At 28.7% G+C, this 57,671-nt stretch carries 63 protein-coding genes and 1 rRNA gene (1 of these 64 running past the window's edge); 35 read left to right on the top strand and 29 right to left on the bottom strand.

Going from position 1 to position 57,671, the window contains the following annotated elements; genetic code table 11:
* The 10 genes from CRU95_RS09690 to CRU95_RS09645 all read right to left on the bottom strand — a co-directional run.
* Nucleotides 1–548, bottom strand: the start of a protein-coding gene (locus CRU95_RS09690; RefSeq protein WP_129100941.1) for an NAD(P)H-hydrate dehydratase. Its footprint begins 838 nt before the window's first position; the window shows 548 of its 1,386 coding nt (coding positions 1–548); the start codon lies at nucleotides 546–548; its stop codon lies beyond the left edge, outside the window.
* An 11-nt stretch (nucleotides 549–559) separates the two neighbouring features.
* Nucleotides 560–886, bottom strand: a complete 327-nt coding sequence (locus CRU95_RS09685; RefSeq protein WP_129100940.1) for a translation initiation factor SUI1 — start codon at nucleotides 884–886, stop codon at nucleotides 560–562.
* On the bottom strand, nucleotides 886–1,875 hold the full coding sequence (gene tsaD, locus CRU95_RS09680) for a tRNA (adenosine(37)-N6)-threonylcarbamoyltransferase complex transferase subunit TsaD (protein ID WP_129100939.1): 990 nt from the start codon (nucleotides 1,873–1,875) through the stop codon (nucleotides 886–888). The genes CRU95_RS09685 and tsaD overlap by 1 nt, the downstream gene beginning before the upstream one ends.
* Nucleotides 1,872–2,429 carry an alpha/beta hydrolase gene (locus CRU95_RS09675; protein ID WP_129100938.1) on the bottom strand — a complete coding sequence of 186 codons (558 nt, stop codon included), beginning with the start codon at nucleotides 2,427–2,429 and terminating at the stop codon, nucleotides 1,872–1,874. The genes tsaD and CRU95_RS09675 overlap by 4 nt, the downstream gene beginning before the upstream one ends.
* Before the next feature lie 12 nt (nucleotides 2,430–2,441).
* Complete coding sequence (locus tag CRU95_RS09670; protein ID WP_129100937.1) at nucleotides 2,442–2,870, bottom strand: DUF1566 domain-containing protein; 429 nt, start codon at nucleotides 2,868–2,870, stop codon at nucleotides 2,442–2,444.
* The gene (locus CRU95_RS09665) at nucleotides 2,867–3,151 is read right to left on the bottom strand and encodes a hypothetical protein (protein WP_129100936.1); all 285 of its coding nucleotides are present in this window, start codon (nucleotides 3,149–3,151) and stop codon (nucleotides 2,867–2,869) included. Before CRU95_RS09665 ends, CRU95_RS09670 begins: the two co-directional genes overlap by 4 nt.
* A complete protein-coding gene (gene dxr, locus CRU95_RS09660; RefSeq protein WP_129100935.1) occupies nucleotides 3,141–4,208 on the bottom strand; it encodes a 1-deoxy-D-xylulose-5-phosphate reductoisomerase in 1,068 nt (355 codons plus the stop codon). Before dxr ends, CRU95_RS09665 begins: the two co-directional genes overlap by 11 nt.
* A complete protein-coding gene (locus CRU95_RS09655; protein ID WP_129100934.1) occupies nucleotides 4,205–4,963 on the bottom strand; it encodes a phosphatidate cytidylyltransferase in 759 nt (252 codons plus the stop codon). The genes dxr and CRU95_RS09655 overlap by 4 nt, the downstream gene beginning before the upstream one ends.
* Before the next feature lie 90 nt (nucleotides 4,964–5,053).
* The gene (locus CRU95_RS09650; protein ID WP_129100933.1) at nucleotides 5,054–6,382 is read right to left on the bottom strand and encodes an NFACT RNA binding domain-containing protein; all 1,329 of its coding nucleotides are present in this window, start codon (nucleotides 6,380–6,382) and stop codon (nucleotides 5,054–5,056) included.
* An 11-nt stretch (nucleotides 6,383–6,393) separates the two neighbouring features.
* A complete protein-coding gene (locus CRU95_RS09645; protein WP_129100932.1) occupies nucleotides 6,394–6,906 on the bottom strand; it encodes a hypothetical protein in 513 nt (170 codons plus the stop codon).
* A 109-nt stretch (nucleotides 6,907–7,015) separates the two neighbouring features.
* Between CRU95_RS09645 and thrS the strand changes: the two genes are divergently transcribed.
* From thrS to rplT, 4 genes are all read left to right on the top strand, one after another.
* On the top strand, nucleotides 7,016–8,824 hold the full coding sequence (gene thrS / locus CRU95_RS09640) for a threonine--tRNA ligase (RefSeq protein WP_129100931.1): 1,809 nt from the start codon (nucleotides 7,016–7,018) through the stop codon (nucleotides 8,822–8,824).
* 29 nt (nucleotides 8,825–8,853) lie between these two features.
* The gene (gene infC, locus CRU95_RS09635) at nucleotides 8,854–9,348 is read left to right on the top strand and encodes a translation initiation factor IF-3 (protein ID WP_164969761.1); all 495 of its coding nucleotides are present in this window, start codon (nucleotides 8,854–8,856) and stop codon (nucleotides 9,346–9,348) included.
* Nucleotides 9,349–9,490: 142 nt separating this feature from the next.
* Nucleotides 9,491–9,688 (top strand): 50S ribosomal protein L35, encoded by a 198-nt coding sequence (rpmI, locus tag CRU95_RS09630; RefSeq protein WP_013134115.1) that lies wholly within the window; start codon nucleotides 9,491–9,493, stop codon nucleotides 9,686–9,688.
* Nucleotides 9,689–9,789: 101 nt separating this feature from the next.
* Nucleotides 9,790–10,149 carry a 50S ribosomal protein L20 gene (rplT, locus tag CRU95_RS09625; RefSeq protein WP_013134114.1) on the top strand — a complete coding sequence of 120 codons (360 nt, stop codon included), beginning with the start codon at nucleotides 9,790–9,792 and terminating at the stop codon, nucleotides 10,147–10,149.
* Nucleotides 10,150–10,215: 66 nt separating this feature from the next.
* On the opposite strand, the gene mobA is transcribed toward rplT, so the two are convergent.
* From mobA to glmM, 4 genes are all read right to left on the bottom strand, one after another.
* Entirely contained in the window at nucleotides 10,216–10,794 is a 579-nt protein-coding gene (mobA, locus tag CRU95_RS09620; RefSeq protein ID WP_129100929.1) for a molybdenum cofactor guanylyltransferase MobA, read from the bottom strand.
* Nucleotides 10,794–12,062 carry a 3-isopropylmalate dehydratase large subunit gene (locus CRU95_RS09615; RefSeq protein ID WP_129100928.1) on the bottom strand — a complete coding sequence of 423 codons (1,269 nt, stop codon included), beginning with the start codon at nucleotides 12,060–12,062 and terminating at the stop codon, nucleotides 10,794–10,796. The genes mobA and CRU95_RS09615 overlap by 1 nt, the downstream gene beginning before the upstream one ends.
* A 78-nt stretch (nucleotides 12,063–12,140) precedes the next feature.
* Nucleotides 12,141–12,602 (bottom strand): signal peptidase II, encoded by a 462-nt coding sequence (gene lspA, locus CRU95_RS09610; protein ID WP_129100927.1) that lies wholly within the window; start codon nucleotides 12,600–12,602, stop codon nucleotides 12,141–12,143.
* On the bottom strand, nucleotides 12,599–13,933 hold the full coding sequence (gene glmM / locus CRU95_RS09605; RefSeq protein WP_129100926.1) for a phosphoglucosamine mutase: 1,335 nt from the start codon (nucleotides 13,931–13,933) through the stop codon (nucleotides 12,599–12,601). The genes lspA and glmM overlap by 4 nt, the downstream gene beginning before the upstream one ends.
* Nucleotides 13,934–14,023: 90 nt before the next feature.
* On the opposite strand from glmM, the gene rpsT reads away from it, so the two are divergent.
* From rpsT to CRU95_RS09530, 15 genes are all read left to right on the top strand, one after another.
* Nucleotides 14,024–14,284: a 30S ribosomal protein S20 gene (gene rpsT, locus CRU95_RS09600; protein ID WP_129100925.1), complete on the top strand. Its 261-nt coding sequence runs from the start codon at nucleotides 14,024–14,026 to the stop codon at nucleotides 14,282–14,284.
* Between the two features lie 66 nt (nucleotides 14,285–14,350).
* Nucleotides 14,351–15,418 (top strand): peptide chain release factor 1, encoded by a 1,068-nt coding sequence (gene prfA, locus CRU95_RS09595; protein ID WP_129100924.1) that lies wholly within the window; start codon nucleotides 14,351–14,353, stop codon nucleotides 15,416–15,418.
* A gap of 204 nt (nucleotides 15,419–15,622) precedes the next feature.
* Nucleotides 15,623–17,353 carry a bifunctional diguanylate cyclase/phosphodiesterase gene (locus CRU95_RS09590; RefSeq protein WP_129100923.1) on the top strand — a complete coding sequence of 577 codons (1,731 nt, stop codon included), beginning with the start codon at nucleotides 15,623–15,625 and terminating at the stop codon, nucleotides 17,351–17,353.
* Nucleotides 17,354–17,431: 78 nt separating this feature from the next.
* The gene (locus CRU95_RS09585) at nucleotides 17,432–18,100 is read left to right on the top strand and encodes a PhoU domain-containing protein (protein WP_129100922.1); all 669 of its coding nucleotides are present in this window, start codon (nucleotides 17,432–17,434) and stop codon (nucleotides 18,098–18,100) included.
* A 22-nt stretch (nucleotides 18,101–18,122) separates the two neighbouring features.
* A complete protein-coding gene (locus CRU95_RS09580; protein ID WP_129100921.1) occupies nucleotides 18,123–18,518 on the top strand; it encodes a phosphate-starvation-inducible PsiE family protein in 396 nt (131 codons plus the stop codon).
* The gene (locus tag CRU95_RS09575) at nucleotides 18,511–19,185 is read left to right on the top strand and encodes a response regulator transcription factor (RefSeq protein WP_129101023.1); all 675 of its coding nucleotides are present in this window, start codon (nucleotides 18,511–18,513) and stop codon (nucleotides 19,183–19,185) included. Before CRU95_RS09580 ends, CRU95_RS09575 begins: the two co-directional genes overlap by 8 nt.
* Complete coding sequence (locus tag CRU95_RS09570; RefSeq protein ID WP_129100920.1) at nucleotides 19,179–20,555, top strand: ATP-binding protein; 1,377 nt, start codon at nucleotides 19,179–19,181, stop codon at nucleotides 20,553–20,555. Before CRU95_RS09575 ends, CRU95_RS09570 begins: the two co-directional genes overlap by 7 nt.
* 76 nt (nucleotides 20,556–20,631) lie before the next feature.
* Entirely contained in the window at nucleotides 20,632–21,051 is a 420-nt protein-coding gene (gene rplM, locus CRU95_RS09565) for a 50S ribosomal protein L13 (RefSeq protein WP_013134102.1), read from the top strand.
* Between the two features lie 5 nt (nucleotides 21,052–21,056).
* A complete protein-coding gene (gene rpsI, locus CRU95_RS09560) occupies nucleotides 21,057–21,446 on the top strand; it encodes a 30S ribosomal protein S9 (protein WP_013134101.1) in 390 nt (129 codons plus the stop codon).
* Nucleotides 21,447–21,546: 100 nt separating this feature from the next.
* Nucleotides 21,547–23,067, top strand: coding sequence for a peptide-binding protein (locus CRU95_RS09555; RefSeq protein WP_129100919.1), 1,521 nt, complete (start codon nucleotides 21,547–21,549; stop codon nucleotides 23,065–23,067).
* Nucleotides 23,068–23,079: 12 nt separating this feature from the next.
* Nucleotides 23,080–23,736, top strand: coding sequence for an HAD family hydrolase (locus tag CRU95_RS09550; protein ID WP_129100918.1), 657 nt, complete (start codon nucleotides 23,080–23,082; stop codon nucleotides 23,734–23,736).
* A gap of 500 nt (nucleotides 23,737–24,236) precedes the next feature.
* Complete coding sequence (locus CRU95_RS09545; protein WP_129100917.1) at nucleotides 24,237–24,800, top strand: pyruvate flavodoxin oxidoreductase subunit gamma; 564 nt, start codon at nucleotides 24,237–24,239, stop codon at nucleotides 24,798–24,800.
* A gap of 10 nt (nucleotides 24,801–24,810) precedes the next feature.
* A complete protein-coding gene (locus CRU95_RS09540; protein WP_129100916.1) occupies nucleotides 24,811–25,224 on the top strand; it encodes a 4Fe-4S binding protein in 414 nt (137 codons plus the stop codon).
* Complete coding sequence (locus CRU95_RS09535) at nucleotides 25,224–26,453, top strand: 2-oxoacid:ferredoxin oxidoreductase subunit alpha (RefSeq protein ID WP_129100915.1); 1,230 nt, start codon at nucleotides 25,224–25,226, stop codon at nucleotides 26,451–26,453. Before CRU95_RS09540 ends, CRU95_RS09535 begins: the two co-directional genes overlap by 1 nt.
* Nucleotides 26,454–26,462: 9 nt before the next feature.
* Nucleotides 26,463–27,419: a thiamine pyrophosphate-dependent enzyme gene (locus CRU95_RS09530; RefSeq protein ID WP_129100914.1), complete on the top strand. Its 957-nt coding sequence runs from the start codon at nucleotides 26,463–26,465 to the stop codon at nucleotides 27,417–27,419.
* A 128-nt stretch (nucleotides 27,420–27,547) separates the two neighbouring features.
* Here CRU95_RS09530 and CRU95_RS09525 read toward each other — a convergent pair whose 3' ends face one another.
* Nucleotides 27,548–29,008: a P-loop NTPase fold protein gene (locus tag CRU95_RS09525; RefSeq protein WP_129100913.1), complete on the bottom strand. Its 1,461-nt coding sequence runs from the start codon at nucleotides 29,006–29,008 to the stop codon at nucleotides 27,548–27,550.
* A 746-nt stretch (nucleotides 29,009–29,754) separates the two neighbouring features.
* On the opposite strand from CRU95_RS09525, the gene CRU95_RS09520 reads away from it, so the two are divergent.
* The 7 genes from CRU95_RS09520 to CRU95_RS09490 are packed head-to-tail and all read left to right on the top strand — an operon-like array spanning nucleotide 29,755 to nucleotide 37,380.
* Nucleotides 29,755–30,726, top strand: coding sequence for a tripartite tricarboxylate transporter substrate binding protein (locus tag CRU95_RS09520; RefSeq protein WP_129100912.1), 972 nt, complete (start codon nucleotides 29,755–29,757; stop codon nucleotides 30,724–30,726).
* 41 nt (nucleotides 30,727–30,767) lie between these two features.
* Entirely contained in the window at nucleotides 30,768–31,250 is a 483-nt protein-coding gene (locus CRU95_RS09515; RefSeq protein WP_129100911.1) for a tripartite tricarboxylate transporter TctB family protein, read from the top strand.
* Nucleotides 31,250–32,767, top strand: a complete 1,518-nt coding sequence (locus tag CRU95_RS09510) for a tripartite tricarboxylate transporter permease (protein WP_129100910.1) — start codon at nucleotides 31,250–31,252, stop codon at nucleotides 32,765–32,767. The genes CRU95_RS09515 and CRU95_RS09510 overlap by 1 nt, the downstream gene beginning before the upstream one ends.
* A 30-nt stretch (nucleotides 32,768–32,797) precedes the next feature.
* A complete protein-coding gene (locus tag CRU95_RS09505; RefSeq protein WP_129100909.1) occupies nucleotides 32,798–33,478 on the top strand; it encodes a response regulator transcription factor in 681 nt (226 codons plus the stop codon).
* Entirely contained in the window at nucleotides 33,468–35,639 is a 2,172-nt protein-coding gene (locus tag CRU95_RS09500) for a cache domain-containing protein (protein WP_129100908.1), read from the top strand. Before CRU95_RS09505 ends, CRU95_RS09500 begins: the two co-directional genes overlap by 11 nt.
* A gap of 42 nt (nucleotides 35,640–35,681) precedes the next feature.
* Nucleotides 35,682–36,329: a carbonic anhydrase gene (locus CRU95_RS09495; RefSeq protein ID WP_129100907.1), complete on the top strand. Its 648-nt coding sequence runs from the start codon at nucleotides 35,682–35,684 to the stop codon at nucleotides 36,327–36,329.
* Nucleotides 36,316–37,380, top strand: coding sequence for an AbrB family transcriptional regulator (locus CRU95_RS09490; RefSeq protein WP_129100906.1), 1,065 nt, complete (start codon nucleotides 36,316–36,318; stop codon nucleotides 37,378–37,380). The genes CRU95_RS09495 and CRU95_RS09490 overlap by 14 nt, the downstream gene beginning before the upstream one ends.
* Before the next feature lie 7 nt (nucleotides 37,381–37,387).
* On the opposite strand, the gene sfsA is transcribed toward CRU95_RS09490, so the two are convergent.
* On the bottom strand, nucleotides 37,388–38,080 hold the full coding sequence (gene sfsA / locus CRU95_RS09485) for a DNA/RNA nuclease SfsA (protein WP_129100905.1): 693 nt from the start codon (nucleotides 38,078–38,080) through the stop codon (nucleotides 37,388–37,390).
* Nucleotides 38,081–38,153: 73 nt separating this feature from the next.
* Here sfsA and CRU95_RS09480 point away from each other — a divergent pair, with 73 nt between their 5' ends.
* From CRU95_RS09480 to CRU95_RS09465, 4 genes are all read left to right on the top strand, one after another.
* Entirely contained in the window at nucleotides 38,154–38,555 is a 402-nt protein-coding gene (locus CRU95_RS09480) for a bacteriohemerythrin (RefSeq protein ID WP_129100904.1), read from the top strand.
* A 14-nt stretch (nucleotides 38,556–38,569) separates the two neighbouring features.
* On the top strand, nucleotides 38,570–38,920 hold the full coding sequence (locus CRU95_RS09475) for a hypothetical protein (protein WP_129100903.1): 351 nt from the start codon (nucleotides 38,570–38,572) through the stop codon (nucleotides 38,918–38,920).
* Between the two features lie 72 nt (nucleotides 38,921–38,992).
* Entirely contained in the window at nucleotides 38,993–39,508 is a 516-nt protein-coding gene (gene luxS / locus CRU95_RS09470) for an S-ribosylhomocysteine lyase (protein ID WP_129100902.1), read from the top strand.
* Between the two features lie 41 nt (nucleotides 39,509–39,549).
* Complete coding sequence (locus tag CRU95_RS09465; protein WP_129100901.1) at nucleotides 39,550–40,281, top strand: tRNA (5-methylaminomethyl-2-thiouridine)(34)-methyltransferase MnmD; 732 nt, start codon at nucleotides 39,550–39,552, stop codon at nucleotides 40,279–40,281.
* 5 nt (nucleotides 40,282–40,286) lie between these two features.
* Here the strand turns inward: CRU95_RS09465 and CRU95_RS09460 are convergent, their stop codons facing one another.
* From CRU95_RS09460 to CRU95_RS09450, 3 genes are all read right to left on the bottom strand, one after another.
* The gene (locus tag CRU95_RS09460) at nucleotides 40,287–40,766 is read right to left on the bottom strand and encodes a hypothetical protein (RefSeq protein WP_129100900.1); all 480 of its coding nucleotides are present in this window, start codon (nucleotides 40,764–40,766) and stop codon (nucleotides 40,287–40,289) included.
* A gap of 78 nt (nucleotides 40,767–40,844) precedes the next feature.
* Nucleotides 40,845–41,441 (bottom strand): LysE family translocator, encoded by a 597-nt coding sequence (locus CRU95_RS09455; protein WP_129100899.1) that lies wholly within the window; start codon nucleotides 41,439–41,441, stop codon nucleotides 40,845–40,847.
* 51 nt (nucleotides 41,442–41,492) lie between these two features.
* Complete coding sequence (locus CRU95_RS09450) at nucleotides 41,493–42,302, bottom strand: AraC family transcriptional regulator (RefSeq protein ID WP_129100898.1); 810 nt, start codon at nucleotides 42,300–42,302, stop codon at nucleotides 41,493–41,495.
* A 53-nt stretch (nucleotides 42,303–42,355) separates the two neighbouring features.
* Between CRU95_RS09450 and CRU95_RS09445 the strand changes: the two genes are divergently transcribed.
* On the top strand, nucleotides 42,356–42,961 hold the full coding sequence (locus CRU95_RS09445) for a DUF2238 domain-containing protein (protein ID WP_129100897.1): 606 nt from the start codon (nucleotides 42,356–42,358) through the stop codon (nucleotides 42,959–42,961).
* On the opposite strand, the gene CRU95_RS09440 is transcribed toward CRU95_RS09445, so the two are convergent.
* From CRU95_RS09440 to CRU95_RS09400, 9 genes are all read right to left on the bottom strand, one after another.
* Nucleotides 42,947–43,348: a hypothetical protein gene (locus tag CRU95_RS09440; RefSeq protein WP_129100896.1), complete on the bottom strand. Its 402-nt coding sequence runs from the start codon at nucleotides 43,346–43,348 to the stop codon at nucleotides 42,947–42,949. The two genes, CRU95_RS09445 and CRU95_RS09440, sit on opposite strands and share 15 nt — an antisense overlap.
* Before the next feature lie 3 nt (nucleotides 43,349–43,351).
* On the bottom strand, nucleotides 43,352–43,660 hold the full coding sequence (locus CRU95_RS09435; RefSeq protein WP_258238672.1) for a hypothetical protein: 309 nt from the start codon (nucleotides 43,658–43,660) through the stop codon (nucleotides 43,352–43,354).
* A 61-nt stretch (nucleotides 43,661–43,721) separates the two neighbouring features.
* Nucleotides 43,722–44,573, bottom strand: coding sequence for a DMT family transporter (locus CRU95_RS09430; RefSeq protein WP_129100894.1), 852 nt, complete (start codon nucleotides 44,571–44,573; stop codon nucleotides 43,722–43,724).
* 211 nt (nucleotides 44,574–44,784) lie between these two features.
* The gene (gene metH, locus CRU95_RS09425) at nucleotides 44,785–48,258 is read right to left on the bottom strand and encodes a methionine synthase (RefSeq protein WP_129100893.1); all 3,474 of its coding nucleotides are present in this window, start codon (nucleotides 48,256–48,258) and stop codon (nucleotides 44,785–44,787) included.
* 80 nt (nucleotides 48,259–48,338) lie between these two features.
* Nucleotides 48,339–48,941 (bottom strand): methyltransferase domain-containing protein, encoded by a 603-nt coding sequence (locus CRU95_RS09420; RefSeq protein WP_129100892.1) that lies wholly within the window; start codon nucleotides 48,939–48,941, stop codon nucleotides 48,339–48,341.
* A gap of 182 nt (nucleotides 48,942–49,123) precedes the next feature.
* On the bottom strand, nucleotides 49,124–51,472 hold the full coding sequence (locus tag CRU95_RS09415; RefSeq protein WP_129100891.1) for a TonB-dependent siderophore receptor: 2,349 nt from the start codon (nucleotides 51,470–51,472) through the stop codon (nucleotides 49,124–49,126).
* 87 nt (nucleotides 51,473–51,559) lie between these two features.
* The gene (locus tag CRU95_RS09410) at nucleotides 51,560–52,528 is read right to left on the bottom strand and encodes a FecR family protein (RefSeq protein ID WP_129100890.1); all 969 of its coding nucleotides are present in this window, start codon (nucleotides 52,526–52,528) and stop codon (nucleotides 51,560–51,562) included.
* Nucleotides 52,528–52,998: an RNA polymerase sigma factor gene (locus tag CRU95_RS09405; protein ID WP_129100889.1), complete on the bottom strand. Its 471-nt coding sequence runs from the start codon at nucleotides 52,996–52,998 to the stop codon at nucleotides 52,528–52,530. Before CRU95_RS09405 ends, CRU95_RS09410 begins: the two co-directional genes overlap by 1 nt.
* A gap of 56 nt (nucleotides 52,999–53,054) precedes the next feature.
* Nucleotides 53,055–53,819, bottom strand: a complete 765-nt coding sequence (locus CRU95_RS09400; RefSeq protein ID WP_164969760.1) for a DUF4198 domain-containing protein — start codon at nucleotides 53,817–53,819, stop codon at nucleotides 53,055–53,057.
* Nucleotides 53,820–53,994: 175 nt separating this feature from the next.
* Between CRU95_RS09400 and CRU95_RS09395 the strand changes: the two genes are divergently transcribed.
* From CRU95_RS09395 to hisIE, 4 genes are all read left to right on the top strand, one after another.
* Entirely contained in the window at nucleotides 53,995–54,915 is a 921-nt protein-coding gene (locus CRU95_RS09395) for a branched-chain amino acid transaminase (RefSeq protein ID WP_129100887.1), read from the top strand.
* A gap of 106 nt (nucleotides 54,916–55,021) precedes the next feature.
* Complete coding sequence (locus tag CRU95_RS09390; protein WP_129100886.1) at nucleotides 55,022–56,098, top strand: prohibitin family protein; 1,077 nt, start codon at nucleotides 55,022–55,024, stop codon at nucleotides 56,096–56,098.
* A 42-nt stretch (nucleotides 56,099–56,140) separates the two neighbouring features.
* A complete protein-coding gene (locus tag CRU95_RS09385) occupies nucleotides 56,141–56,446 on the top strand; it encodes a hypothetical protein (protein ID WP_129100885.1) in 306 nt (101 codons plus the stop codon).
* A 9-nt stretch (nucleotides 56,447–56,455) separates the two neighbouring features.
* Complete coding sequence (gene hisIE, locus CRU95_RS09380; RefSeq protein ID WP_129100884.1) at nucleotides 56,456–57,139, top strand: bifunctional phosphoribosyl-AMP cyclohydrolase/phosphoribosyl-ATP diphosphatase HisIE; 684 nt, start codon at nucleotides 56,456–56,458, stop codon at nucleotides 57,137–57,139.
* A gap of 416 nt (nucleotides 57,140–57,555) precedes the next feature.
* On the opposite strand, the gene rrf is transcribed toward hisIE, so the two are convergent.
* Nucleotides 57,556–57,671 (bottom strand): 5S ribosomal RNA (gene rrf / locus CRU95_RS09375).

Below are 57,671 nucleotides of genomic sequence, written 5' to 3'. Positions count from 1 at the left end.
TTAGATATATCAGAAAATAAAGACTTTTTGTAAGCACCCATAGTAATAGTTGTATCAGCTTTAAAAGCCACACTATTTATTTGTCCCAAACTGTTTATTCCACTTGGAATATCACAAGCTATTTTATAAGCGTCTAGGTAATTTACTCTTTTTAAAAGTTCAATTGAATTCTCATCTAAATCTTTATTTAAACCACTTCCAAACAGACAATCAATCACAACATCACAACTACACACAAAATCTATCTCTTCTATTCCTAAAAGTTTTGCTCTTTTTTCTTGTAATTGTGCCATTTGAGATTTTGCACCAAAAGGAAGATAAAGCTTTACATCAAATTTTTTATATAAAAGTCTAGCTAAGGCTATCCCATCAGCTCCATTATTTCCAGGACCACAGACAACAAGAATAGTACTTTCATCTTCAAACTTCTCTTCACAAAATCTTGCCATGCTAGATGCAGCATGTTCCATTAGTATATCTTCTGTTAAACCAAACTCTTCGTAACATCTTTTATCTAAAGTTCCAACTTCATCAAATACTTTTTTCATGGCATACTTCTTTATTTGTTTTTAAATTTCCATCCATCTTTTGATAAGATTTCTATTATTTTTTGTTTTACATCACCTTGTAACTCTATCCACTCTTCTTTTATAGCTCCACCGCATGCAAGCTTTTTCTTTAGAAGTTTTAGTACCTCTTTTTTTTCATCTTCGCTTATACAAAATCTTCCCACTAAAGTAACTGGTTTACCTTTTCTTTTTTCATAGGTAAATACCAATTGATGAGAATTTTTTGGCTCTATTTTATTTGATGGCTTTTTTTTCTTATCTTCTTTTTTTGTATCAAAACTATCGCCACCTAATTTTGCACCCATTTCAAATATCATTAAAATACCTTTACTCTTGTTTGAACATCAAGTTCATCTATAGATATAAAATCGCCTACTTTATATTGCTCAACTGCGACTCTTCCTATCATAGCTGCATTGTCACTACAATATTTAAGTTCACTTAACATCAAAGCTGTTCCATATTTCCCACAAAGATTTTCAACCTCACCTCTTAAGCAAGTGTTTGCACTTGCCCCTCCTACTATTGCAAAGTTTTTAGGAGCATTTTGTTTGAAAAGTTTTTTTAATTTTTGCATGATATGCTCAACTGCTGTTTTTTGAAATGAAGCACAAATATCTGCTTTTATCTCATCACTTAAAGTTCCTTGTTTTTCTATCTCAACTCTAACTGCATTTTTTAAACCTGAATATGAAAACTCTATTTTAGGACTTTGTCTAAGAGGTACGGGAAAATCAAACTTTTGAGCATCTCCATTAAAAGAGAGTTCTTGAATAACAGGACCACCTGGATAACCTAAGTCTAACATCTTGGCAACTTTATCAAAACTCTCACCAAAACTATCATCCATAGTACTAGCTAAGATTTTCATATCAACTAAAGAGTTCACTTCTATAATTTGCGTATGTCCACCAGAAACTAAAAGCACAGTTAAAGGCAAAATTGAATCTTTTTCAATAAAAAGTGAATAAATATGTCCTTTTAGATGATTTACAGCTATTAAAGGAAGATTTAAAGAGATAGCCAAAGCCTTTGCCATAGTTACACCTTCCATAAGTGTAACAGATAGTCCTGGGGCATTTGTAACTGCGATTGCTTTTAGTTTTGGGAAATATTCTTTGCACTCTTCAAGTATTTTGGGTAAAGCTTCCACATGAAGTCTTGCAGCAAGTTCAGGTACAACTCCACCATAAACACTATGTTGAAGTTCTTGGGATATTTTTTTGTGATAAACAAGTCTATTTGTATCTATTTCAGTTATAGCTATAGAGCTATCATCACAAGAAGATTCGATACTAAGAATCATTTAGCATTTTCCTCACCAGTCTCTTCTCTTTTTATCCAATCTAGTGCACAGTCAAGTTTTCCAAATCCAGAAGCTGCATTTATATGTCCTGCATTTTCCATTATTTTCATACCAACATTTAACTCTGTTTGTAATTTTATTGCTTCTTCTATTTCCATATATGGATCATTTGTTGAAGCTGCCATTATTATCTCTTTTGCTTTTAAATCTTTTACAATAGGATATGGATAAAAACTTTGTGCTTCTTTTACGATTCTATTTCTACTAACAGGGGCTACTAACATAAGTTTATCAAGACTTATGTCAAGTTCACTACAAGTATGAAACCAAAGTACATTTGCCAAAGAGTGACAAACTACAATATCAGGCTTGAAATGTTTAATCTCTTTTTTTAAAAACTCTTTCCACTCACTTAAATCAGGGTTATCTCTACTTGGAAAAGCAGGAAAAGATACAATATAATTATCTTTTATCAAGTCACTTGCTAAATGTGCTTGCCAATGGGGGAAATCACTTCCTCCCAAACCATGTAATATCAAAACTCTTTTATTCACTTTTTACCTTTTTTATTTACTTCTTACACATCTAACTAATTTTAGTTTGTGTCTACTATCATAATATGCTGTTCCACTTACAAAATACATATAATCAGCATAAAACCACAAAGTTCTCCAGTGAGCTGTACTTGCCCAATAACCGTCACTTAGACTATATTTAAAAGCTCTATTTATATTTTTTTTGGTATTTTTTTTATCAACTATTAGAGCAAACTCTTCAATATCTGGCAAACGCCAATCATCAAAGCCTGCATAAGATAACTTATCACAATAATCTTGGGCATCTGGATGAGTTAGATAATTTGTAACATTTTGTTCACTATCCATCCAAACTAATTTATTTGCATCATCTATTACGATATTTCTATCATTGTCTCTATGTAAAGAGGCTGCATTTAAAACTGCTATTAACGATATTATGAGTAGTAAATATTTCATTCTCTTATCTTTGAGTTAAATTTTCCTTTTTGAATTCTATCATTTGTAAGTTCATCAAAAAGTTCTATGTCTATTTTACCATTTTTTTTAAACACAAGTCCAACTAACTCTTTTTTTGACTCTTGAACTTCTTTTTCTTCTGATTTTGCATGGACTTTCCAGTTTTCAAACTTTGCTTCATAATCTTTAATTGTCTCTTTTTCAAACTTTGTTCTTGTAAAGATTAAATACACAACTAAAACTAAAAGTATTCCAAAAGGAATCATTAAATCAAGACTCACAATAAGCCCTAACTTCTTTATCCCAAGCAAAGATTTCTTCTAATGAACTTGGATTTACATTGTGAAAATGGTTTATTGCATCAAGGGTAATTTTTGAGATATCTAAAAATCCTATTTTTTCATTTAAGAATTTTGAAACTGCAACTTCATTTGCAGCATTTATTACTACACCTAAATTGGGATTTTTTAGAATTTCATCTTTTATACCCCAGATTGGGTATCTTTGCTCTTCTATTTTTTTAAATTCTAAAGTTCCAACTTCTACTAAATCTATATGTTTAAGTATATTTTCATCAACTTTTCCTAAAACAGCATATGAGATAGGAAGTTGCATATTTGCATTTGCTATGTGAGCTGTTGTACTTCCATCAGCAAAATTAATAAGTGCATGAATTAATGATTTTGTCTCTATTATTGCATCTAGTTTTGTTGTATCGAAAAGCCATTTTGCTTCAAGTAGTTCAAAAACCTTATTTGTCATGGTTGCACTATCTATTGTGATTTTATTCCCCATTGACCAATTTGGATGATTTAAAGCCTCTTTTATAGATACATTTTTTAACTTCTCTAATGGATAATCTCTAAATGATCCACCACTAGCAGTTATTATCATAGAGTCTATTTTTTTATCTTGAAGTAAATACCATAATCCAAAGTGTTCACTATCTATTGGTATAAGATTATTTTGGTCTATAAAAGCACCAGCTACTACTAGTGATTCTTTATTTGCCAAAGCTACTTTTTTACCACATTTGATTGCTTTAAGTGTAGGTTTTAATCCCAAAAATCCTACAAGTGAATTTACAACTGTCTTAGCATCTGATTGTTCAATTGCATTTAGAATTGCTTCTTCCCCATAAGATACATTTGTATGATTTACTTTTGAAATATCATCTTTAGAAGCGATTACTACGGTTTTAGGATTGAACTGTTTTATTTGAGCATTAAGTAAATCTATATTTTTCCCTGCAACTAAAACATCGATATTTAGGTTAAATTTTTGTGCGATATGTAGAGTATTAACTCCAATAGAACCAGTACTACCTAATATTATCAAAGTATAGCTCTTAATAAAACTAACATCACAACAGAAGCAAATAAGAAACCATCTGTTCTATCTAATACTCCACCATGACCTGGTAAAATACTCCCACTATCTTTAACTTCTGCTTCTCTTTTTAGATAACTTTCAAATAAGTCACCAAAAATAGATGAAATAGCAACTACTATAGAAATAACTAAAGTCCCCATATAAGTTATTCCATCAATTGCAAATATTGGACCTAAAATAGCTGCTAAAATGATACCTCCAGCTACACCCTCTAGAGTCTTATTTGGACTTGTTTCACAAAATTTTGTTTTCCCAAAAGCACGACCTACATAATAAGCTCCAACATCAGCAGAAGCTACCACAAATAACATCCACCAAAGAACTCCTATTCCATACTCATTATATAAAGTTAAAAGTGTTAGAAATGAGATAAGTGGATATAAGAAAGGAAGAAATACTTTTTTATCCATATCTCTTTTATAAGCTAAATTAGAAGCAAAAATTACTAAAGCTATTAAAACTAATATTTCAGGATAAGGATAAAAATAAGCGATAATCCAAGTAATAGCGGCATATTGAAAGACTGTTGAATCTTTTACTTTGAAAAGATTCATCGCTTCATCAATACCCACGATCATAAAAGCACCAAGAAAAAGCCAAGTTACAAACATAGTATTTATATAACTTACTAGAATAAATACGGCAAATAAAACAAGTGCTGTTTTTATTCTCGTTGAACTTGAAGAAATTAACTCATACATTGAAAACCTTTGATTTTTTCATATTTTATCTTAAGTTTTCTTTCTATTTTGTAAATAAACTTTTTAAGGCTTATTTTGAGTCTATTTTATTTAAATATGTACATCGATTGTATCATAGGGATTATATAAAACATTTGCCCCATTTTGAACTTTTACATTTCTTCTTTGAGTAAAATCAACTAAATATTTCCCACTAAAATCTGTTGAAAATTTTACACATAATTCTGCTGCTTTATATATAACATCTATGGGTAGTGTCTTTTTCGTATTTTGTACTATTACATGTGAAGAGTTTGTACTTTGCATATGAAACCAAAAGTCACTTGCTTTTGAATTCTGAAGTAAAAATATATTTGAACGCTCATCCGTTCCTAGAAGTATTCTGTATCCATCGAAGAAAAAACTCTCAAATGGCTCTTGCTTTTTTGTTTTTGTTTGATTTCTTTGTTTTTTTGGAAGTAAAAATTCTACTTCATCAATAGACTTACAAAGTTTTATATTTGAAATCATTCTATTTAAAAACTCAGATTTTTTTCCTAAATTCTCTTTTTCTATAGAAATATGCAAACTTTTTTGTTTTAGTTTTTTTGCTTTTTTAAAAAGGCTATTTGCATAAATAGAAGGATTACTACACTCACTTAAATCAATTTCTACAACACTTCCATCATAATTATTTAGTTTTGCACTTTTTTCATATGGTTTTATTAGGTGTAAATTACTCAAAATCAAATTTGCTTTTTCGTATAAAAGTTGTGATTCTTTTTCTAATTCATCTTTTTGTGGCAAAGTTTTTAACACTTTTAATAATTTAGTACGGTTTTTCTCTATTTGTGATATTTTTTGTTTTTTTAAACTGGTTAAAGAACTCTGTTCTTTTTCAAAATAATTATTAAGTAAGAACTCTTCTGTATCTTTTATCTCTTCCATTTTAGGTATAAAAGTTTGTTTTGGTATTTCATCTAATTTTTCACCAACTTTTACAATCCTAGAAGAGCTAAACTCATCTATATGTCTTAGGGCTTCTAGGATTATTTCATTTTCATCCAAAATGATGATATTTGTATGTTTCCCTGTAAATTCAAACTGTAAAACTGTAGTTAATTCTTTATATGAAGATTTTGAATTTACATAGATTCGAATAATCTTATCATCATTGTGCATTGTGATATTTTTTATTCTTGAGTTATTAAATCTTTTTTGTAAAATAGTATCAAAAGGTGCGATAAAATCTTTTTGTGATGAAATCTTTTCATCTTTTTTATATATTAAGCTATTGCTTTTTGCCATATCAAAATATATTACATTTCTGTCATTAAACTCAATAAAAATAGTGTTGTTTTCTACTCTTCTTATTTGTCTTATTATTTTACAATTTGCATTTAAATATTCAACAATATTTTTTATAGCATAATATTTCATTTGGTTCCAATTTATTTTAGTGTGTATTTGTTATATTTTAAAATTACTCGTTCTGCTATATCTATCATTTTTATATTTAAAACTTTAAATTTCTCATCTTTTATATTTAATAATAATTTATCATAAGTTATAGAATAAGGATATAGCAAAAAATAGATATATTCTTTTGATTTTGATTCTTTTCCTAGCTCCTTAAACCACATCGATAAAAGCGATATATAAAGCATAGAGGGATTGAAAGATACACCTTCTTTTAACTCCTTTGATAACTCTAAATTTAAAAAATTATAAGCTTGCAATATGGCAGAAATTGTATATGAATTTTTATTATTTAAATAATAGTCATTTTCTTTTGTAACTCTTTTTAACTCTTTTAAAATATCTTTAGAAGTATCTTTTATATAAATATTTATTTCATCATCAATTTCAAATTTTTCATCTTCAATATTTTCATAAGATGTTATAATGTCCTTACATAAGAGTAAGAGTGCTTCTGTTTTTATTTTAGATAAGTTAATAATCATACACAATTTTATCTAAAGTATTCTAAATAAGCACAACTCTAAAGTTTTTTAAGTCTAATTAAGTTAAAATATATAAATTTTATAAAAAACTTAATGAAAAAGGAAATTATTGGAACCGATTGGCGTATTAAATGATGGTCAAATTTATGACCTTCAAACTGCGGAAGCTTTGAATATTCAAGGAGAGGTAATAAAAGCCGATAACTCTAAAGAATCTTTAGAGATTTTAAGACACTCATGTGCCCATCTTATGGCACAAGCTATCAAAGAGTTATATCCAGAAGCTAAATTTTTTGTAGGACCTGTTGTAAGTGAAGGTTTTTACTATGATTTTAAAGTTGAATCAAAAATATCAGATGAAGACTTACCTAAAATTGAAAAGAAAATGAAAGAGTTAGCAAATGCTAAACTACCTATTGAAAGATACGAAGCATCAAGAGAAGAGATTTCACAAAAATTTAATAGTGATGAACTAAAACAAGCTGTATTATCAAGAATTACAGATGAGACTCTGACGATGTACAAACAAGGTGATTTTGAGGATTTATGTAGAGGTCCACATTTACCAAATACTAGAATGATAAGAAGTTTTAAACTAACAAGAGTAGCTGGTGCTTATCTTGGTGGTGATGAAAAAAATGAGATGATTACTAGAATTTATGGTATTGCATTTTTTGATAAACAAGAACTTTTTGATTATGTGAAAATGTTAGAAGAAGCTAAAAAAAGAGATCATAGAAAACTAGGAACAGAACTTGAACTTTTCACATTTAGTGATGAAGTAGGAGCAGGTCTTCCTATGTGGCTACCAAATGGGGCAAGACTTAGATCAAAATTAGAGCATATCTTATACAAAGCTCACAGAATAAGAGGATATGAACCAGTTCGTGGTCCAGAAATCTTAAAATCTGAGATGTGGAAAATATCAGGTCACTATGCAAACTACAAAGAGAATATGTATTTTACTACTATTGATGAACAAGAATATGGTATCAAACCAATGAACTGTGTTGGACATATTCAAATATTCAAAAATAATTTGGTATCATATAAAGACCTACCAAAAAAACTTTTTGAGTATGGGGTTGTTCATAGACATGAGATGAGTGGTGCAATGCATGGATTATTTAGAGTTAGAGAATTTACTCAAGATGATTCACATATATTTTGTACACAAGATCAAATAAAATCAGTAATCTTTGAAGTTTTAGAATTCGTTGATGCATTACTTAAACTATTTGATTTTAAATATGAAATCGAAGTTTCTACAAAACCGGAAAAAGCAATCGGTGATGATATTTTTTGGGAAAAAACTACAAAAGGTATCATGGATGCACTTGATGAAAACAATATCACATATGGTATTGATGAAGGTGGTGGAGCATTTTATGGTCCTAAAATTGATATTAAAATTCTAGATGCTATTGGAAGAAAATGGCAATGTGGAACTGTTCAAGTTGATATGAACTTACCTTCAAGATTCAATGCTGAATTTATCAATGAAAAAGGTGAGAAAGAACAACCAGTTATGATTCATAGAGCCATTTTAGGTTCTTTTGAAAGATTTATTGGTATATTAACAGAACACTGTGCAGGTGAGTTTCCATTTGTTATTGCTCCTACACAAGTTATTTTTGTACCAATTGCGGATACTCATAATGAGTATGCAAAAGAGCTACAAAAAGAGCTTTTACAAAATAGCATCGATTCTAAAATTTTCAGTATGAATGAAAGTTTAAACAAAAGAATCAGAATGGCAGAAAAACAAAGAGTTCCAATGATTGTAGTAATTGGAGATGAAGAAGTTGAAAACAAAACTGTAGCACTAAGAGATAGAAGAAAAAGAGAACAATCAAACATGGGTAAAAATGAATTTATCCAAATGTTAAATGAAATTAATAAAGGAAGTGAAATTTGAGTCGAGGAAATAAAAAAGACGATGTTATAATGAATGACGACATTACAGCTAAGGAAGTTAGATGTATGGGTGACGATGGTACTAACTATGGTATCATCTCAACAGCAGATGCTTTAAAAACTGCGGATGAACAAGGTCTTGATTTAGTTCTAATTGCACCAGAAGGTAAACCACCTGTTGCAAAAATAATGGATTATAGTAAATTCAAATATCAACAAGAAAAAAAGAAAAAAGAAGCTAGAAAAAATCAAAAAGTGATTGTTCTAAAAGAAGTGAAATTTTCTGTTAAAATTGCTGAAAATGATATTAACTATAAAGTTAAACATGCAATTGAATTCCTTGAAAAAGGATTTCATGTAAAATGTAGAGTATTTCTAAAAGGTAGAGAGATGGCTCATCCTGAAGCTGGAGCAGAAGTACTTGAAAAAGTATGGCCTATGCTAGAAGATTATGGGGATAGAGATTCTGAACCAAAACTTGAAGGAAGATTTGTAAACATGATGGTTCTTCCTAAAAAAGACTAATTTCCACTTAAGTAGAAAGAGATAATTCCTCTTTCTACAAAAACTTCAAACTAACTTAAACTTATCTAAAGCTTATTTTTACTATAATCACAAACTTTTTCTAATATCGAAGAAGAATGCAAATTTAAGAAAGGAGAAATCCATGCCTAAAATGAAATCAGTTAGTGGAGCTTTAAAAAGATTTAAAGTGAAAAAAAATGGTTCAATTAAATGTGGTTCAGCATTTAGAAGTCACATCTTAACAAAAATGTCAAGAAAAAGAAAAGTGGCATTAAGAGGACCTCAAACTATTGATAGCACTGATGCTACAAGAGTTAGAAGAATGTTGTGTAAAGCGTAATTAAAGAAATTTAATTACAAGTCCCTCCACAAGTATGTGGACAAGTTCGGCAATAGCCGACACCAATATTAAACAAAATATATGGTTAAGAAAGGAATAAAATGCCTAGAGTTAAAACTGGTATAGTTAGAAGAAGAAGACATAAAAAAGTTCTAAAAGCGGCAAGAGGTTTCTTCGCAGGTAGAAGCAAACACTTTAGAAAAGCAAAAGAACAATTAGAAAGATCTTTAGTATACGCATACAGAGATAGAAGACAGAAAAAAAGAGATATTAGAAAGCTATGGATTATCAGAATTAATGCAGCTTGTAGATTAAATGATATCAACTATTCAAGATTCATGAACGGTGTTAAATTAGCTGGAATTGAACTAGATAGAAAAATATTAGCTGATATGGCAATGAATGATGCAGCAGCATTTACAACAGTTGCAACAGCAGCTAAAGCAGCATTAGCAAAATAATTTTAAATTTGCAAAAATAAAAAAGGGGTTTGATTAATTTCAAACCCCTTTTTTTATGTACAATTTTTATATAAGAGAAAGTGCTTTTTGGTAATCTTCTTTTTTATTTAAATTTAAAAATTCATTTTCATCAAAAAACTCGATTTTTTTTAGTTCTATTTTTTTCAGTAAAAAACCTATTTTGTGATTATTTTCTTTTATCATTTCATTTATTATTGGCAGGCAAGATTTTTTATAAACTCCACATAAATTATGCTCTCTTGATGTTATTGCAATTGTACTATTACTCAAACTTTCATTTATAAGTTTTTCCATTGTCTCAATTTTTACAAAGGGAGTATCTACTGTTATAACAAAAACGTTGTCAGATTTTATAGTTTCTAAGATACTTTTTAAAGCTATCAAAGGTGAACTTTCACCTGAAATATTATCAAATATTATGTTTTCATCACTTTTTAGAAAATCAAATTTATTAGTTTTTGAAGATAAGTAGATATTTTTAAAATGGGGTTTTAATCTATCAAATTGATACTGAGCAAGAGTGTTGTAATTAGAAAAAGGAAGAAGAGCTTTGTCTTCTCCCATTCGTGAACTTTTCCCACCACAAAGGATTACACAAGGTATATCAAATTGTGGTGTTTTCATTATAAACTTCTAGGGTCAGTGATATAACCACTTATTGCACTTGCAGCAGCAACTGCCGTATTTGATAAATATATTTTTGAACTTCGAGATCCCATTCTTCCAACAAAGTTTCTATTTGTAGTAGAAATACAAACCTCATCATCACCTAAGATTCCCATATATCCACCTAAACATGCTCCACAAGTAGGATTTGAAACAACTCCCCCTGCATCAACTAAAGTATCAATATATCCAAGTTTTGTAGCTTCCCTCAATATTTTTTGAGTTCCTGGAGTTAAGATTAATCTTACATGTCTTGCAACCTTTTTACCTTCAAGTAATTGGGCAGCCACTTTAAAATCAGATAATCTTCCATTTGTACAGCTTCCAATAAATACTTGGTCAACTCTAATATTATCTTCAACAGCTTGATTTACACTGTGTCCATTTGATGGTAAAAATGGATATGCAATTACTGGATTTAAAGCTTCAACATCTATAACAATCTCTTGACAGTATGTTGCATCTTCATCAGAGTAATGAATTTTTGGTTCAGCTCTTAAACTGTCTCTGCTATCTAAGAATTCTTTTGTAACTTCATCATATGCAACAATACCATTTTTAGCCCCTGCTTCAATAGCCATATTACATAAAGAGAATCTATCATCCATACTTAGATATTTAATTGAATCACCTGTGAATTCTAAAGCTTTATATAAAGCTCCATCAACTCCAAGTATTCTAATAATCTCTAAGATTAAATCTTTTCCAGTAATATAAGGACCTGGTTTCCCTTTGAATACTACTTTAATAGACTCAGGTACCTTAAACCAGTTTCCACCAGTAATCATTCCAAAAGAAATATCAGTACTTCCCATACCTGTAGAAAATGCACCTAATGCACCATGTGTACAGGTATGTGAATCAGCACCAATAATAACATCACCTGGTAATACTAATCCTTTTTCAGGTAAAAGTGCATGTTCGATTCCCATATCTTTTTCATCAAAAAATAGTTTTAAATTATGTTTTTCTGCGAAATCTCTTGAAATTCTTGCTTGATTTGCCGATGCAATATCTTTTGCAGGAATAAAGTGATCAAGTACAATTGCAAAACCATCTGGGTTTGCTAATTTTTCAAAACCACCCTCTTCAAATGCTCTAATAGAAATAGGAGTTGTAATGTCATTTCCAATAACCATATCAATTGGACTTCTTACAATCTCACCTGCGTAAACTTCATGTCCTACATGTTCGCTAAAAATTTTTTCTGTAATTGTTTGACCCATCTTTTCTCTCTTTATTAAACTTATCTTTTTTAATTTGCTCGATTATAGCTAAAATCTGTTTAGCTTTCAAAAACTCTTTTAAGCTCTTTTTTTATCTTCTTTATATTGTTTATACTGCATATATAAAATTATTGCAATAGCAAAATCTATAATTACATCTGCAAAATTAAATATTGCAAAATCAAAACCACAATGCCAATAAACATAATCAACAACTGCCCCATAAGTAAATCTATCTAAAATATTAGACAAACCACCTGCTAGTAGTATTGAAACAGGAATATAGTATTTCACAAATACTTCTTTATTTAAATATAAATAAATCAATATAGAAGCTATAAGTGTTAATTGTATAAATTTTAAATATTCACTCAAAAATTCAAACATAGAAAATGCAACACCATAATTGTATGCAAGAACTAAGGAAATACAATCACTTTCAAAACCAAAATTTAAAAACACAAAACCATATTTAATAGCTTGATCTATTAAAACTAATAATATAAAAATTATTAGGGAAACAGTTAACTTTCTATTCATAGTTTTTTATTTAAAAACTCTATTAGTTTATCCATGTACTCGTTTACTAGTTTTTTATCTCTACCTTCAATTAAAACTCTTAATTTATTTTCAGTTCCAGAGTATCTAATTAAATCTCTCATACCTTTAGATTTGATTTCTGCTTGAAGTTCTTTTAAACCTTCAATTTTATCTAAAGGAATTTTTTCATTTACTTTTAGATTTTTTAGTACTTGTGGATAAAGCTCAAATTTATTTAAAGCTTCACTAGCTTTTTTCCCACTTTCTAAAACATATGCCAATACTTGAAGTGCAGTTGCTAAACCATCTCCTGTTTTTGAAACATCAGAGAAAATAACATGTCCACTTTGCTCACCTCCAAAATTGATGTGATTTTCTTTCATATTTACTAAAACATTTTTATCACCAACATCTGTTCTATTTAGTTTCAAGTCAAAAGAGTCTAGGTAGTCCTCTAAGGCTTTATTACTCATAACTGTAGCAACACAAGCTTCACCTTTTAAAAGTCCCTTGTTGCTTAGATAGACGCATAAGGCACCTAATAGTTTATCCCCATCAACAGTATCACCATTTTCATCTATTATAACCAGTCTATCAGCATCACCATCTAAAGCTAATCCAATATCAGCTCTTACTTCCTTTACAACTTTTGAAACATTTTCAGGATACATCGCACCGCTTAATTCATTGATATTAAATCCATTTGGTTTTGCATTTATTGTAAAGACTTCAGCACCTAGTTCTTCAAGAATAGTTGGTGCAACTTTATACGCTGCTCCATTTGCACAGTCAAGAACAATTCTAAGTCCACTCAATGTTAAATCTTTTGGAAATGAACTTTTAATTGATACAATATATCTTCCAATAACATCATCAATTCTTTTTGATGCTCCTATTTCTTTTCCTGTTTTTTGAGCTTGAATTATCGATTCTTCATCAAAAAATAATTCTTCTATTGCTTTTTCACAATCAAGTCCTAGCTTATTTCCATTATGATCAAAAAACTTGATTCCATTATCTTCAAAAGGATTATGTGAAGCAGATATCATAATTCCAGCATCACATCTCATTGATTCTGTTAAGAATGCAATAGCAGGAGTTGGCATTGGTCCTATTTGTATAACATCATATCCTACGGCCGTCAGTCCAGATACAAGTGCATTTTCAATCATATATCCACTTCTTCTAGTATCTTTTCCTACTAAAATTTTGTTTGTATATGAATTCTTTCTAAAAAATATTCCAGCAGCCATTGCTAGTTTCATTACAGTCATTGCATCTAAAAATGACCCCGCTTGTCCTCTTACACCATCAGTACCAAATAGTTTCATGAAAAATCCTAAAATTAAACTTAATTTAAACTTACTTTAAAGTTATTTGGCTAGTATTCTAGCCTTAAAAAAATTATAAAGAGGTTAAAAATGGCAAACCACAAATCTTCGGCTAAAAGAGCTAAACAAACGTTAGTAAAAACTGAGAGAAACAGATTTTATAAAACAAGAATTAAAAACATAACTAAAGATGTATTATCTGCAGTTGAGGCTAATGACAAAGAAAAAGCAACTGTTGCTATGAAAACTGCTAATAAATACATGCACCATTGTATTGCAAAAGGTATCCTTAAAAAAGGAACTGCTGCTAGAAAAGTTAGTAGACTACAAGTTAAAGTTAACGCACTTTAATAAAATTTTACTATCATAAAAATATGGTAGTTAATTTTATTTATTTGCTTATACATACTATAAAATATGTTACAAGATAAATTACAACTATTTATTGATAGATATGAGGAGATTAATGGACTATTAGCTTCTCCAGATATCTCTTCAGACATAAAAAGGATGACTGCACTTTCAAAAGAACAGTCGGCAATTGAACCAATTGTAAATAAAGCTAAAGAATATATAAGTGTATTAAATGATATTCAAGATAACAGATTGTTATTTGATGATCCAGAATTAGGAGAATTAGCAAAAGAGGAACTTAGAGATTTAGAGGTTAGAAAACCCTCTATTGAAGAAGAAATAAAAGTTCTTATGATTCCTAAAGATCCTAATGATAATAAAAATATTTTTATAGAACTAAGAGCTGGTGCAGGTGGGGACGAAGCAGGAATATTTGTAGGAAACCTATTTAGAGCATACTTAAGATATGCGGAACTAAAAGGGTGGAAAGTTGAGATAATGAACCAAAGTGAAAATGAAGCAGGTGGATACAAAGAAATCGTAGCTTTATTTAAAGGTGAACAGGTTTATTCAAGACTAAAATATGAGAGTGGAACACATAGAGTTCAAAGAGTTCCCGCAACAGAATCTCAAGGAAGAGTTCATACTTCAGCAATTACTGTAGCAGTTATGCCAGAAGTTGACGATGTAGAAGTTGAAATCGATCCAGGTGATTTAAAAATTGATGTTATGAGAGCTAGTGGAAATGGTGGACAATCTGTAAATACAACAGACTCTGCGGTTAGAATTACACATATTCCTTCAGGACTTGTGGTAACCAACCAAGACCAAAAATCTCAACATAAAAATAAAGATAAAGCAATGAAAGTTCTAAAAGCTAGACTTTATGACATTCAAATGCAAGAAAAAATGGACTCAGAAGGTGCCAGCAGAAAAGAACAAGTTGGAACTGGTGATAGAAGTGGTAGAATTAGAACTTATAATTACCCACAAGGCCGAATAAGTGACCATAGAATTAACCTAACATTATACAGACTTGAAGCAGTTATGAATGATGGAGTATTTGATGAAATCATAGACCCATTAATCACAGATGCACAATCAAGAGCAATTGAGGCTAATGGATTATAATCCATTAGTTTCACTTTTTTATCTACTTTCGTAATCAAAATGTAATCATTTTAAAATACACTTTCATCTGTTAAAACACATTAATAAAAATATTTCAAAATTTACAAATTAAAAAGAGAGTTATAACTTTTTTTGATTTTAGTTATAGCCCTTTATCTTTTTTACGCGAACGATTAGAGAAAAGGCTATAAATAGGATTAAAATATGAAAATAAAATGGAATTCAATTGTTGAAAAACTCGATTATGCTTTTCAGCCTATTATACATGCTCATTCTGGTAAAATTTTTGCAGTTGAAGCTTTGCTTAGAAATGTAGAAAAGATACCTAATATAAACTATATTTATGAAATTTTTGATTTAGCACATGAAGAAAACTACTTGTATGAGTTTGACTTACTCTTAAGAGAAAAAGCAATTGAAAAGTTCTCTAAAATAAACATTGAAAATTTACAACTTTTTTATAACCTTGATAATAGAACTATTCATGCAAAGAACTATACAAAAGGTAATACAAAAAAAATCTTAAAAAAATATAACTTGCCTAAAAGTATAATCTGCTTTGAACTAAGTGAACGAGGTACAATAGAAGATCAAACTGACTTAATTGAAATGATACATAATTACAATAGTAGTAATTATACTATTGCAATTGATGACTTTGGAGTTGGGGTTTCAGGTTTAAAATTATTATACTTTTCGCAAGCAGATATAATAAAAATAGATAGATTTTTCATAGAAAATATAAATAGTGATGCTAAAAAAAGATTATTTTGTTCTTCTATTATAAATATGGCACATATTATGGGTATGAAAGTTGTAGCAGAAGGAGTTGAAACATTAAAAGAGTTTTATACTTGTAAAAATATTGGTGCAGATTTTATTCAAGGATTTTTAGTACAAAAGCCAACTATACAAATTGATGAAATAAAGCCTATATACAAAGATATAGTTAAATATCTATTAAATGAAAAAAGAGCAGATGACAATGCTCCAATAGAGCAAGAATTTATACAAAATATAGTTCCTCTTAATATTAATTCATCTTTACACTCTTTATTTTTATATTTTAAAGATTATACACACAGTAGTTTTGTTCCAATAGTAGATGATTATGATAACTTTATTGGTGTTATTTATGAAGTTGATATTAAACAAATCTCATACTCACAATATGGATTAGCCTTAGCACAAAATAAATCATACAGTTCAAAAATAAGTAAATATGTTAAACCAGTTATCTCAATAGAAGCCTCATGGGGAATTGATAAAGCCTTACAAATCTTTAATCAAGACCCAAATTCATCGGGGATATTTATTACAAAAGCAAATAAATATCATGGTTTTATTGATTTAAGGTCTCTATTACAACTTTCACATAAAAGAACTTTAGAAATTGCAGAAAACCAAAATCCACTAACAAGGCTACCAGGAAATAAACAAATTGAAAGATTTATTTACGATAGTTTAGAAAATAAGAATAATTACAGTTCACACATTTTATATTTTGATTTTGATAATTTTAAACCTTTTAATGATACTTATGGATTTAGACAAGGTGATAGAGCAATCCTATTATTTGCAGAACTTTTACAAAAAAAATATCCAAGTGATACATTTATAGCACATATTGGTGGAGATGACTTTTTTATAGGTATAAAAAATAATGATATTGAAGAGGTTTATCTTACAACTAAAGAGGTTTTAGATGAATTTAGATGGTCTGTGAAAAACTTATATAGTGAAATAGACAAAATAAATGGTCATATAAAAGGAAAAGATAGATTTGGAGAAGACAGAATATTTGAACTTTTATCTTGTTCTTGTGCTATTATTGAGATTTCATGTAATTCAAAAAAAGCAAATTTTGATTACACTTTAAATGTAATGAAAAAATACTCAAAGAATCTAGACAGACCAATAAGTGCTTCATTTTAAGATGTAATCATCTTGTAATTTTTATAAACTATAATGTTCAACAAAATAGATGTTATACACAATGGGAAGGCTTAAATGATGTTAAAAGTTTATGAGACAAAAAGAGAGCAAATTCAAAATGAATTGCTAGAAATAGGTAATGTGGTAATTGAATCATTAAATGCAGCTTTAAAGGCTCTAAAAGATGAAGATTTTAAGGCTTTAAAAGATGCAGAGTTATCATTAAAAAAACTTACAATTAGTTCAAATAATATAGATAATTCAATTGTGACAGCCCTTGCTTTATATCAACCAGAAGCAAGAGATTTAAGAGAGTTAGTATCTTATTTTAAAATTACAAATGAATTAGTAAGAGCTGGGGGAAACACAAAAGGTTTTATTAAAATATTTAGAACTTCATTTAGTGAAGATTTAAATACCAAAACAATTTTAGAATATGCAGTTCCTTTATTAAAATCAACCCTACTTTCTCTTCAAACATCAATATCGATTATTAAAGAGTCTACTACAAATCATATTGAAGAGAAGTATCAAAGAGTTGTAGTAGAAGAGAGTAAGACTGATGATTTATACTCAATGATAGAAAAAAATATATTAAAATTAATTGCTAAAAATTTAGACTTATCAAAAGAGTATTTTGATATTCTAACTTCATTGAGAAAGTTAGAAAAGATTTCTGATAGATCAGTTTCGATTGCACACTTATTACTTTTTGCTGAAAAAGGTGGAGAGATAGAAAGAAAATAGTAGTTGTACTATAGTCTAACTTATGAAAAAAGCTCTAGCTAAAATAAACAAATATTTCGCAAGTAATTATGAAGTTTTAATAGCAATGATTTTATTCATTGCTATTATTATATCCGGATTAGAATTTTCCAAAGCAATTATCTATATGCTTGAATTTATTGTTATAATGGAAGTTGTTAAAATGATTTCTGATTTTATAAAAAAAGAGAAATTAAGACTCCGATTTGTTATTGATTTATTCATCATTTTCCTTATTAGAGATGTAATTATTCAAGCTTCTCACACAAAAAAGGATTATGTTGATATAATTTTTTTACTAATTGTCATCTTTGTATTTTTTATTTTTAGGATAATGTCAATAAAATACTCTCCAGGAATACATAAAATTGATGAAAAAAGTGAGAAAACAGATGAATAGTAGTACTCTTTTAATCATAGAAGATGAAGTTGATATTTTAGAACTATTAGAATATACCTTACAAAAAGAGGGCTTTGAGACAATTGGTTTCTTAAATGCATCAGAAAAAGTATATGAAGTTTTAAATGAAGAAGAGATTGATTTAATACTTATGGATAGAAATTTACCAGGAGTAGAGGGAACTTCTTTTATAAATGACATAAAAAACAAAGGTTACAATATACCAGTAATTTATGTTAGTGCAAAAGATCAAGATGAAGATATTTTAGAAGGTTTTGATAAACATGCTGATGATTATATAACCAAACCATTTAATTTAAAAGAGCTTATAGCCAGAGTAAAAGCTGTAATAAAAAGAACAAAAAAAGATATTGAAATAGAAAAAATAAAAGATATTACTTATAAAAAATCTAGTAAAAGCTTTTATATAGATGACTTGAAAATTGATTTAACAACATTAGAACATGATTTATTTTTAGAATTTTTCAAAAATAAAGATATTCTTTTAAGTAGAGAATATCTTTTAGATACAGTGTGGGAAGATTCTTTAGAAAAAAAACTAAAAACTGTAAATGTGGCAGTAAAAAGATTAAAAAGTAAGATTGACCCAAGTGGCGATAAAAAATATATAAAATCTGTCCGTGGTGAAGGATATATGTTTTGTTAAAAATTCACCAATTTTTCCTTAGAAGTTTTATACTTATCTTTTTATCAATACTTATACTAATTTCAATAGTAATTTATTTTTGGTCAAAAGCTATATATTTAGAACAAATTGAAAAAAGTATACTATCAAATATCAATACCCTTTCAATCGCAATTCCAAATCTAAATAATATTGATAAAAAAGTACAAGAGATAAAAAAAGCTACTAATCTTAGGGTAACAATTATCAATGCAGAAGGAAAAGTAGTCGCTGAAACGGATAAAGATAAAACTCTTATGGAAAATCACCTAGATAGGGAAGAAGTGATTGATGCTAAAATCAATGATTATGGTGAGATTTCAAGGTATTCAAATACTTTAAATAGAGATTTACTTTATATTGCAAAAGAAGTTAAAATCAATGGAAAAAATTATTACATAAGAATGTCTAGTGATATTAGTACTATAAAAGAATATTTTATAAAGTTAAGTCTTCAACTTATTGCCATTTTTTCTATTTTTCTACTTTTAGCTTTTGTTGTTTCATATTATATTTCTAATGAGATAAAAAAAGAGACAGATAATATTCTTCACTTTTTAATTAGTCTTACAAAAAAAAGAGAATCTATAAGTCTAAGTGTTTTTCATACTAAAGAATTCTTTACAATAAATAGATTATTAAATAAAGTTGCTCTTAGACTTCAAAAAAAAGAGAAAACAAAAGCGAAACACACAGCTAAATTAAGACTTGCAAATAAACAAAAAGATGAAATAATAAGTGCCATTTCCCATGAGTTTAAAAATCCTATTGCTATCATTACAGGTTATGTTCAAACACTACAAAATGATAAAGATTTACCAGAACAAATGAGAGACAAATTCTTGTCTAAAATTGATTCAAATGCTACTAAAATGACTAAAATCATTGATAAATTAAGACTTGCCTTAAAACTTGAAGAGGGTAAAGAACATATTGAAAAAAGAAAAATACACTTAAAAGATGTTTGTAATACTTTGTGCATTGATTTAAAAGATAAATATCCAAATAGAGTTATTGAAATAAAAGGAGATAACTATCTTCTTGAGGCAGATGAAACACTACTTTCAATGGCAATATCAAATTTAGTAGAAAATGCTTTAAAATATTCAGAAGATACTGTTACTATTGAAATTACTGATAAATATTTAAAAGTGACAGATTTAGGTATTGGAATATCTGAAATGGAATTATTAAAAATCACCGATAAGTTTTATAGAGTCTCACAAAATGGGTGGAATAACTCTTTAGGACTTGGATTATTTATAGTAAATTCTATTCTAGTTTTACATGATTTTAAACTAGAAATCAACTCAGTTTACAATCAAGGTTCTGAATTTACAATTAAATATTAAAAATCACTTAATTTAAGCAATTTGTAAGTATTACTACACTATTATTCCAGCTCATTAATTAAATCGGAGAACGTAGATGAAATTCACTCAAATGGCAAAAGCCACTGAAATTGATAGAGATTGGGTTATTATTGATGCAACTGATAAAGTATTTGGTAGAATCATTACTGAAGTTGCTACAATCTTAAGAGGTAAAAATAAAACTAATTATACTCCTCATGTAGACTGTGGAGATAACGTAATTATCATAAATGCAACAAAAGCAAAATTTTCTGGAACTAAACTAGAAACTAAAAATTACTATACACACTCAGGTTATTTTGGTAGTACAAAAACTCACAAAATGTCTGATATGTTTGAACAAAATCCTGAAAAGCTATACAAATTAGCAGCAAGAGGGATGTTACCAAAAACTAAACTTGGTAAATCAATGTTAAAAAAATTAAAAGTATACGCAGGTAGCGAACACCCTCACACTGCGCAAATTAAAGGATAAGACTAATGGCAAAAGTATACGCAACTGGAAGAAGAAAATCTTCTATCGCAAAAGTATGGTTAGAAGCTGGTAATGGACAAGTTTCTATTAATGGTCAAACTTTAGACGCATGGTTAGGTGGACACGAAGCTATCAAAAAAAGAGTAATGAGACCTTTAGAAGTTTCTAAACAAGAATCTTCTGTAAATATCGTTGTTAAAACTCTTGGTGGAGGATATTCTGCACAAGCTGACGCTGCTAAACATGGTATTTCAAGAGCATTAGTTGCATTTGATGAACAATTTAGAGCTGTTTTAAAACCTTATGGATTACTAACTAGAGATGCAAGATCTGTAGAGAGAAAAAAATACGGAAAGAAAAAAGCAAGAAAATCTACTCAATTCTCAAAAAGATAATTGGAATTTTTGGAATTTTATATTTCTTTATATCTTAAGGAGCGACGAAAGTTGCTCCTTTTTTTATGCACTTTTTTATAAAAAGATATTACAATACACCATGAAAAAGTTAGCCCTTCTATTATTCATTATTCACTATTGCTTATTCACTTATTTAAGTGCGAGTACCTTAAACTTATCAATAAGTAGTTCACCTATTAGATTAAACCCTATTTTAGCTAATGATACTGCAAGTAGTGAAATCGCTGATTGGTTATTTAATGGCTTATTTAAATATGACAAGAATGGAAATATAATCCCTGACCTAGCCTCTTCATATGAATTTATTGATAATACTCACTTAGTAATAAAACTTAAAAAAAATGTACTCTGGCATGATGGGGAAAAATTCACAGCTGATGATGTAATCTTTACCTATGAGAAAATCAATGACCCAAAAGTTTTTACTACAATCAAATCAAACTTTAAAGAAGTAAAAAGCCTATCTAAAATAGATGATTACACAGTAGAAGTTGTTTATAAAAAGCCCTACTTCAAAGCTTTAGGAATTTGGATGTTTGGAGTAATACCAAAACATATTTTAAAAGATGAAAAAGACCTAATGAGTAGTTCATTTAATAAACATCCAATAGGAACAGGCTCATATAGACTTGATAGCTTTAAATTAGGAAGTGATATAAGACTTTATGCCTTTGATAAATATTTTGAAGGAAAACCTAAAATTAATGAATTAAATTTTAAATTCCTACCAGATCCTAGTACTTCATTTTTATATTTAAAACAAAACAAACTTGATCTTGGAAGCTTGACTCCCTTACAAATAGATAGACAAATAGATAAGGAATTTAAAATAAATTATCAAATCATAGAAAAACCAGCTTTTGCTTTTGACTACTTGGGCTTTAATTTAAAGAAAAAGAAATTTAAAGATATAAATGTTAGAAGAGCTTTATCCTTAGCCATAGATAGAAAAGAGATAATAGATATTTTATTTTTTGGACATGGACAAGTTTGTAATGGTCCTTTCTTGCCAGGAACATTTGCTTATGATAATACAGTTAAACCTATAAAACAAAATATTGTTGAAGCAAAACGATTATTAAAACTTGCAGGTTATGATGAAAATCATCCCTTGAGTTTTGAAGTGATTACAAATACAGGAAATGACACCAGAATAAATACCACTCAAATCATTCAATACCAATTAGCAAAGATTGGTGTTAAGATGAAAATAAGAGTCATGGAATGGCAAGCTTTTTTAAATACAGTTGTTCACCCTAGAAATTTTGAAGCTATTGTATTGGGTTGGAAGCTAGCTCTTATGCCAGATGCTTATCCTTTATGGCATAGTGATTCTATGAAAAAAGGTAGATTTAACTTAGTTGGTTATTCAAATAAAGAAGTTGATGACCTTATTGTCAAAGGTTCAACTACCATTGATAAAAAAGAGTTAAGTAAAATATATAAAAAGATATTTCGCACAATCGCTCATGATACACCATATCTGTTTTTATACATTCCAAACTCAATAACAGTAGTAAACAAAAAAATAAAAAATATAGAACCATCTTTTATAGGAATAACTCATAATCAAAAAGATTGGATAAAAGAAGATAATTAAAAGGAAAAAATATTGGAAAATGTAATATTATTTGATTTAGACGGAACATTAATTGATTCAACAGATGCTATTGTATCTACATTTCATCACTCATTTAAAACTATGAATTATGAATTTACAGGAATTGATGAAGATATCAAATCACTCATTGGATATCCTTTAGAGATAATGTATATGGAATTAGGTATTGAAAAAGAGTTAGCTTGGGACTATGTTGCTGCGTATAAAGAGAGGTATAAAGTTATATCAACTAAAAAGACTCTGTTACTTGAAAATGCAAAGGAAGCTTTAGAATTAGCAAGTAAATTTGCAAGATTATCAGTAGTTACAACTAAAACAGGAGCTTACACTATTCCATTATTAGAACACTTTGATATTCTAAAATATTTTGAAGTAATCACGGGAAGAGAACATGTGGAAAATCCAAAACCTCATCCAGAACCTATTTTAAAAACACTAAACCAAATGAACATAAAAAAAGGCTCAAATGTTTGGATGGTAGGAGATACCCATTTGGATTTGATTTCTGCAAATGGAGCTGAGATAAATTGTGTTGGAGTATTGTGTGGATATGGAAAAGAAGAGGATCTAATTGAACTTACTAATCACATTACTGCAAATTCTTTTGAAGCAGTGGAACTAATCCAAAAATATACTCTAAAATCTTAGTTATGATTTAACTTGAATTATTAGTTTTTTATTTAATTAAATTCTACTCACTTTTAATATTTTGGCTATTTTTTTTAAAATGGCTCCTTGAAAAAAACTATATTTTTCTCTTTTTTGAAAAGTAAAAATAGATTTTGCTGAAATTTTACTAATTTTAAGCAAAATTTAAGACTAAAAGTAAAATTTTCTATTTTTTATACTTCTTACTAGCTTTAATCGCCATTTATAGGGATTATATAGAACTATATCAATAAATATATTCACTTAATGAATATAAATATAAGCTTATGTATGACTTAATGGTCATTTGCTCTATTTATTTTCAACAAAAATGTAAGTAAAAAGCTAGATATTCTTTACTTTTACTTATAATATAATATTACATATATTGATTTAAAATTCACTGAAGATTTATAGGGATAGAATACTTATAGTTTTTGTGACTTTACGAAAATTTTAGTCATAAAATATACTTATAGTTAATATTATAGGAGCTAATAATGTTAGAAATTAGATGGCACAGTAGAGCAGGACAAGGGGCAGTTACTGGAGCAAAAGGTCTAGGTTCAGTTGTAGCAGAAACGGGGAAAGAAGTTCAAGCTTTTGCATTTTATGGATCTGCAAAAAGAGGTGCTTCGATGACTGCTTATAACAGAATAGATGACAAGCAAATCATAAATCATGAGAAATTCATGGAACCAAACTTTGTATTTATATTAGACCCAGCATTAGCGTTTACAGATGACTTTACAGCTAATGAAACAAAAGATACTAAATACATAATCACAACACATCTTAGTAAAGAAGAGTTAATAGAAGCTATTCCAGCTTTACATGGTAGAGAAGATCGAACATTCATTTTAGACTGTTTGCAAATTTCTCAAGAGACGATAGGAAGACCTATTCCAAATACACCAATGCTAGGGGCGTTTATGAAAGTAAGTGGTATGTTTGAATTGGATTATTTCCAAAATGCGATGAAATCAGTACTTAAAAAACTTCCTCAAAAGATAATCGATGCAAATATGATTGCTATTGAGAGAGCATATAATGAAGTACACTAAGGAGTAAATCATGAGTAAATCAATAAAAGATATGGGATGGGATGAATTAGTACCTGGGGCGGCACTTTTTTCATTTAATCAAGCAGTTGAATCTGTTCTAGCCCAAACAAATCCAGAAGATAGAGCATATGCAGAAACAAACTCTAAGAACCTTTATGTTGGGGATTGGCGAGTAATGAAGCCAGTATGGAATACTGAATTGTGTATTGACTGCCAAAACTGTTGGATCTATTGTCCAGATAGTGCGGTAATCTCAAGAAATAAAGAGATACAAGGTATAGATTATGATCACTGTAAAGGTTGTGGAATCTGTGTTGAAGTATGTCCTACCAATCCAAAATCATTGATGATGTTTAATGAAACAGAAAAAAATGAATTAGCACTTACAAAGTGGCCTCTTAAAAAAGAAAAAGGTGAGAAATAATGAATAGCAAAGAAATGGAACTAAATAAAGTAGAAGTTTGGGATGGAAATACCTGTAATGCACAAGCATTTAGACAAGCAGCTGTTGATGTAGTTGCTGCTTATCCTATCACACCTTCAACAAATACGGTTGAAACTTATGCTTCTTTTCATGCAAATGGATATGTAGATGGCGAAATTATTATGGTGGAATCAGAACATGCAGCAATGTCTGGCTGTGTTGGTGCAGGAGCTGCTGGTGGAAGAGTAGCAACTGCTACTTCATCACAAGGTTGTGCTTTGATGGTAGAAGTTTTATATCAATGTTCAGGTATGAGAATCCCTGTTGTTTTATGTTTAGTAAATAGAGCACTAGCAGCACCTTTAAATGTAAATGGTGACCATTCAGATATGTATCTTACAAGAGATGCAGGATGGATTCAACTTGACTCATTTAATGCTCAAGAAGCTTATGATTTAACTTTATGTGCTTTTAAAATAGGTGAACACAAAGATGTAAGGCTTCCCGTTATCTCTAATCAAGATGGATTTTTGACTTCTCATACAGCTCAAACAGTAAGACCACTATCTGATAAAGTGGCTTATGATTTTGTAGGTGATTATTTGCAAGTAAATGCAATGTTGGATTTTACAAATCCAGTTACTCATGGAGTTCAAACAGAACATGACTGGCACTTTGAACATAAAGCTAAACAACATGCAGCCCTAATGAGTTCACTTTTTGTTGTGGAAGAAGTTTTTGAAGAGTTTGAAAAAATTAGTGGAAGAAAATATAATCTTGTAGAATCATATAAAGTAGAAGATGCAGATGTTGTAATTGTATGTTTAGGAACTACTTATGAAACAGCAATGATAGCAGTTGATGCCATAAGAGAGGAAACAGGAATAAAAGCTGGTGTTTTAGCACCAAGACTTTTTAGACCATTTCCTCTTACACAATTGGCTTCAAAATTACAAAATGTAAAAGCTATAGCATGTATGGATAGAAGTGCACCTGGTGGAACGGTTGGAACTTTATACAATGAAGTTGCGGGAGCCTTATTTAATACCCAAGCTAGACCAATTCTGAAAAACTTAGTATATGGTTTAGGTGGAAGAGATATTATTGTAAATGAATTAAAAGAGATTTTTGTTTCTTTAAATGAAGAAGCAAAAAATGGAAAACTTAATGGGAAAATTCAAACACTACACGGTGTAAGAGGTCCTGAGTTAAGTTTTTATGAACACTAAGGAGAAAATATGAGTAATCAAAAAGTAATCAAAAACTTAAAAACATTTTCAACTGCGGCTGAAAGATTTGAGGGTTCTCATGTTTTATGTCCAGGTTGTGCACACTCAATTATTGTAAGAGAAGTACTAAATGCTACAAATGATAACTTAGTAGTATCAGCAGCAACTGGATGTTTAGAAGTTTGTACAGCTATCTATCCACATACTTCATGGGACTGTTCTTGGATTCATATAGGATTTGAAAATGCCTCAACTGCAATCGCAGGTGCTGAGACTATGAATAAAGTTCTAAGAAAAAAAGGAAGAATCGATCCATCAACTCCTGAACCAAAATTTGTAACATTTGGTGGAGATGGAGCAACTTATGATATTGGTTTCCAATGGATTTCAGGATGTTTTGAAAGAGGACATGACTTTATGTATGTTTGTTTAGACAATGAAGTTTATGCAAACACAGGAGGTCAAAGATCATCTTCTACTCCTATTGGTTCATCTACAACAACAGCACCAGCAGGAAGTACTTCTTATGGTGAAAAAAGAAATAAAAAAGATATGCTAGCAATCATGGCCGCACACGGTTCACCATATGTGGCACAAGTTGCACCAAATAAATGGAAAGATATGATTAAAAAAATCCAAACAGGATTTGATACAAAAGGACCTGTATTTATAAATGCAATGAGTGCCTGTACAACAGAGTGGAAATTTCAACCACATGAGACAATAGAAGCCTCAGACTTAGCAGTTGATTCACTAGTTTTCCCACTATATGAAATCATAGATGGAACAGAGCTAAATATAACATACAGACCAAAAAACATAGTGCCAGTAAGAGATTATTTAGGTTTCCAACCAAGATTTAAACATCTGTTTAAACCAGAAAATGAGCATATCATAGAAGAATGGCAAAAAAGAGTAGATGCCAAATGGGAGTATCTACAAAAAAGAGAAGAAGCACGAGTATAAAAGCAAATTTTTTGCTTTTATACTGCGTTGAATAGCGATTTTAAATCAGTCACATAGTTTACTATGCTCCTTGAATTTAAAATCCCTCTTCGCCTTGCCTAAAAACAAAACTTTAGCTTTTCTATAATTTAATTAATTCTAAAACCTCTTAAAACATATTTGTAATAATCTTTAAACTCTTTAAAAATTATCTTATTATCATTATAAAAACTTGTATATATAGGAACTTCTTTTCTAATATTCAAATAATTAAAATTGTTTTCTTTTCCAGATAGTTGGTTAGATTTAGCAAATGTTAAAAATTCAAAATTTGAGTATTCTCCTAATAGAGCCTCTAAAGTAGATTCATTATTGCCATCATCTACTCTAATTTTAATTTTCCTATTTAATTCATCTTCTTTAAACCATTCACTAAATTTATTTCCCAAAGATGATTTTTTATCATAAATTATGTAAGATTCAAATATAGTTGAATTCTTTTGTTTTAACATAATCAAAAAAATCATATATCCTAAATGAATTTTATTTTCTGTATCCCAAGTAAAAGTAATAGCATTCAATACAATGATACACTGTTCAATATCTCGAAGACTTAATTTAAAAAATTTAGCATATAACTCAATAATCTTAGCATTTTTATTTACATCATTATACGCATATTCATCCAGTGCAACATAAAAATTATCATCTTTTAACATATTATATTTTTCTAATAAAAATAAAATATAATCATAAACATAAGGTTCATCTAAAGTATACTCTCTATCAAAAAATCTTTTTAAATACTGTTCTGATTTAAATTTACTCCCATAAACTGCATTTATAGAATGTGATAACTGTTTTGAATCAGTTGCAATAATAAAAACTAAGCCTTGTATATCAAACAAGTGTTTAATACTTTCAAGTAATTCTATTGCATAATTTGGTCTGCATCTATCTAATTCATCAATTAAAATATATATAGGTAGTTCAATATTTGATAAAGAATCAATATAAGAAATGAGTTTTCTCATATTTTCTTTAAACTCTAAAATACTTTTTTTAGCAGTCATATGTTCTTCTAATGCGATTTCAGTTGCTTTTGACATTAAAGTAGAAATAGAAGTTTTAATTGAATCCTTGTCATCATCAATTTCATCAGCAGAATTTTCACTGCCTTCATTCTCATCCAATTCAAGTTGTTCTTTTAAATCTTCTAATGAATAACCTGTAAGCTTTTTACTAAGAGCTGCAACTAATATTGGTAATGAACTTTTAAACAAATCAGTAAGAAACTTTTTTGATTTAGTTTGTTTTGCAGTAAAAAATGATTTAAAGCTCTCATTTATCTCTGCAATAAATGCGAGTAGAGGCTCTTTAGTATAATCATTTTGCCATGCATCAAAATACATTACTTTATGATCTGCATTTTCAAGTTCTAATTTTAAATTTTTCAAGAAATAAGTCTTACCAAAACCCCATTCAGAATTTATATTTAAAACAAATGATGATTCTTTATTTGCTTTATAAACATTTGTCAAATACTTAATCAAGTATTCTGATTCACTCTTTCTATTTAATTTATCATTATCCCATATATTTTTATGCATAACAACTCTTTAACTTTTTATTTATAGTCACTATTTTAACCGTATGGCACTAAATCCTGCCTTTGATGAAGCTAAGAGTTTAGGCTTTTTTTTCGGGGAACAGTGAGGACTGTTTGAGGAGATAAAGTGCTAAATGCACTTTATTGACGAGTTCCACAACGCAGAAAAAAAAGACTGAAATCTTAGGTAGCTCTGCCTTCATCAATTCGGCAGTCTTTTTTGCTTACTTTTTCGAGACCAAAAAGTAAGAAAGCGGAGACCTTTAGGTCTTCAAGAGAAATTTCCCCATCAGGTTATCTATCCATTAACTATTGATTATTTATCCATTCATTATCAGCTGTTATAATTATCTTATAAGACGAATACGAACGTCTTCATTTGTTCTCCTAAAGAAAGAGGTCGCGAACCCTCTTTTTTTTTGCCCAAAAATATACAAACTCAAAATCTATTTTCAAACTTTACTATTACATTTTTTTACAAATTTATAAACTTTTAGTCAAGTTATCTTTTTGTTAACCTTTGATTGTTTATCCATTTATCATCAACCGTTATAATTATTTCATAAGACGAATGCGAACGTCTTTTTTCATTTGTTCTCCAAAAAAAGAGGTCCACGAAGCCTCTTTTTTTTTCCTAAAAATTCCCCTACTTTTGTCTTTTACAAAATTTCCAAAATAAATATTTATTTTATTTTTCTTACATTTTTTTCATTTAATATTTGGATAGAAACAAACAAAGGACGAAAAATGAAATTACAAATCTCAAAAATTTGCAAAAATGTTGCATTGGCTAGTTGCTTAGTTGCTGGATTAGCTATGACTTCTGTTGCTTCAGAAGTTGAAAAAATCCATTTCCTAATCCCTGGTGGTGCCGGTGGTGGTTGGGATGGGACTGCTAGAGGAGTTGGGGAAGCTCTTAAGAATTCTGGTTTAGTTGACGAAACTTCTTTTGAAAATATGTCAGGAGGTGGTGGTGGAAAAGCTATCGCTTACTTAATAGAAACTGCTGACAAACAACAAGATACATTAATGGTAAATTCAACTCCAATCGTAATTAGATCATTACAAGGTGTATTTCCTCAATCATTTAGAGACTTATCTCTAATCTCAGCTGTTGTTGCTGATTATGGAGCTTTAGTTGTAAGAACTGACTCTAAATATAAAACTTGGGCTGATGTAAAAGCTGCTTTTGATAAAAACCCTAGAAAACTAAAAATCGCAGGTGGAAGTTCAAGAGGAAGTATGGATCACCTTGTAGCTGCACAAATCTTTAAAGCAGCAAGTGGAAACCCAACAAATGTAAGATATGTTCCTTATGATGCAGGAGGAAAAGCACTTGCAGGATTATTAACAGGTGAAGTTGATATTTTATCAACAGGACTTGGAGAAGTTTTAGAAAAACATAAAAAAGGTGAGTTAAGAATCATAGGTGTTACTTCTGATGAATCAATTGATGGAATTCCTAGCTTCAAAAGCATGGGTGTTGATGCATACTTTGCAAACTGGAGAGGATTTTTTGGAGCACCAAACTTACCACAAGAAAAAATCGATGCTTTTGCAAAAGTTCTTGGGGATATGTACAAAACAAAAGAATGGGAAACAGTTAGATCAAGAAATGGTTGGGCAAATTTATATAAACCAACAACTCAATTTAAAACATTCCTAGAAAATCAAGAAAAAACAATCTCATCTTTGATGAAAGAAATGGGATTTCTATAGGATAAATAGAGCTTTTGCTCTATTTATATAAAGGACAACAAATGACAAAAAATACAATAGGCTCAATATTTTTTTTAGCTTTTTCAAGTTTCTACTTTTATTCTGTATTTAGTATAAAAAAGATGCCAATGGCTCAGTTTGAAGTTATGACTGCTTCTACATTTCCTTTTTATATTGGGTTAACAGGAATTATCGTATCAATAATTTTATTGGTTTTATCACTATTAGAAAAAAATGAAGAAAACCTATCATTAACTTATTTGAGAAGTTTAGATTTAAAGACTACTACACTTTTTATTTTGCTAATGATTTTTTATGGTTTTACAATAAGACCTTTAGGCTTTATCTTTTCTACAATGATATTTTTAGCAATAGGATTTTTTATCTTAAAAGAGAGAAATATAAAAAGAATATTTTTGATTTCAGTTGGGGTATCTGTAGGATTTTATGTATTGCTAAACAATGTTTTAGGGGTATATATAGATGCAGGTGAGTTTATCAATAATTTATTAGGAGTTAACTAATGTTAGATGGTATATTACAAGGAGCAGGAACGGCTCTTAGCGCATATAATATCCTAATGGTAGCAATTGGATGTTTTGCTGGTACATTCATTGGTATGCTTCCAGGACTAGGTCCAATATCTGCAATTGCCTTGATGATTCCTATTACTTATGGGATGGAACCATCTTCTGGACTTATTTTGATTGCGGGAGTTTATTATGGTGCTATATTTGGAGGTTCTACTTCATCTATTTTGATTAATGCTCCAGGAGTTGCAGGAACGGTTGCTTCATCATTTGATGGTTACCCAATGGCAAAAAATGGACACGCAGGGAAAGCCTTAGCAATCGCTGCTTATTCTTCATTTTCAGGGGGAACTATTGCAGCTATATTCTTACTTTTTGCAGCACCTGCTTTAGCATCTGTAAGTTTGAGTTTCCAATCATCTGATTATTTTGCTTTGATGGTTTTAGGTCTTACAGCAGTTGCAGCCTTTGCTGGAAAAGGTAAATTCTTAAAAGCTGCTATTATGACTATCTTTGGTCTTATGTTAGCAACTGTTGGAAGTGATTCTGATTCTGGTATTGCTAGATTTACTTTTGGAAGATTAGATTTGATTGATGGTATTTCATTTTTACTTTTAGCAATGGCAGCCTTTGCTTTATCTGAAGCGTTAATGAATGTTTTAGAAAGTCACCAAACTACAAAAGAGGAAGAAGAAGAGCTTAAAAAAGATATTGGAAGTCTAAAACTTACACGAGAAGAAGTAAAAGAGATGATTCCAACTATTGGTAGGTCTTCTGTACTTGGATTTTTTGTTGGAGTTCTTCCAGGAGCAGGTGCAACAATTGCTTCATTTTTAGCTTATGGGATGGAGAGATCAATTGCAAGTGTAAAAGAAAAACTAAATTTTGGAAAAGGAAGTATCAAAGGACTTGCAGCTCCTGAAAGTGCTAACAATGCAGCTTGTTCTGGTTCTTTTGTACCTTTACTTACTTTAGGTATTCCAGGAAGTGGAACTACTGCTATTATTTTAGGGGCTTTAATTTCTTATGGAATTCAACCAGGACCTACTATGTATGTGGATAATCCAGAATTATTTTGGTCAGTTATTATTTCTATGTATATTGGTAATATAGTACTCTTAGTTTTAAATTTACCTTTGATTCCATATATTGCGAAACTTTTAACATTGCCTAAGCAGTTATTGTTGCCATTGATTATATTCTTCTCACTTGTTGGGGTTTATTTGGTTACCTTTAATAACTTTGATATTTATATGATGACAGTTTTTGCAGTTGTTGCTCTGTTTTTAAGAATCGTTGACTTTCCAATGGCACCTATGATTTTGGGTTTTATTTTAGGTGGAATGATGGAAAACAATTTAAGAAGAGCATTAACTATTAGTGATGGTTCTTTATCATTTTTATGGGAAAGACCTATTACCCTATCAATACTAATCATCACGATAATTTTATTACTAGTTCCTTTATTTGGGGAATTTTCAGCTAAAATTAGAAAGAAAAAAGAGAATTAATTTTCTCTTTTGCTTTAAAAAGAGGTAGTAATGGATGATTTTAAAAAATATACTATTTTATATATTGAAGATGACGAAGGCGTAAGAACTATCAATTCCCGATTTTTAAATCGTATGTTTAATGAACTATATGAAGCAAAAGATGGAGAAGAGGGATATGAGTTTTATAAAAAATATCATCCTGATATTATTCTAACAGATATAAAGATGCCAAAGCTCGATGGCATATCTTTAGCAAAAAAAATAAGACAAAAAGACACAACTACAAAAATCATAATCTCAACAGCATTTAGTGAAAAAAGTTATTTGATGGATGCAATTGAGTTAAACCTAGAAAAATATATTATCAAACCCCTTACAAGTAGAAACCTCCTACCTGCTCTTTCAAAAGCAGTAGAAGCATTAGAAAAAGAGAAAGATTTCAAAATCACTTTGGGTGATGAATTTTATTTTGACAACAATACTTCTTTATTTTATAATAAAGGCCAAGTAATCAATCTCACAAAAAAAGAGTTATTGTTTTTGAAACTTTTAGTATTAAATAAAAATAGAGTGGTATCTTATGAAGAGATAGAACAACATGTTTGGGATGGAGAATATATGAGTTTAAATTCTTTAAGAACCTCTCTTGGTTTTTTACGAAAAAAGATTCCATTTAATTGTATTAAAAATATTTCAAATATGGGGTACAAACTAAATCTTGAAAAATAACTATAATCAAACAGTAGAACAAGGAATAAAAAAGACTACTTTACTCAGTTCTACAATTATTATATTAATTGTCGCAACTATAATTGGTATAGTTCTAATAAAAACCGAATATAGCAATTTTAGAACTCATATAAAAAGTTTCAAAAATACATTAATCGAAAGAGAGATGTTTTATATTAAAACATCAGTTCAAAATCTTAAAAATGACATAGACTTTGAATCTCTTTCAATACTAAATAGCAAAAAACAAAGAATAAAAAATCAATCAATCATCGCATATAATTTAGCATATTCTTTATATAAATCTTCAAAAAACCTCTCAAAAGAAGACCAAATAGATCTAATATCAAAATCATTAAGAGAGATTGCCCAAGAAAAAAATGATATTAATTACTTTGTTTTAAATACAAAGGGAACCCTACTTTTAAATACTGATTATCCTAAAAATGAAAGAATAAACTTCCTCGATTTTGAAGATTTGGATGGGGTCAAATTTATAAACAAAATGATAAATGCAAATCCTAATACTCAAAACTTCTTGGACTATAATTGGTACAGACCAAATAAAAGAATCACTTATTCAAGACATCTAAAAGAGTTAGATTTAATAATTGGTTCTGCTAGTAATTTAGAGAGTAATCATGCGGAATTAACAAATAAACTTCTAAAAAAAATCACTTTACAAGGTTTTAATAATGATGAGTTTATTTTTATTTATAAACTAAATAGTTTAAATAATATTATGAACAAAAGTAAACTTCTAATACAAAAAAATATCATAACTTCAGACAAAGAACTTGAAGCAGTAAAAAAACTTCTTATAAACACAAATTATGAGGCAAACGAAGCAACTTATTATGATTATAATCAAAAGTTGTTTTATGCTACATATATCAAAGAGTATAGATATTTTATAGCGGTGGGAGTAAACCTATCAAATATCAATCAAATAGTAAAAAAAGAGACTAAAATATCTTTAGATAACCTTTACAGAAATATTCTAAAATTAATCATCATCATTATAGTTATGACCATAGTCTTTTTCTTTTTTTCCTTACTTTTTACAAGAAAAATAGAAGAACTATTTAATCAGTACAGAAGCAGAGTTAAACAAAATGAAGAGAAATATGCCCTACTTTTCAACTATAGCAATGATGGTTTTATAATCTCTGAAATAATCAATAATAGTACTCGTATTCTAAGTCTAAATAATACTGCCCTTAAAACTATAGGTTATGAGTTAAGTGAAATATTATATAAAGACTTTTTTAATTTATTTGATCAATTGAGTTTAGAAGAAATCAAACAATCAAAATCTTTAGTTAAAACAGTAAAATTATTTACAAAAGATAAACAAACAAGAACGGTAGAACTAAATGCAATTATTTATTCATATGAAAATCAAAATTTACTTTTTGCTTCATTGAGGGATATTACAGAGAGAACAATTCTAAAAGAAGAGAAAGTAAAACAACAAAATATATTAATCCAAAAATCAAAAATGGCAGCAATGGGTGAAATGATAGGCAATATTGCCCACCAATGGAGACAACCTTTATCTCAAGTCTCAGGTTTATTTTTTGATATTGAATCTGCTTATGATTATAAAGAATTAGATAAAAAGTATCTTCAAAATAGAGTTGATGAAGCAAATGATTTACTTGAATATATGTCAAAAACAATAGATGACTTTAGAAACTTTTTTAATCCTAATTCAAAAAAAGAACTCTTTTATTTAAATGAAGCAATAGACAATGCACTAAAAATAGTAAAATCCACTCTAACTTTTCACCATATAGAACTTATTATAAATATTGAAAGAGATTATAAAATCAATGGGTATAAAAATGAATATTCTCAAGCAATTATGAATATCATATCAAATGCAAAAGATATTTTATTAGAAAAGAATATCCAAAATCCACAAATAAAAATTTATGCACAAAAAAATGAAAAGTTATGTTTACACATTGAAGATAATGCAGGAGGAATCGATGATACTATTATAAATAAGATTTTTGATCCTTACTTCACTACAAAATATGATTATGGTACAGGTATTGGACTATATATGACAAAAATGATTATTGAAGAAAAAATGAACGGAACAATTAGAGTAAAAAATTCTACTAATGGAGCTGTATTCTCAATAGAGATATAAATAATTTGATTTTAATTACATTTTTTATAGATACCATATTTTATGAATCCAATAAAAAATTTAATACGAGGTAATAAGCTATTTCGTAAATATCATTTTGAAGAGTTTAAAGATGACCTACAAGAGCTAATCACAAATGGTCAAAAACCTAAAATTTTATTTATAAGTTGTTGTGATAGTAGAATAACAACTGATTTTATGATAGGAAATAAACCAGGCGACTTATTTACCCTTAGAAATATAGGCAATTTTGTACCTCCATATAGTGCAGATGGCGACTTCCATGGTAATGCTTCTGCGATAGAATATGCAGTTTCAGTATTAAAAGTCTCAAATATAATAGTTTGTGGACATTCATATTGTGGAGCATGCCAAAGTTTATATGAAGATATCCCAAATACAAATGAGTATATAAATATAAGAAAATGGTTAGAATTGGGTAAAAAAGCAAAGGGTATGACCTTAGAAAATAATCATCTATATAAAAACAAGGAAGATTTATATAAAGCAACAGAAAAAAACTCTATAATATGCCAATTAGAAAATCTACTAACCTATCCAGCAATAAAAAGAAAAGTTCTTACCAAAGAGATAACTATTCATGGTTGGTATTATAATTTAATTGATGGCTCAATAGAGTTTTATGATCAGATTAATAATGAATATAAGGATATAAATGAATATAGATAAAACCTCCTTTACAAATGCAATTAATGACTTATTAAAAATAGTATTAACACTTGGCATTGGAGCATTAGGTTCTATCATTTTCATATATTTAAATTTACCCATTCCTTGGCTTTTAGGTGCTATTTGTGCAACTTCTTTTGCAGTAAGATATGATACGCTTCCACTAAAAAGTCCAAAAATATTTTCTAGCCCAGCAAGAGTCATAATAGGGGTAACCATTGGGAGTGCTTTTAGTCCTGAGATTTTAAACTACTTAAATGTTTATTTTTTCTCTTTACTACTTGTTATACCTTTTACGATTATTACAATTTTATTGGGGATGTTTTATTATTATAAAATATTAAATTTTGAGAAAAAGACAGCTTTCTTTTGCTCTATTCCAGGGGGTTTAATAGAACTTGTGATTTTAGGAGAACAAATAAAAGCTGATACAAGAAAAATAACTCTTGTACAATCTTCTAGACTTTTATTTATAATTCTAAGTTTGCCTTTTATTGTTCATTATATCTTTCATGTTGATGTAAGTGGTAACCAAGTAATTACCGAAACATTAAGCCAAATTGATTTAAAACAGCTTTTTTATCTTGTCTGTATAGGAACAATTGGTGCAATTGTGGGAAAAAAACTAAATCTTTTTGCTGCTTTCTTAATGGGACCAATGTTTCTAAGCATTTTTGCATTTAGTATTGGTTTTGTTGATTCAAGACCACCAGATGAATTACTTAAATTTGTACAAGTAATTTTTGGAACAATCATTGGCTTTACCTTTAAAGGTATAAAATTAGATGAAGTTATTAAAACTTTACTTTCTACCTTTGGACATTTTATTATCCTAGCTTGTATCACAACAGCTTTTACTTTAACAGTTAGTTATTTTTTTGACTTCCCAATTATGTCTATTTTATTAGCATTTGCTCCTGGTGGGCAAGCAGATATAAACCTGATAGCCATTATTGTGGGAGCAAATGTTCCATATATCGCTATTCATCATATAGTTAGACTTTTTTTAGTGATGAATTTAGCTAATATCTTTGCAAAAAAATTAGAATAAATATTTCTTAAATTTGAAGACTTGATTTCTTTTTTAAATTTATCTCTTCAAGTGTAATGTTTGATTGGTAAACTAAAACCTCAACACCACTATTCATAGCCTCTTTTAGAGCTTCATTATATTTTGGGTCAATCTCTTTTGCAATTGTAAATGGCAATTTATCAGTTCTTTGAATCACATATAACATTATAGCCCTATGTCCTTCTTTTACCATAGAAACCAATTCATCTAAATGTTTTTTCCCTCTTGTTGTTACCGCATCTGGGAAAGCTAAAGAATCATTAATCCTTAAACTTACACTCTTTACTTCCACATAACATTTTTCATTTTCATTTTCTAATAAAATATCTATTCTAGAATTTATTCCATATTTTTGCTCAGGAGTAAGAGAACTATATCCTTGTAACTCTTTGATAGTCCCATTTTCTATAGCTTCTATGGCAATCTTATTTGCAACACCTGTATTTGTGCAAATCAAAATATCTTGCATCTTTGTTAGTTCCAAGGTATACTTTAATTTTCTTTTTGGATTATCGTGAAAAGTCACCCACACAGGGCAACTCTCTTCTATACAAGAAGTCATCGCACCACTATTTGGCACATGAGCTGTTATCTCTTCCCCATTGTCTAAAATAATATCAGCCAAAAATCTTTTATATCTTTTTACTAACTTACCCTTATAAAGTTTATCAAATCTCATTTTTATCCTTTAGAACTTTTTATCAAAATATCACTTATAAAAAACTTGGAATGGAACTTGCATATAGCAGTACATGAATACAATCAAAGAATTTAATCAAAGTATACATATGCTTAATCATAAAAAAATAGATACATTACATAAAGAGTTTCTTGATATATATGCAAGTGCCGATATAAATTCTTTGGAAAGCATAATACAAATATCAAAAGAATTACTAGTTCATAGCGAAAATCATTTTCATGAAGAAGAAGTTCTTATGGAAAAATACAATTATCCAACTATAAAAGAGCATAAAGATGAACACTACAAAGCCTTAGCAGAGATGGAATATTTTATAAAAAACTCCCACTCAATATTTGGTAAAAAGATGTTGAAATCATACTTTATAGAAAAATTACCCCAATGGTTTGATCTTCATTTAGCAAATATGGATAGTGATTTAGTTTACCACTTAAATAAATTTGAGCACTAATCAAAGGAGATATAATGGACATACTTAAAAAAGCTTATGATTGGTCATATACATATAACTTTACACCTATTGAAATAGAGTATGCGGGAAAATTAGCACTTAAGATGCTTGATGATTCTTGTCAAATGTCAAATGAAGAGAGAAGAATGTTTTTTTATGTATATGATGCCATAGCAGATAGAGAAGATATTACTTTAGATGATGATATGAATAAACTTATACTTCTTGCACGAGATAGAGCAACAATTTATTCTAAACCAGAATTTGCAAATATAGTTCATGCTTGTAAAGAAGATATCATACCAAATATGCTCAAAGTTCATATGAAAGCATTTAAAAAAATGGTTAGAGAAAATCTTTATTAATTATAATATATAATCATCAATTTATTAACTTTAAGTTAAAATCCCTTTTATAACAAAATAGAAGGATATTATATGCCATTATTAGATAGTTTTAAAGTTGATCATACAATTATGCCAGCACCTGCAGTTAGAGTTGCAAAAACAATGAAGTCACCATCGGGTGATATTATTACAGTATTTGATTTAAGATTTTATGTACCAAATAAAGATATGATGAGTGAAAAAGGTATTCATACATTAGAACACCTTTTTGCTGGTTTTATTAGAGAACATTTAAATTCTCCTACTGTTGAAATCATTGATGTTTCACCAATGGGTTGTAGAACTGGTTTTTACATGAGTTTACTTGGAAGTCCCAAAGAAGAAGTTGTAGCTGCTGCGTGGAAAGCTGCTATGGAAGATGTTTTAAAGGTTGCAAAACAAGAGGATATCCCAGAATTGAATATTTACCAATGTGGTACATGTAATATGCACTCACTTGAAGAAGCAAAAGATATAGCACGTGATATTTTATCTCACAAAATTGGCGTAATGTCAAATGAAGAGCTTTATTTATCTGATGATAAATTATCATCTTTAGGAAACTAAGAAAGAAAATTTAAGAGATAGAGATATCTCTTAAAACTTATATGAATAAAGAAATTCAAACAATAGATGGTTCTAACACCCTATTTTCTACTAAATACAATCAACATTTTCATGACCTTAAAACTGGAGCCATAAAAGAGTCTTTAAACAAGCATGTTAGTCCAGCTCTTGCATTAAAAAAAGATTTAAAAAAACTAAAGATTTTAGATATTTGTTTTGGCATTGGATATAACACTTTTTCTACTATTTATTATATTTTAGAACATAACTTAGATATAAATCTAGAAATTTATTCACCTGAATTAGATGAAGAGTTAGTAAGAAGTTTACATAGATTTACTTTTCCAAAAGAATTTGAAAATATAAAACATATCATTGATTCTATTGCAAAAAATTTTTCATATGAAGATGAAAAAATAAAAATAAAAATTTTTATTGGGGATGCAAGAAAATATATCAAAACTCTAAATAATATAGACATTGTATATCAAGATGCTTTTTCAAGTGAAGTAAATAAAGAGTTATGGAGTGTAGAGTATTTTCAAGATATTTCCAATCTTTGTAAAAATGATGCAATTATGACGACATATTCTATTTCTACAAATGTAAGATTGTCTATGTATGAAGCAGGATTTTTTATATATGAAATAAATCCAAGTGGAAAGAGAAAACAGACAATTGCATTAAAAAGTAAAAAAGATATAGAAGCAAAATATATTGATATGGAATTAAAAAAAAGTAGAAATAAAGAGGCTAAAGCCTTTTATGATTAGACAATTTAGTTTTGAACTAAACTATCTAGTATATATCTTTCCAAGTCTTTTCTTGGTATTTCATTTTTCATAGCTTTGTGAAAAATCTCTTCTATTTTATATCTGTATTCATCATAGGGAAAATAAGGGAAATGAATCATCCAAGCTTTTCTTATAACTCTATTTGCCATTTTGTCTTTTATCCAAATTCTAAAGAAATTGAACCAAATAAAAATTATTGCAGTAAAAATAATAGAAACTACAATAGAAGCATGAGCATCAATTTTTGCAAAAATAGCATGTGCTAATAAAGATAAAGGTATCACAGGAATACAAACAATCATAATATATACAATATATGCTTTTCCTATACTAAGTCTAAATCCTAATTTTGCAGCATCCACATGCATTTTCTCATTATGTTGAACATTTGCTACTAATAAATCTTTTAATAAAACCGGTTGTTTAGATACACTAAAACAAAAATTTAAAATTTTATCTAACAAGTTCTTTCCTATTTTTTATTTATATATTGTGCTGATTTTACCCAAATTTTACTAATACCAATTTAAATTTCTTCATTATCAAAAAATATTTACAAAAATCATTGAGATAGTACAAAGTATAAGAGTAAGTCCCATAATAATATTTAATAATCTTAATTTAAAATCTGTATTAAAAAATCTAGTGACTTTACTTCCTAAAACTCCCCAAAAAGACAAAGATAAGTAGCAAACAATAAAATAAATTATGACAAAAAAAGTAAATAATTCAGATGACGAATACATAGAAACAACAGAGATACAAGCTATCCATGCTTTTGGATTTAACCATTGGAGTAAAAAGCCTTCGTAAAATTTTAGATTTATCTTCTCCTCTTTGTTTATTGTTAAACTTGCTTTTGAACTCAAAATCTTAAGCCCCAAATATATAATAAATGAAAATCCAAAAACCTTTATATACAATAAAATATCTGGATATGTATTTATTATCTTTGATAATCCAAACCCAATACATAATAACAAAAGAATAAAACCAATAGTTGCCCCTGAGATAAAACTAAAAGTTCTTGCAAATCCATTATTTATACTTGAAGTTATAATCATCATATTTACAGGACCAGGAGAAATTGACATCACTAATGAAAAAGAGAACATTGTCAAAAAAATTGTAAAACTCATATATTTTCCTAAATTAAATTTAGAAAAAGTATATATCTTTTTTAAAATAACTTATTGTACAAAATTGAGTTTATAATCGTTTGGAGTAGTTGCAACTATTTTTACGAAGTTTTTATGAAAATGGCTTTGATCAAAAAATCCACACTCTAAAGCAGTATCAACAATTGAATAACCATCTTGAAGGAATTGTTTTGATTTATTTATTTTAACATTTATTAAATATGCTCTTGGTGTAAGATTCATATTAGACTTAAATAGTCTAATAATATAAAAAGGATTTAATTCAAAATATTTAGCTAAATCATCTAAACTAATATTTTCTTTATATTTATCATTCATATACTTAATAATCAATTCAAACTTCTTATCAATTAATGGAGTTTGACTCTCTTCTAAAAAAAGTGAAAAAAACTTTATAAAAAAGTTTATCAACGCATCTTCTTTATCCACAATTGAGTGTTCTTCAAATAAATATCTACATAAAAATAGATATTCATTGTAAAAAGATTCATCTTCTAATATATGTGTTGGTACATTTATATAACTTGTAATCTTTTCATCAATAAGTTTCTGAATATCTCTACACCAAGAAATGTCCAAGTGCATCATATAATATTCATTTAGAACTTCACTACTTGCATTACAAGAGTGTACTTCATGTGGATTCATTATGCTTAATTTGTTTTTAGTTAACTTATATGATTTATCACTATTTGTATATAGACTTTCTCCTTTTTTATTTACCCCCAAAGAAAAGCTATCATGAAAATGCTTTTTATAGTGAGTATTTGAATTAGAGTATCGCAGTTCTAAAAAAGGAAGATTTTTATTTTTAAATGTTTTTGTAAATATTTTTTTCATATGTAATTATATACAAAAGCATAAATAGATATATTAATTTGATATAATATTTTATGAAATATTTATGGCTTATTATTTTTATTACTATTTTAATTTGGTCAGGAATTAATCCCAAAGACCAATTTACTTGGTTTTTAGAGGTCTTTCCAGCTATTATTGGATTTATAATACTTGCCTATACATACAAATCTTTTAAATTGATATCCCTTACTTATACTCTTATTCTTATTCATTGTATTATTTTAATGGTAGGTGGTCACTATACTTATGCAGAAGTTCCTTTATTTGATACTATTAAAGAAGTCCTAAATCAAAGTAGAAATAACTATGACAAAGTAGGACATTTTGCCCAAGGTTTTATTCCCGCAATAATTGCAAGGGAAATACTTATAAGAAAAAATATAATTACTTTTCCAAAATGGAGAAACTTCTTCATAATCTGCTTTTGTCTAGCATTTTCAGCATTTTATGAACTAATAGAGTGGTTCGTAGCAATATTTAGTGGAGAAGATGCCACCGCATTTTTAGGAACACAAGGATACATTTGGGATACTCAAAGTGATATGGGCTTTGCTCTTTTAGGAAGTATTCTAGCCTTAGTTTTACTTAGTAAATATCATGATAAACAGTTGGATAGATTAAAATTATCTATCCATTAATATTTCAGATTTATTTCTTAGTTTTTTTGTTAAAAACTCTTTTTCTTTTGGGCTTAAATCATTTTCTTTTATCTCTTTGTCATTGTTTTTTTTACTTTGTTCCTTTATGATTTTTTCAGCCTTTTTTTTATCTTCTTTTTGAGGTTTAAAAATTGTAATAATCAAATAGGCAGAAAAGGCAATATTAAATAAAATAATTGCCCATTTAATAGGTAGTAAAAAAGAAAGATATTGTAATTGATTAGTTAGTTGTAGATACTCAACTATATCTGTATAAATCCATTGTGACAATAAAACTATAGAGAGTAATACAACAACAATAGTAAATCTTCTTCTAAACTTATAAAGTAGCGTCCAAAAAATGGCTGATTTAACTTGTCTAAACATATCTTATACCAAAAAGTCTAAACCTAAAATAGCTAAGGCGCCAACCAAGGTTTTTGTTTTTAAATCATCTACAACTTTTCTTTTCTCATTTGAAAGCATTATCTCTAACTCTTCATCGGTATAATCCTCAAAGGTTTTATGTCTCATAGCTAGTTCAGCTTTTAAGTTTAAAAGTGCTTTCTCTTGTATTTTTAAATCTATTTTATTTTTTACTTTGTCACTTTGTATTTTTGCAAAATCAAAAGATTTATCAAATTGCTCTTTTGTTATATCTACTAAACCTGTAGTTTTTTCTTTTATTTTTGTTAACACTTTTAGTTTCCTATTTATTTTTTATATTTTAACCTATAAAAATTAACAAAACTATATCAAGTTAATTTTTTCTTATAAAATAGATTGAGTTTACTATTAGGGTAAGAAGTATAATTGCTCCACCAATAAAAGTATAAGAACTTGGTACTTCATTTAAAACCATCCACACCCAAATAGGTCCCATAACTGTTTCAATAATCATTAAAAGACTTACTTCACTTGCATTTATAAATTTTGTTCCACTAAATATTAAAACCCTTGAAAATGGAGTTATAATTAATCCCATTACGCCTACTACAAATAAATTATAAAAGTCAATACTAATTGTGTCACTTGCAAAATAAGCTATTATGGCCAATGATATTCCTGTGATTGCAGTTAGTGCTACACGATTTATTCTAGTATATTTTGACATTAAAACAAAAGATAAAGAGAATGTCATTGTACATAAAATAGCTAAAAGGTTACCTTTTAAATTACCCGCACCGACCTTATCATTAAAGATAATAAAAAGGCCAATAAATAAAAAGAAAGATGCAATAAGAACATTTATTCTTATTTTTTCTTTATAAAATAAATACGCAAAAAAAGATGTAAATAAAGCCCCTGTTCCTATGATAAGAACTACATTTGCAGCAGTTGTACTCTTTATTGCCCAAATAAAGAAAATATTTGCACTCCCCATTAATATCCCACATAAAAGAAAGATATAAAAAGATGTCTTGGTGACCTCTCTTATGATATCTCTTTGCTTTATTATTAGTAATAAAAGCATTGAAATAAACATAAATATTCCAAGATAAAAAGAAAATGTAAAAGGTGAAATACTAGTTAGTTTTATAAATAAAGATTCAAAACTCATTAGTAAAACGCCCAAAGCGGTAATTATAATACCTTTTTTATTGTTGTTCATATATTCTCGATATTGATTTAATTTTAATTTCGTAAAAAACGAAAAGAGACCTATTTAATTAAAGATTAAAATAGTCAATTTTGGTTTAATTCAAGGCGAAGTTGTAAATTTATGAAGGAGCTTACTATAAGTAAGTGAGTTTATAAATTTACAATTTCAACGCAGAAAGAAATAGGGGAAAACTTTACGTGTAAAAAGTGGCTATTTCTTTCTAAATGTTATAATAGTTGGCTTTGTTGTGCGGCACTACTATGGCGCAGGTACTTTGCTCTGGGTCTATTTGGAAAGTTTCACTTAGTGTTATTCCAAACTCTTCTGGTTTTAGTAAATCAAAGATATCCCTACTTTGTTCTAAATCAGGACAAGCTGCATATCCAGGAGAATATCTACATCCTACATATTGTTTCATTTGAACATCATTCAAAGTATGCCCCTCTTTTGGTACTATATCAAGGTCAAGTCTTACTTGCTTATGAATTACCTCAGCTAATGCTTCTGCAAGTTCAACTCCTAATCCATGGACTTGATGATATTTTGAGAACTCACTATTTTGATAAAGTTCACTTTCATACGAAGTTATTTTTAATCCTGAACTAGCAAGTGTAAAAGCAACTACATCTAATCTATCATTCGCAAAAAAATCAGCTATACATCTATGTGGTGCTTTTGTTTGTCTTGGAAATTCAAAGACTTTTATAGCTTTTTCAAGTGGTGGCACATTTTGTGCTTCTTTTAGACTATTAAAAGCGTACTCATTTCCAAAAATATAAAGCTTATTATCATGTGAAATACAAGGATAATAACCATAAATAGCTATTGGGTCAAAGATATCTTTTTCAAAAAACTCTTCTTTGTATTTTTCATATAAGGGCTTTACTACATTCTCTTCATGGGCTAAAAATTCATCTGCTTTCATAGCACCTTTTTTATATCCCCATCTTTGTCTAAATAAAACTCTATGATTTATCCAAGAAAAAATCAAATCTTTATTTAACATTGCAGGACTTTGAGTAACCCTTCCCCAAAGTGGAGGGAAGGTAAATTCAGCTTTGGGAGGTAATTCTATCTCTTCATAAGGAGGAATTATTACCTCTTTTTTCTCTTTTTTAATATCATCTTCATCTTTTATCAAATCAGCTGCAAGTTTTGTATTAAATGAATCACCTGATTCTATTCTTTGCATAGAAACAACACCATCAAAAGCATCCCTACAATAAAAAATCGGTCCATCATATAAAGGTCTACAATACTCATTTACAAAAGATTTAGTAAGTGCTGCTCCACCTAAAAGTACAGGTATATCTATACCTTGTCTTTTAAGCTCTTCTAGATTTTCTTTCATTACAGCAGTTGATTTTACAAGTAATCCACTCATTCCAATAGCTTGTGCTTTATGCTTTTGAACAGCTATTATAAATTCATTGATATCAGCTTTTATTCCTATATTTATTACTTTAAATCCATTATTACTTAAAATAATATCTACTAAATTTTTACCTACATCATGAACATCGCCTTTTACTGTTCCAATTACAAGAACCGTTTCACTAGCTTTCTCTTCTTTTGGTAAATATGGATTAAGAGCATCTACTGTTGCTTTCATAGTCTCTGCACTTTGAAGTACAAATGGCAATTGCATTTGACCAGAACCAAAAAGTTCTCCAATGATTTTCATTCCATCAATTAGCCACTCATTTACTATCATTTCTGGTTTTATAGTGTGTCTTAATTCATCAACCAAAGGAAGAAGTCTATCTTTGTCACCATCTAATAAAAGTTTTTTAACTTTATCTATTGGTTCCATTTTTAAATATTCTTCATCACTTTGATCTTCTTGGGCTTCTACATTTGAAAAGTGATCAATAAATTTAAATAAAGGGTCACCATTTTCTTGATTATTAAAAATCAAATTATCACAAGCTAGTCTATCTTCTTCTGTGATTTTATTTAGTGGCAAAATATGTTTAACATTTACAATAGCACTTGTAAGCCCTGCTTTTACACAATGGTCTAGATAGATAGAGTTTAGATAAACCCTAGCTTTTATATCAAGCCCAAAAGAGATATTTGAAAGACCTAAAGTGGTTCCAACTTCTGGATGAAGTATTTGAAATTCTCTAATTGCTTCCATAGTTTCAATTCCAGCTGTTCTATACTCATCATCTCCCGAACCAATAGTAAATGTAAGCATATCAAATACTAAATCTTCAGGATTAAAGCCATGTCTATTTACACATAAATCATAAATTCTCTGCGCAATTCTGATTTTGTCTTCTTTTGTTTTAGCCATTCCAACTTCATCAATAACTAAACAAACAAGTGCTGCACCAAATTTTTTGGCTAACTTACAAACTGCATCAAACTTCTCTTCTCCATCTTCAAGATTTACAGAGTTGATGATACATCTTCCACCTATTTGTTTAAGTGCTGCTTCTAAGGCTTTTATTTGTGTAGAATCTGGCATCAAAGGAAGTGAAACTTTTTGAGAATAAAGTTCAACCACTTTATCCATATCTCCTGTTTCATCTCGTCCAGCAAATCCAACACTTACATCAATAATATGTGCACCTGCTCGCACTTGTTGTTGTCCAACAGAAAGTGTTCCTTCGTAGTTATTATCTTTTAATAAATCCCTAAAAGCTTTTGAACCAGTTGCATTACTTCGCTCCCCTATTAATAAAGGAGCTGGATCTTGTTTTAATGGAACTGTATTAAACAGTGATGCTAAAGAAGCTTTCAAAAATCCACTTGGTGCTTTTGGTTTTATGCCTCTGACTTTATTAGCCAAGGCTTCTATATGTTCAGGAGTTGTTCCACAACAACCACCTAAAAATGAGACTCCATTTACTTCTAAAAAACTATTTTGTAGTTCAGTGAACTCATCTGGTCCCATTGGATAAAATGAAACTCCACCTTTATTTTGAGGAAGTCCTGCATTTGCATGAACAGAAATTGGGAATTTACAAACTTCACTTAATGTTTTTACATGTTTGTGAACTTGTTTTGGTCCTGTTCCACAGTTAAATCCCAAAGATAAAATATTAAAAGGATTCAAAATAGCAGCTATTGTCATAGCATCAGTTCCTATTAACATAGTTCCTGATAACTCAATAGTTACAGATACCATCACAGGAATTTCTGGATGAGTATCTGTTAAGGCATGAAGTGCTGCTTTTATTTGAAGTGGATCTTGACAAGTTTCAAGTAAGTATATATCACACCCACCATCAGCCAGACCATTTGCTACTTCTTTATACCCTTCATACATCTCATCATATCTTATATGCCCCAATGAGGGAAGCTTAGTTCCAGGCCCAATAGAACCTAAACAGAATCTAGGCTCATCTTCTGTTTCATACTTAATACAAGAATTTTTTACAAGTTGGGCACCTAATTTTGATAATTCATAAGCTTTAGAAGAAATTCCATACTCATCTAGTACCCAAGGCATTGTTCCAAATGTATTTGTTGATATTAAGTTTGCCCCTGCTTTTGCATAAGCATCATGAATTGCTTTTAAAACTTCGGGTGCTGTTTCATTTAGAAGTTCATTACAACCTTCTAAATCTTGATTTTCATACTTCCAAGCTTCAGCTTTTATATCAGAACCTTGAAGTTGAGTACCCATGGCCCCATCAATAATCAATACTTTATTTTTTATTATTTCATTTATTTTATTTTTCATTTTTTTTGATATCTCTTATTAGTTTCTATTCATTTTTAAGTTTTTACTCTACTAAAAAAATTGTTAAATCCCTGTTAAATTTAGGACTTTTGTGCTATTAATCTTATCACGCTAGCTTCACCTTGGTGACCAGTTCCTTCTTCTAAATTTGTAATTACTTCTTCTAATTTATGAATCTTTAATTCTTTTATGTTCTCTTTAAAATCATGCATACTATAAAGTAACTCTAAATCTTTTGGTCCACCGCTATTATTTTCAATTTGATTTTTTGAAAAAACCTCACATACAAAAAAACCATCTTTTTCTAAAGATGTTTCTATTTTCTTAATCAAAGTTTTTAGTTCATCTATTTTTAAATGTAAAAAAGAAAATAGTATAGCCCCATATTTTTTAGACACTTGCCAATCATTTATATCCATGCAAGCAGTTTTTATCTCTACATTTTCTATTTTGCTTTGTTCAAAAAGTTTATTTAAACCGATATCTGAAGCATCTATTGCCTCAACATCAAAACCTTCTTTTGCCAGAAAAATTGCATTTCTACCTTCTCCTTCTCCTAAGCACAAGACTGTTTGATCTTTTTTGAAGTTAACATAACTATTTTTAATAAATTGATTTGGATTAGTTCCATATAAATACCCATCCCTTGAAAATTTCTTATTCCATAACTCTTGTTGATTCATATCTGCCCCATTTTTAATTAAATACTTATATTATATTTTGTATTAAAATTATATCAATATAAAATTCAGTCTTCAATAATTATTTTTTATAAATGTGAGATTTAATTTATTACATAGGAAAGTTCTTCAAATTTGAAATAAATAGAGAGATGAATCACAAAACCAAAATGGTTTTGTGATTTTTAAAATTTATAATTTAAGCTTAAGGAGAATATTCTTGGTTCACCAGGAGAGATATGTCCCCATTGAGAAGCACCTTCATAATATGCTTTATTTGTTACATTATCAATATTAAACATTAAAACTAAATCATTTCCATTATATTTAGTTTTATACTTTAGCCCTGCATCCCATCTTGTCCAAGATGGCAATTTAATATTTGAACCATCTCTTATGTATTGCTCATCACTATAAATTAAATAATTTCCAAAAGACAAGCCATTAATAAATGGAATATCAAAATCTAATCCAATATTTCCCAATAAGTTCGGAGAACCACCAACTTTAGTAGTAGCATAAGTAGTGATTTCTGTATTTTTAATTTCTGTTTTCATATATGTTAAAGCAGAAGAAAATCTTACACCTTTTGTTATTTCACCAAAAGCAGAAAGCTCAACTCCTTTTGATAGAAGTTTCATTGTACTTTTGTAAAAATTATCCCTTCCTGCTTCACCTTTATTTCTTTGCATTTCAAAAAGTGCTATTGCATAATCTATATTGTTTAAACTGTATTTTGCACCAAACTCTACTTGTGTTGTTTTGTATGGTTTTAATGCTTCACCTTCATTTGCACTACCAGAGGGAGCATTTTGTCCCGCACTTAAACCTTCTGTATAATTTGCATAAAGGCTCAAACTATCAATTGGTTTATAAACAATCCCAAAAAAGGGAGAAATTCTTGAATTATCATAATTACTTATCTCATTTCCCGAAGTATTATAATTTATCAATTCAACATTTTGATATCTTCCTCCAAAAGTAAATAAAATATCTTCATCTAGATTAGAAAGAGTATCTGATAATGCAAATGATTTTAAAATCGTATCTGTTCTAGTTGCATCAGGCAAAGAAATATCAACTTTAGATATCTTTGCAGGATTGTAAATATTACTAGCATAATTTATAGCATCAGTTTTTACTCTCGTTTTAACTTTCCCTCTATAATTTGAACTATCCAAATTTAAAGTATGCTTTACAACACCTGTTTTAAAAGAAGTATTTCCTTTTATTCCATAAGTCAATCTTGAAACATCAAATTTTCCACCACTAAATCGAGTAAGAACATCTCCCTTATCATTTTGAAGAACTGCACCTTTTTGAAATAGTCTATCAACCTTAGATTTTCCACCTCCAATATAAAAACCTAGCTGACTATCATCTTCAAAGAAATAATCGTATTTATACAAGGCTAACTTTTCTTTAGAATTTGAGTATTCCCAATCTTGTGCTAGATTAAAATTATTCTCAGGTGCAGGTGCTAAATCTACTCCATCAGAGATATACAATCTTCTAAATGGTGCATCGATATTTTCAGAAGTAGAAATATAATCTAGGCTTGTAGTATAATTATTTCCAATATAATCAAGGCTAATAGCTCCGTTTAAAGTTTCTCTTTCTAAGTTATCAATCGCAGTTGTTCCATTATCATAAGCTAAATTAACTCTAACTCCAAATTCATTATCCTTACCAAATCTTCGAGCAATATCAGTTGCAATTCCTAGTTGTGAATCATTTGCATAACGTAATTCAATTTCATTTAAATCTTCATATGCTCGTTTAGGAACCAAATTTATTGCACCTCCTGTATTTCCTTTTGGAGACATTCCAAATAAAACTGAAGCTGGTCCTTTTATAACTGTTACTGCATCAAAAAGATCTGTTGGTACTTTATAATTTGGAGCAACACCATACACACCATCAAAAGCAAATTCACCTTGATTCCAATCACCCATTGGTACCCCTCTTAAGTAAAAAGATTCTGCATTATCACCATAAGCTCCAGAACTTCTTACAGAAGAATCCTGAGTAATTAAATCACTCAGCTGCCTTGCTTGATTATTTTTAATACTATCTTTCGTAAATGTTACTACGGACATAGGAACATCTTTGATATTGGAATCTCCAAACAATCCTAACTGTGCCTCCAATGAAAAATTTTTATTATTCATTTTTTGATGTAATCTTTCTGTTATAGAGACATCACCTAAATTTTCTGTATTTTTTTTATCAAATGATATTTCATTTTTTTTTATAATAATTGTATTATTGTTAATAACTGCTTCTAAGTTGGTACCTTCTAATAACTTATTTAAAGCATTGTCTAAACCTTCAACATTTTCAATATTATAAGTTTTTTTTGATTCCAAAAGTTTATCTTTTGCGATATATGATACATTGGATTTTTTTGATATAATTTCCAATGCCTCTTTTAATGTTTTATTTTTTATAGTGTATGACTCTTGAGCAAAAAGATTAACACTTAATAATAAAGCTAAACTTGGGGCAACTAAAGAAGTTTTCAATAGTTTCATTCTTGTTTCCTTTTTATATAATGATTTTGAGAACGATTATCTCTATTATATATAACGAATGAATTTAAAAAATCGGACACCTTTTTGCTATTTATTTACAAGTTTTATTATATTTTCTTTTTTTACAACAGAAATAGGATAAAGAACTTTAACTGCTTCTAAAAAATCATCGAATTGATTACTTTTAAATTTTCCAGTTATTTTCAATTGAGACAAAGAATATGTATCAAAAATAATCTTTTTATTTGTATATTTTTCAAAAACCAAAAATGCTTTTTCTAAAGTATCATTTTTAAAGTATATTAAATCATTTTTCCAGCTTGCAATATCATTTATTTTAATTTTTCCAAATTCTATAATTCTTCCCTGTTTATCTATTTTATAGTGATCTGCTTTTTTTAACACTATCAGATCTTTTTTATCTTCTTTCTTATTATTAGAAAGATAACTTATCTTAACACTACCTTCTACCACATTAACAGTAGTAATTCCAGATAAATTTATAACTTCAAACTTTGTTCCCAAAACTTCAATCATTATATTCTCTGTTTTAATTTGAAATGGTCTTTTATTATCTTTTGCAACAGAAAAAAGAGCCTTCCCTTTTGTAAAACGAATTTTTCTTTTATCTTTTTTATACTCAATTTGAATATTTGAATTTGTGTCTAAATCTATTATTGAATTATCTAAAAGTGAAATTTTTAATATCTTTTTATCTAATGATGTATATTCTTTTGAAAATACTTTATTATCATACTTGTTATATAAAAATGAAATACAAAATAACATAATAATTGAAGCAACAAGATATTTACTTTTATTAAAAAAAGATACTGATTTAGTCTCTTTTTCAATTTGAAATTCAATATCATTTATAAACTTTTTATCTAAAGTCAAGTACTCATTCATTAATAATTTATTTTGTTCAAAAGCTTTTTGATGATTTATATTTTTTATCCATTTTTTAAATTGGGCTTCTTCGTTTTGTGTTAAACCTTCTCTATCTTTTATCAACCATGATATTGCTTTTTTATTTATTTCATCTTTTAAATTCATTAATCATCTTTCATCATGTCTGATTTGATTTTTAACATAGATCTTGTAATATTTTTCTCCACTGCATTTGTACTTATTCCCATTATTTCTGAAATTTCTTTTCTACTATATCCTTTGTAAACAAATAGTACAAAAGCTTGTCGATTTCTTTTGGAAAGAGTTTCAAGAGATTTTTTTAATTTTTCTTCTCTGCTTTCATGAGTAATTATTTCATCTGCGCTTTTTATCTCTGAATTACCATGTTTTTCTTCTTCATATTCTGTAAAAACTATTTTTTCATTTCTTCTAATTTTATCAACTACAAGATTGTATGCAATTTTATATAGGTAAGCTTTTTGTATTGTTTTTTTTGTTTTTTTATCAATTTCTATTGCTTTTACATAAGTTTCTTGAGTCAAGTCTTTTGTCAAGTCTTCGTCTTTGATTAGTTTTTTAATATAATGTGAGATTTCTTTATAATATTCTAGCATTAGATGAATTTCCATAATAGAAAAAGATAAAATACTTTTCTATTAAAAAAAGTATTTTATTCTTCAATTTCAAAAGACAAAGTTGCAACATTGGTCACTTTGTCGCATATGTTTTTATCTTTTAATTCTTTTTCCAAAACAACTTTTACTAACCATTTTCCACCTCTTAGTGGTAAAATTTCTGTAATTCCCTTCTCATTAGTTTCACCATAATACGCATACTTGTCTTCTAAGTATCCTTCAAGTGTAGCTTTTACTACAGTATTTGACAAAGGCTTATTATTAAAAAATACCTTTACTTTAAATGGCTTTAAACTTTTGAAATCTTTGGGATTTGACAGAGGGACAATCTCAAGTGTATGTCCAATTGGCTTATAAATAATTTCACTATCTATATTACCTATTGAAAAAATGTTTTTTGCTTCCATATGAGATTGTTGACAAAATACAGCTTTTGTATCTATCTGATTTTTAGCTTTACCTTTAAACCATTTACCTTCTTCGTCTTTAGTCCAGTATGTGGGTTTGTAAGTACCTGATAAAATATAAGAACCATTTTTTAATTTTTTATTTAGGTCATATATATAATTTACTTTTGAATTTTTTGTTAATGTAAGATTGGTATCATTACCTAATAATTTCAAAGGTTCAAAAAGGTCTAATCTATTTTCTTTAATCTTTTCAGGATGAGGATAAATTTCTCCATATCCTATTTTAGGCTCTATAATATTTTTTTTCTTAGCATCTACCCAAAATTCATGAGCTCCTAAATTCATAACTATCCATATATTACAACTTAATAATATTAATTTAATCTTCATAAATATCCTTATGATAATGATTTTCATAATTATATTTACTTTATATTAATTCTCCATTAAAGTTTTGTTCAATTACTTATAGCTTAATTATTTATATATTTAAATTTTTTATTCACTTTTATTTAATCAAAACTTGGATAGACTATTTATCAAAATTTATAATAGGAAAAATCAGATGACAGAAGCAAAATACATCTGGATGGATGGTAAGTTTGTTGATTGGCATGATGCAAAAGTTCATGTATTAAGCCACACTTTACACTATGGAAATGGTGCAATTGAAGGTACAAAGGCATATAAAACTGTTGATGGAAGATGTGCTATTTTCAAATTAAAAGAACACACAAAAAGATTATTGAACTCTTCAAAAATGACATTAATGGATGTGCCATTTAGTGAAGAGGAGTTAAACAAAGCACAAGTTGAATTATTACAAAAAAATGAATTAAAAGAAGGTGCATATATTAGACCTTTGGTTTATTTAGGATATGGAGTTATGGGACTTTACCATAAAGAAGCTCCGGTAAATGTATCTATTTCTGCTTGGGAATGGGGTGCATATTTAGGAGAAGAAGGTCTTAAAAAAGGTGTTAGAGTTAAAATAACATCAATGACAAGAACTCCAAATACTTCAGGTATGGGAAAAGCAAAAGCAGTTGCTAATTATCTAAACTCTCAAATGGCAAAATATGAAGCAGTTGAAGCTGGATATGATGAAGCACTTTTAAGAGATGACCAAGGTTATATTGCTGAGGCATCTGGGGCTTGTTTCTTTATTGTAAGAGATGGTGTAATTATTACTCCTCCAAATGACACTTCTTTAGAATCTATTACACAAGCTACTGTTATTGACCTAGCACAAGATTTAGGTTATAAAGTAGAAAGAAGAAGAATTACAAGAGAAGAGATCTATATTGCAGATGAAGCATTTTTCACAGGAACGGCTGTGGAAGTAACACCAATTAGAGAAGTTGATGCAAGAATTATAGGAGCTGGAGAGAGAGGTCCTATAACAGAAAAACTTCAAAGTGGATATTTTGATATTGTTCAAGGTAAAAATGAAAAGTATGCTAAATATTTAACATATATTAACTAAGTAGAATTTTCTACTTAGTTGAAATACAAAAGATAAAACATAGTAGTTTTATCTTTTGTGTTTCATAAAATGGAGCAAAGAAATTTAAAAATATTTAAGGATATTAATGCCAATAGATAATGATTATTTTAAAAATAGACAACAAAACAAAAACAGCGGTGGGGGCTCTAATGGGGGAGGTTATCAACCTCCTTTTGAGCCACCTGAATTCTTTAAAAACTTTGGGAAAAAAGCAGGTTTCATTTATGCAATTATAATTGTAGTAATTATGTTATTTGTATTTAGACCCTTTATAATTATTGAATCAGGACAAGTAGGTATTAAAGTAACTGCTGGTAAATATGAAAGTATGCCTTTAAATCCAGGTTTTCATCTTTATATTCCTGTTATCCAAAAAGTAATTGTAATAGACACAAAAGTTAGGCTTATTAACTATAGTAGTGTTGAGCAAATGGGTGGTTATGATTCAGGTATTAAACTAAATCCTGCAATTAATATTCTTGATGCAAGAGGATTACCTGTGTCTATTGAACTAACTGTTCAGTATAGACTTACTGCTGATGGGGCTCCAACTACAATTGCTAACTGGGGTCTTTCTTGGGAAGAAAAAATTATCAACCCAGTTGTTAGAGATATAGTTAGAAATGTTGTTGGAACATATACAGCTGAAGAATTACCAACGAAAAGAAATGAAATAGCTGTTAAAATCGAAGATGGTATTAGAGCGAATATTGAGAAACTTGAAGGTAAACCTGTTTCACTTTTATCAGTTCAATTAAGAGAAATTGGTCTTCCTCCTAAGATTAAAGAACAAATTGAAAGAGTTCAAATTGCAAATCAAGAATCTGAAAGAGTTAAATATGAAGTTCAAAGAACTAAACAAGAAGCTGAGAAAAGAGCAGCAAAAGCAACTGGAGATGCAGAAGCGAATAGAATTGAAGCAAAAGGTAGAGCAGACGCTGTAACTATTGAAGCTAAAGCACAAGCAGCAGCAAATAAAGCTATCGCTGAGTCTTTAACTTCAAATCTACTTAAAATGCAACAAATTCAAGTTCAAGGGAAATTTAATGACGCGCTTAGAGAAAATAAAGACGCTAAGATTTTCTTAACTCCTGGTGGTTCTACTCCAAATATTTGGGTAGATACTAAAGATAGAGCTATTAATTCTGCAATAAACAAGTAATTTTATAAAGAGTAGATTTCTACTCTTTATATTTAAATACACATGTTATATAAAATATTTATATCAATCTTTATTCTGTTAAATTCTATAGTTTTATTAGAAGCAAAAGATCCAAAAAATAATATTGATTTAAATAATCTTAAATTAGTAAATCCAAGTAAAGAGCCAAAACTAAAAACTAAAAAAGATTATCAAAAAAAAGAGGATTTATTGACTAAACCAATAAATAAAAAAGTTGATTTAACTCCTAAAAATAAAGATAAAATAAAAATAGATGGCAATGTTGATGTAAATACAGAAGAAAGATCTATTGATGGTGTAAAAATTAATTTAGGCAAAAATTTTTAAGGTAAGAATATGAATAATATAGAAAATATTGCATGGGAAAAGATGGATGGTTTAATTCCTGTTATTACACAAGATTCAATAACAAATGAAGTTTTGATGTTAGCTTATATGGATAAAGAGGCTTTATCTCTAACTCTTACAACTAGATATGCGCACTACTTTTCAAGAAGTAAACAAAGAATTTGGAAAAAAGGTGAAGAGTCTGGTCATACACAAAAAATGGTAGAAATAATGCTTGATTGTGATAATGATACAATATTGATAAAAGTTATACAAGAAGGTGTAGCTTGCCATACAGGTAGAAAATCATGCTTCTTTACAAATTTAGAAACAAATGAAATTATTAGCGATATAGAAGTTAATACAACTAATAAATACTCTATTTTAGATAATTTATTTCATGTTATACAAGATAGAAAAAATGATGACCCTAAAAAATCTTATACATCTAAACTATTAAATGGCAAAGAAAACTCTATGCTTAAAAAAATTGTTGAAGAAGCAGGTGAATTTACTTTTGCAGTTAAAGATGATAACAGTGAAGAAATGATTTATGAAGCAGCAGACTTAGTTTACCATACAATGGTTGCATTAGCAAGCAAAAACATATCTCCTGATAGAATTAAACAAGAATTAGCAAGAAGATTTGGAATGTCAGGAATTGACGAAAAAAATTCAAGAAAAGAAGAGTAGTCTCTACTCTTTATTTCGTATAAAATACTTTACAACAAAACTTAATGCCATAAATATTATTAACCCAATTCCTACAAGAATCCCAATTTTATCTAAATACATTTTGTATCCTTTATATAAATATCCTAATTGTATAACAAGAAAGAAAATAAATCAACTTAATATAGTGTTATAAACAAATATAAGAGCTTCTAAATAAGAAAGATAGAATAATTTAATATCAAACTACGATATAAAGAAAAAAGCATAAGAGGAGAGAATAGAATAAAAGAAATAAATTCTGATAAAAGTAATAGAAAATAATATCAAAAAATCCTGTTAGAAGAAATAAATAACAGTAAAAAAAGGTGCAAAAAAAAAGCTCAGTGCTAAAAAGACGATGTCTAAATAGAACTAAGCTTAAATAAAAACTCAAGAGTTGGCGACGACTTACGTTTCCACAAGGGGACCCTGCAGTATTATCAGCGATGAAGTGCTTGACTTCCGGGTTCGGAATGGAGCCGGGTATTTCCACTTCTCAATAATCACCAAC

Source organism: Arcobacter sp. F2176, assembly GCF_004116465.1.
GTDB classification, from domain to species: Bacteria; Campylobacterota; Campylobacteria; order Campylobacterales; family Arcobacteraceae; genus Arcobacter; species Arcobacter siniprincipis.
Note: the sequence above shows the minus strand (reverse complement) of the source record. Positions and strands in the feature narration are given on the sequence as shown.

Coding starts and splice junctions, on each gene's coding strand:
- CRU95_RS09685 (WP_129100940.1), bottom strand. CDS start 886: ATGATATTTGAAATGGGTGCAAAATTAGGTGGCGATAGTTTTGATACA.
- tsaD (WP_129100939.1), bottom strand. CDS start 1,875: ATGATTCTTAGTATCGAATCTTCTTGTGATGATAGCTCTATAGCTATA.
- CRU95_RS09670 (WP_129100937.1), bottom strand. CDS start 2,870: ATGAAATATTTACTACTCATAATATCGTTAATAGCAGTTTTAAATGCA.
- CRU95_RS09655 (WP_129100934.1), bottom strand. CDS start 4,963: ATGTATGAGTTAATTTCTTCAAGTTCAACGAGAATAAAAACAGCACTT.
- CRU95_RS09650 (WP_129100933.1), bottom strand. CDS start 6,382: ATGAAATATTATGCTATAAAAAATATTGTTGAATATTTAAATGCAAAT.
- CRU95_RS09645 (WP_129100932.1), bottom strand. CDS start 6,906: ATGATTATTAACTTATCTAAAATAAAAACAGAAGCACTCTTACTCTTA.
- infC (WP_164969761.1), top strand. CDS start 8,854: ATGAATGACGACATTACAGCTAAGGAAGTTAGATGTATGGGTGACGAT.
- rpmI (WP_013134115.1), top strand. CDS start 9,491: ATGCCTAAAATGAAATCAGTTAGTGGAGCTTTAAAAAGATTTAAAGTG.
- rplT (WP_013134114.1), top strand. CDS start 9,790: ATGCCTAGAGTTAAAACTGGTATAGTTAGAAGAAGAAGACATAAAAAA.
- mobA (WP_129100929.1), bottom strand. CDS start 10,794: ATGAAAACACCACAATTTGATATACCTTGTGTAATCCTTTGTGGTGGG.
- CRU95_RS09615 (WP_129100928.1), bottom strand. CDS start 12,062: ATGGGTCAAACAATTACAGAAAAAATTTTTAGCGAACATGTAGGACAT.
- lspA (WP_129100927.1), bottom strand. CDS start 12,602: ATGAATAGAAAGTTAACTGTTTCCCTAATAATTTTTATATTATTAGTT.
- glmM (WP_129100926.1), bottom strand. CDS start 13,933: ATGAAACTATTTGGTACTGATGGTGTAAGAGGACAAGCGGGGTCATTT.
- rpsT (WP_129100925.1), top strand. CDS start 14,024: ATGGCAAACCACAAATCTTCGGCTAAAAGAGCTAAACAAACGTTAGTA.
- prfA (WP_129100924.1), top strand. CDS start 14,351: ATGTTACAAGATAAATTACAACTATTTATTGATAGATATGAGGAGATT.
- CRU95_RS09590 (WP_129100923.1), top strand. CDS start 15,623: ATGAAAATAAAATGGAATTCAATTGTTGAAAAACTCGATTATGCTTTT.
- CRU95_RS09585 (WP_129100922.1), top strand. CDS start 17,432: ATGTTAAAAGTTTATGAGACAAAAAGAGAGCAAATTCAAAATGAATTG.
- CRU95_RS09580 (WP_129100921.1), top strand. CDS start 18,123: ATGAAAAAAGCTCTAGCTAAAATAAACAAATATTTCGCAAGTAATTAT.
- CRU95_RS09575 (WP_129101023.1), top strand. CDS start 18,511: ATGAATAGTAGTACTCTTTTAATCATAGAAGATGAAGTTGATATTTTA.
- rplM (WP_013134102.1), top strand. CDS start 20,632: ATGAAATTCACTCAAATGGCAAAAGCCACTGAAATTGATAGAGATTGG.
- rpsI (WP_013134101.1), top strand. CDS start 21,057: ATGGCAAAAGTATACGCAACTGGAAGAAGAAAATCTTCTATCGCAAAA.
- CRU95_RS09555 (WP_129100919.1), top strand. CDS start 21,547: ATGAAAAAGTTAGCCCTTCTATTATTCATTATTCACTATTGCTTATTC.
- CRU95_RS09545 (WP_129100917.1), top strand. CDS start 24,237: ATGTTAGAAATTAGATGGCACAGTAGAGCAGGACAAGGGGCAGTTACT.
- CRU95_RS09540 (WP_129100916.1), top strand. CDS start 24,811: ATGAGTAAATCAATAAAAGATATGGGATGGGATGAATTAGTACCTGGG.
- CRU95_RS09535 (WP_129100915.1), top strand. CDS start 25,224: ATGAATAGCAAAGAAATGGAACTAAATAAAGTAGAAGTTTGGGATGGA.
- CRU95_RS09530 (WP_129100914.1), top strand. CDS start 26,463: ATGAGTAATCAAAAAGTAATCAAAAACTTAAAAACATTTTCAACTGCG.
- CRU95_RS09525 (WP_129100913.1), bottom strand. CDS start 29,008: ATGCATAAAAATATATGGGATAATGATAAATTAAATAGAAAGAGTGAA.
- CRU95_RS09520 (WP_129100912.1), top strand. CDS start 29,755: ATGAAATTACAAATCTCAAAAATTTGCAAAAATGTTGCATTGGCTAGT.
- CRU95_RS09515 (WP_129100911.1), top strand. CDS start 30,768: ATGACAAAAAATACAATAGGCTCAATATTTTTTTTAGCTTTTTCAAGT.
- CRU95_RS09510 (WP_129100910.1), top strand. CDS start 31,250: ATGTTAGATGGTATATTACAAGGAGCAGGAACGGCTCTTAGCGCATAT.
- CRU95_RS09505 (WP_129100909.1), top strand. CDS start 32,798: ATGGATGATTTTAAAAAATATACTATTTTATATATTGAAGATGACGAA.
- CRU95_RS09495 (WP_129100907.1), top strand. CDS start 35,682: ATGAATCCAATAAAAAATTTAATACGAGGTAATAAGCTATTTCGTAAA.
- CRU95_RS09490 (WP_129100906.1), top strand. CDS start 36,316: ATGAATATAGATAAAACCTCCTTTACAAATGCAATTAATGACTTATTA.
- sfsA (WP_129100905.1), bottom strand. CDS start 38,080: ATGAGATTTGATAAACTTTATAAGGGTAAGTTAGTAAAAAGATATAAA.
- CRU95_RS09480 (WP_129100904.1), top strand. CDS start 38,154: ATGAATACAATCAAAGAATTTAATCAAAGTATACATATGCTTAATCAT.
- CRU95_RS09475 (WP_129100903.1), top strand. CDS start 38,570: ATGGACATACTTAAAAAAGCTTATGATTGGTCATATACATATAACTTT.
- luxS (WP_129100902.1), top strand. CDS start 38,993: ATGCCATTATTAGATAGTTTTAAAGTTGATCATACAATTATGCCAGCA.
- CRU95_RS09465 (WP_129100901.1), top strand. CDS start 39,550: ATGAATAAAGAAATTCAAACAATAGATGGTTCTAACACCCTATTTTCT.
- CRU95_RS09455 (WP_129100899.1), bottom strand. CDS start 41,441: ATGAGTTTTACAATTTTTTTGACAATGTTCTCTTTTTCATTAGTGATG.
- CRU95_RS09450 (WP_129100898.1), bottom strand. CDS start 42,302: ATGAAAAAAATATTTACAAAAACATTTAAAAATAAAAATCTTCCTTTT.
- CRU95_RS09445 (WP_129100897.1), top strand. CDS start 42,356: ATGAAATATTTATGGCTTATTATTTTTATTACTATTTTAATTTGGTCA.
- CRU95_RS09440 (WP_129100896.1), bottom strand. CDS start 43,348: ATGTTTAGACAAGTTAAATCAGCCATTTTTTGGACGCTACTTTATAAG.
- CRU95_RS09430 (WP_129100894.1), bottom strand. CDS start 44,573: ATGAACAACAATAAAAAAGGTATTATAATTACCGCTTTGGGCGTTTTA.
- metH (WP_129100893.1), bottom strand. CDS start 48,258: ATGAAAAATAAAATAAATGAAATAATAAAAAATAAAGTATTGATTATT.
- CRU95_RS09420 (WP_129100892.1), bottom strand. CDS start 48,941: ATGAATCAACAAGAGTTATGGAATAAGAAATTTTCAAGGGATGGGTAT.
- CRU95_RS09415 (WP_129100891.1), bottom strand. CDS start 51,472: ATGAAACTATTGAAAACTTCTTTAGTTGCCCCAAGTTTAGCTTTATTA.
- CRU95_RS09410 (WP_129100890.1), bottom strand. CDS start 52,528: ATGAATTTAAAAGATGAAATAAATAAAAAAGCAATATCATGGTTGATA.
- CRU95_RS09405 (WP_129100889.1), bottom strand. CDS start 52,998: ATGCTAGAATATTATAAAGAAATCTCACATTATATTAAAAAACTAATC.
- CRU95_RS09400 (WP_164969760.1), bottom strand. CDS start 53,819: ATGAAGATTAAATTAATATTATTAAGTTGTAATATATGGATAGTTATG.
- CRU95_RS09395 (WP_129100887.1), top strand. CDS start 53,995: ATGACAGAAGCAAAATACATCTGGATGGATGGTAAGTTTGTTGATTGG.
- CRU95_RS09390 (WP_129100886.1), top strand. CDS start 55,022: ATGCCAATAGATAATGATTATTTTAAAAATAGACAACAAAACAAAAAC.
- CRU95_RS09385 (WP_129100885.1), top strand. CDS start 56,141: ATGTTATATAAAATATTTATATCAATCTTTATTCTGTTAAATTCTATA.
- hisIE (WP_129100884.1), top strand. CDS start 56,456: ATGAATAATATAGAAAATATTGCATGGGAAAAGATGGATGGTTTAATT.